This is a genomic window from Bifidobacterium colobi, from assembly GCF_018555455.1.
Classification (GTDB): Bacteria; Actinomycetota; Actinomycetes; order Actinomycetales; family Bifidobacteriaceae; genus Bifidobacterium; species Bifidobacterium colobi.
Map to the genome: position 1 here is coordinate 57,672 of NZ_JAFEJU010000005.1, position 57,671 is coordinate 115,342.

The following is a 57,671-nucleotide window of genomic DNA, read 5'->3' on the forward strand; positions in this document are numbered from 1 at the left end:
TTCGGCGGAGATGGCGGCGAGTTCCACCTTATCGGCCAAGTCGGCGTACCGCTCGACTGCTGGGGCGATCAGACCACGGTAGAAGTCGATCTGCTCTTTCAGGTTCTTGCCGTCGTGCATCCAGCGCAGATCCTGTGCCGGAGCCTGCTTGTCGCGCAGCCACTGGGTGATGAGCATACGCGGCACATGGTTGAAGTACTGCTCGCCGGCGTGATCATCCCAGTTGGGACCGTACTGTACCGCGGACTTCCAGTATTCCTCGTACAGGTCGAAAACGGCGTCCACGTTAGCCTTGCCGTAGTAGTCGGCAATGTATTGCTTGGCGACCTTCTCGAAATCGATCTTGCCTTCGCGCCAGATGGCGGCGATGAAGTTCAGGAAGTAGACGTGCGGCTTGATGTTGGAGGCGTTGACGATCCACACATCGTCGCCGCCGTTGACGATCACGTCCTCCAGTTCCTTAGCCACAAGACGTGGGTCATTGGTGATATCGGTGGTGTGGTTGGCGGCCTGCAGATCGTAGAAGCTGGCGTGATAGTAGATGCCGTTGTCGCCATCGTTGGTGGGCATGGCGGGCACGCGAGGATTGTTGTTTTCCTGGCGGCGGGAGACCATGCGGCCGAAACCGTTATCGGCCCAGATCTTGGCCACCTGCTTCGGGTAGGTCAGGACTCCCGCACGGTAGAGTTCCATGGCTTCACCGTACAGGTAGATGACGCACTGGGCACCCGGATCGGCTTCCTGCACCATGTCGTACTGGCGCTGGATGATTTCGGAGAGCAGCTTGCCGCGCGCCTCATCGGTGGCGTAACGCGGATCGAAGTTCCAGAACGGCTGATCGCCCTGACCGCGGAAGCCGAGGGTCCATACGGTGCGCTTGCCTTTCTGGGCTTCAATGGCTTCGCGCCACAAAGCTTCAAAACGAGGCTCTTCTTCAGGCCACTTGGGCTGCACGCCCGGGTAGGCTGCTGCGAACATGCGGGCGCCGAGCGGGCAGGCGTGATGCTGGTTGATGTAGAAGCCCATGTCTTGCGCGAGCTTCAGATGCGGTTCGCCGCGCTGGCCGGATCCGGGGATGACCATGTTGCCGCCCAGACGGTAGACGGTTTCGAAGGCGAGACGCCAGGTCTTATCCGAATCGTTGTCGTATTTCCAGTCCTCGAGCAGTACTTCATCGTTGATGAAGAAGCCCTTGTACTTGACGGCGGTCGGCTTGCTGGTCACAGCGAAATCATCGGCGACTTCAATGCTCGGCACCGGCTCGAAACGTTGATCATTCCAGAACCAGAAATCCTTGACGCCGAACACTTCACGGCTGACCGCGTACAGACCGTAGATAAAGCCGAAATCATCGCCGGCATGAATCTCGAGATTGCCGTCCGACACGCGCACTTCGTAGGTTTCCGGATTATGCGGGCCTTCGACCAACACGATGTTCGCACCTGGCTGCTCCGATGGCACGGTGACGGCCGCAAGATCACGCTCGATATCCTCGACCGCGAACGCCACGGCTTTTGATGGCGTAGCACCAGTCACTTTCGTGGTGGCTGTGATGGAAATAGACATGGTTCCTCCAAGTGAACTTGTCTGTTGATTGCTTCCCGCGATACTGTTCGCTTCCACGCGGTTCGTATCGCTGACATGTTTTATATTCGTGCATTCCGGCAACCCGTTTGCACTTGTTGCCAAAGGTTGCCATAATATTGCCTGACCTTGTTGTTCACCCCTGTTCCACCCATCCGAGGGGAGCCGATCATGGCGCAGACACACCATAAAGCTACCATTTATGACATCGCCCGCGAAGCCGGAGTCAATCCCTCGACAGTGTCCCGCGCGTTAAGCCAACCCGGCAGGGTGGCGGCCAAAACCGAGTTCCGCATCCGCAGCATCGCCGAGCAGCTCGGCTATCTGACACGAGCCCAGCAGACATCCAGCGAATCACTGCCCTCTACCGGCATGGTTGCGGCCATCGTGCCGACGTTGGCCAATCCGTTGTATGCCGACATGCTCGGTGCTCTGCAACGCAGGCTTGTTACCAAGGGTTATGGTCTGATCACGTTGAACACCGATCAGAAACCCGCCATGGAGCGCAAAGCCATGTCATATGTGATGCGCAATGTGGATGGCGTAGCTTTGATCTCATCAAGGTTGAGCGAACCTGATATTCGCCGTATCATGCTGGTTCGTCCGATTATTCTGCTCAATCGTACGGCACCCGGCTTGAGCAGCGTCACAGTGGATATGGCTCGAGCCATCGATGATGCGGTGCATACGCTCAAAGAGACCGGGCACTCGTCCATTACCTATCTAGCCGGCCCCGCCAGCTCATGGTCGAATGAATACCGACGCCGGTATATTCGATCCGCCGCATTCCGCTACGACATGACATATCGCGTGGTACGAGAATGTGAGCCGAGCGTCGCCGGAGGCAAGGCGGCCGTCGAACAGTACCTTATACGCCCCACGGATGCCGTGATCGCGTTCAACGATGAGCTTGCGGCCGGATTCATCGCCGCTGCTCGCCGCAATGGACTGCGCATTCCTGAAGATGTTTCCGTGATTGGTTTCGACAATACGCGCATGTCTTCGCTGCTGACGCCTACGCTCAGCACCATCGACATGAAAGCGGCACAGTTGGCCGAACATGCTGCGGATGCTCTGGTGAGCGCCATTCGCAACCCCGAGGGCATGCGCCCTGAGCCGATCATCTTAACAGCCGATTTCGTAAAACGTGATTCGTTGAACGCGCATAAGCGTTCCACAATGAAGCTGGGTCCGTATGCGGAGATTCGACGTTCGAGCGACACCATCGTGCTCACCATGCTGTCGAATGCGTTCAACGAGACCATGCCGCGCATTAACGAGTTCATGCGCACGCATCCGCATATCGTGATCGATCCGATTGAAGGCCGTACGCAGGAGAACACGCTGTCGCTGTACTGGGAGCGTGTGATTAATCATCGTTCGGTGCCGGACATCATCAACGTGGAGCGCACTGCACTCCCCCAGCTGGCGGCTTCCGGCGCACTGCAGGACCTGTCCAGCGAGGCGATCGAACAGGAGCTCGGCCCCAAAGTGGATCGCGCGGCATGGCAGTCCGCTCATTATGCCGGCAAACTCTATGGCATTCCGGGAGATCAGTCGCAGACCGCCATGTTCTACAGGGCTGATTTATTCGATCATTACCAACTTGCCGTGCCCAATACTTGGGATGCGTTCTATGAGACCGGCGTAGCCTTGCATGCCCGCAATCCCGGCCGGTACATGGGTGTGCTTGACACCATCGATGTGCAGCATTATCTCTCGTTCTTCCGTTCGGCACGGGTGAGGCCATGGACCGTGGAGAATGACTCGACCATCATGTTCCATATGCGCAGCGACCTGGTGCGCAATGTCGCCACGTTCATTCAGCAATGCATCGACGACGGTGTGTTGAAAGCTGAACCGCTGTGGGATAACCGTTATATGCGCGCCAAATCCGGTACGTATCTCACGGTGACGTATGCGAATTGGCTGGGGAAGATTCTTTCCATGTCGTATCCCGCCGATCAGGGATTATGGAAAGTCACGCTGCCACCGGCGTTCGCCGACCCCAGTCAGGTGGCTACAGCGGAAATCGGCGGCTCAACGTTGGCGATCAGCGCCGGATTGCCACCCAAGCGGTTGACTGCGGCGATGACGTTCCTCACATGGTTCCAGCTTGATCCGGTTTCGGTGGAATTGCGCGCGCCTGGTGGCGTGTCCGCTGCGGCCGGCTATGTGGAGGATCTGACTCGTCGCGGCACCATCGACCCGTATTTCGATCAGCCGATTTACGACGTCTACGCCAAGTCGGCGGAACGAGTCAATAGGGATTGGGATAATCTGCCGTTTTATAGTCAACTTGATGCTGAATTTGCGCGTCTGATTGTTCCGGCGCTGAGACCGGGCGGCCGCAGCCAAGATCTCTTCGACGAGTGGGAGCGACGCTTGAAGATCTATGCGGTCTCCCAAGGCTTCGCGGTGAAATAGCCTCTTCTTTTTGATGTCCTCTCCAAGGGGAGCCACTAGTAAAACCGACTGAGGGGAGCCACCCGCATTGCGAGGACTCCCCTCAGTCGACTGTGCTATCTGACTGTGCTCTGCCTTACTGCTCTGCCTTACTGTGCCGCAGAGCTCAGCAGATCACTTTTCGTTCTGACCGTGGCACATCTTGTACTTACGACCAGAACCGCACGGGCACGGAGCGTTCTTGCCAGTGCCCGGGAACGTACGACCATCGGCCCACGGGGTCTTCAGTTCGTCGCTCTTCGGACGCTTGGCAGCCGGAACCTTACCTTCGGCGTGGCTGATCGGAGCCGGACCGGACACCGGCAGCGTGGCGTCGCCGGCAGCGGAAGCGGCGGCGGAATCAGCGATGGCCTGCTTTTCCTCGGCGTCTTCCTCGGATTCCTCCTCGGTTTCGCCTTCGGCGGCTTCCTCTTCGCTCTCACCGTCTTCATCCGGACCAGCGGCCACGGTTGCGGCGGAATCAGCACCATCGGAAGACTCGGAAACACCGGTTGCGCCTTCGGCGGCGGCCACGGCGGCGTCTTCATCATCGGTGGAGTTCGCATCCTGAGTGGCGGCGACCTGCTTGACGTCGATGTGGAACAGCAGCTGGACGGACTCCTCCTTGATGGCTTCGATCATGGAGTTGTACATCTGGTAGCCTTCGCGCTGGTATTCGACCAGCGGGTCGCGCTGACCCATGCCGCGCAGACCGATGCCGTCCTTCAGGTAATCCATCTCGTAGAGGTGTTCACGCCACTTGCGGTCGAGCACGGCGAGCACCACGCGGCGTTCGAGGTCACGCAGACCGCTTTCGCCGATGGTCTTCTCGAGCTCGTCGTACTTCTCCTTGGCGTCCTTGACGATGAGGTCGCGCACGGCTTCAACGGCCTTTTCGCCCTTAAGCTTGCCGGCGGCTTCCTTGGCCTCGTCAACGGTCACCTTGGTGGGCACTACGGTGTTGAGCGCCTTGAACAGGCCGTCCCAATCCCAATCCTTGGGCTTGTCGGAACCCTTTTCGGCACCCTTGACGTAGGACTCGACGGTGTCGGCGATGAAACGCTCGATATCCTCGTGAATGTCCTCGCCCTTCAACACGGCCTGACGTTCGGAGTAGATGACGGTACGCTGCTTGTTCATCACGTCGTCGTACTTCAGCACGTTCTTACGAATCTCGTAGTTACGGGATTCCACGGCCTTCTGTGCGGTGCGCACGCCCTTGGTCACGGACTTGGATTCGATCGGCTGGCCTTCCTCCATGCCCTTGGCCATGACCTGAGCCACGAGCTGGGTGTTGAACAGGCGCATCAGATCGTCTTCGAGGGACAGGTAGAAGCGGGATTCGCCCGGATCGCCCTGACGGCCGGAACGACCACGCAGCTGGTTGTCGATACGGCGGGATTCGTGGCGTTCGGTGCCGAGCACGTACAGGCCGCCAAGCTTCTTGACTTCCTCGTGCTCATCCTTGACCTGGGCCTTAATCTCGTTCAAAGTGCCCGGCCAACGCTTCTCATACTCTTCCGGGGTATCTTCCGGCGAGTAGCCCTCGGCCTTGAGCTTGGCATCGGCGAGGAATTCAACGTTGCCGCCGAGCATGATATCGGTACCACGACCGGCCATGTTGGTGGCCACGGTCACGGAGCCCTTACGACCGGCCACTGCCACGACTGCGGCTTCCTTCTCATGCTGCTTGGCGTTCAGCACCTGGTGAGGGATCTTAGCCACATCGAGCAGGGTGGAGACCACTTCGGAGCTTTCCACGGAAGCGGTACCGAGCAGCACCGGCTGGCCCTTGGCATGCCTCTTGGCCACGTCCTTGACGATGGCGGCGAGCTTCTCCTTCTTGGTACGGAAGATGAGATCGTCCTGATCCTTACGGATCATCGGCTTGTTGGTCGGAATCGGCAGCACGCCCAGCTTGTAGGTGTTCATGAACTCGGCGGCTTCAGTTTCTGCGGTACCGGTCATGCCTGCGAGCTTGTCGTACATACGGAAGTAGTTCTGCAGGGTGATGGTGGCGAAGGTCTGGTTCTCGGCCTTGACTTCCACGCCTTCCTTAGCTTCGATGGCCTGATGCAGGCCCTCGTTGTAGCGGCGGCCCGGCAGGATACGGCCGGTGTGCTCGTCGACGATGAGCACTTCGCCCTGGGTGACGACGTAGTCCTTATCCTTGATGAACAGTTCCTTGGCCTTGATGGCGTTGTTCAGGTAACCGATTAGAGCGGTGTTTGCCGGCTCATACAGGTTGTCGATGCCGAGGAAGTCCTCGACCTTGGTGATGCCCGGATCAAGAATGCCGACGACCTTCTTCTTTTCGTCGACTTCATAGTCCTCGTCGCGGGTGAGCTTCAGCACCAGCTTGGCGAACTGGCGGTACCAACGGGTCACGTCGCCTTCGGCCGGGCCGGAGATGATCAACGGGGTACGGGCCTCATCGATGAGGATGGAGTCGACCTCATCGACGATGGCGTAGTGATGGCCACGCTGCACAAGATCGGCCTTCTCCCACGCCATGTTGTCACGCAGGTAATCGAAGCCGAACTCGTTGTTGGTGCCGTAGGTGATGTCCGCGTTGTACTGCTTGCGACGCTCCGGCGGCTTCTGCTCGGTGATGATGCAGCCTACGGACATGCCGAGGAAGCGGTAGATGCGGCCCATCAGCTCGCTCTGGTAGCTGGCCAAGTAGTCGTTCACGGTGACCACATGCACGCCCTTGCCTTCCAGGGCGTTGAGGTAACTCGGCAGGGTGGCCACAAGGGTCTTGCCTTCACCGGTCTTCATTTCGGCGATGTTGCCCCAGTGCAGGGCGGCACCACCCATTAGCTGCACGTCGAAGTGGCGCTGGCCGAGCGTACGCTTGGAAACCTCGCGCACGGTGGCGAATGCTTCCGGCATGATCTCGTCCAGGCTCTTGCCGTTTTCGATCTGCTGCTTGAACTTCGGGGTTTGGGCCTTCAGGTCCTCATCCGAAAGGGCGGAGATTTCATCTTCCAAGGCGTTCACGGCCTTGGCCACGCCTTCAAGTTTCTTAATCTGGCGACCTTCACCCATGCGTAGGGCTTTGTCAACAATATCGACCACTGGGTTCTCCCTTGATTGATTTCGGTGGTTCCGCGTATCAGAATACCGCTTGTCACCCAGCTTCTCCGATTTTTTCGGCCAAATTACGAAAAAAGGCCGCTCCCCTAATCGGGAAGCGGCCTATGAACTACTCAGTTGTTACTGTATTGCGGTAATCAGTCCTTCTTGACATTCTCCGGAGTGTCGATCTCAAAGACGCCGTAGCTCCAGCCGTGACGGTGGTAGACGACGGACGGACGACCGGTTTCCTTGTTGACGAACAGGAAGAAGTCATGTCCGATAAGCTCCATCTCGTACAGAGCCTCGTCAATGCTCATCGGCTCTGCAATGTGCAGCTTACGGCGGATGACAATCGGCGTATCGCCAACCTGGACTTCCACGGATTCGCCTGGGCCAAGGTCGGAAGCGACTGCGGCTGCCGGGCTGTTGTTCGGCTCCTCCTCGGGCTCTTCGACCTCGGGTTCCGGAGCGGCAACGCCCAAATCGACCGGCACCGGGTTGGTGTAGCCACGACGATGGTCCTTGCGGCGATCGCGGGTGCGGCGCAGACGAAGCGTCAGCTTGTCGAGCGCCATATCCAGTGCACTGAACTCGTCCGTGCTGGAAGCCTCGGCGCGAACCACTGTGCGACCGGCGATAACGGTGATTTCCACGCGCTTGGCGGTATCGGCCTGACGCGGGTTGCCCTCATGGGTCAGCACAATCTGTGCACGCTGAGCATCCGGGGCGATAGCGGTCACACGATTCATCTTGGACTCAACAACATCACGGAACCTTTGCTTGATCTGTGTGTGACGTCCGGTAACGACGATTTCCATGTTGACCTCCTAATAACTCAAGCGGTGTTACCCGCTATATGTGGTCCAAACGGCATCATCACCGCTTGGGTAAGTTTCATTGTAGACGAACATTGCGCGAATCCTTGGCAACTCGCCCAGCGACTCGCTCAAAGCAATATGTTTCTTCGCTGACTCGATTATGAAACAACCCAACACATACACTGAGTATTTGGAAAGAAGTTGATTGAGACCTCTTATACCCCGGGTTCTGTCGTCTGTGGCGCGGACGCCGCAGACGGATGGCCATCCATCTCGACCTGACGTTGCCGCCAAGCTCTAGCAGCCTACCCGATGGCACGGGCGAGCAGCCCTTACCGCCATCTGCTTGGCCTTGCTCCCGATGAGGCTTGCCATGCGGCCTACTGTTACCAGAGGCCCGGTGGTCTCTTACACCGCCGTTTCACCCTTACCCGCTTACGCAGGCGGTCTGTTCTCTGCTGCGCTATCTCTCAGGTCACCCTGGGCGGACGTTATCCGCCATCGTGCTCTATGGAGCCCGGAAGTTCCTCAGCCGTTCCCAATGAAGTTCACGGCCGCGGCCATCAAGAGGTCTCAAGCGTGCAATTATACATATGGTGTGGAGAAGAGTGGAAAACCCGAACACATGCATGTGCCGCCCTCGTTCCGAACTAGAGTGCAGCAGCATCCCACGGGAAAACCGGGGAGCAAGTATCAGTTGATTAATTCAGCAGCTCAGCAGCAACCTCCCGCAGAATCGCCGGATTGTGACCTTTGCGTCCTCCAGCCGACCAAAAGCGGCGTTGACGCACTTGGCGCTCCAAGCCCTCGGTCTTCCGTGCCACCCGTCGCCCCAGCTCCCATGCCGCTTCCTCAAACACACCGTTCTGCTCAGCTTCATCGGTGACTTCGGTTGCCAGCGCACGATCAACACCTTTACGGGCAAGCTCCATCATGGCACCGCGACGGCCCATCATGCGATTCGCACATATGCGCACTACCGATTCCGCATAGTCATGGTCGTTAATGAGATGCACTGCAATCAGACGCTGAATAACACCGTCGACTACGTCTTCGGCATAGCCTTTGCCGAGCAGACGGTCATGCAGAGCCCCCGATGAACGTGGTGCAGCATCCAGCAATCGCAATGCGGCTTCACGACAGGCATCGACATCACCAGAATCTTCGGCAACCGCATTCCCAGCAGACCGTGAGTTCCACGTAGGCGTACCGCGCCTACGTGGAACAGCAATAACCGCCTCGCCTTCATGCGCGGAATCATTGGACAAGCTACGAGCAGAGTCCTCAACAACGCCAAAAGACGAGTCACCTTCCGCTTCTGGCTCACCAGCAGTCTGCAGCACAACCGGGTTGTGCCGCAGAAACGCTTCGGCACTAATCACGTTCAGGCCTTCGCCGGAGTTTCCTTAGCCGGCGCTGCCTTAGCGGCGCGGGCGGACTTGGCTGCCGCAGCCTTACTATCCTTGGCTGCATCCGCTGCTGCGGCCTCGCTAGCTGCCGCCGCGGCTGCAGCCTCCTCATCTTCCGCAAACTGGTCGGATGGTGCAATCAGACCGAACTGCGCCTTGACCTTGTTCTCGATTTCCTCGGTGATGGCCGGATTGTCCTTGAGGAACTGGCGAACCTTCTCACGGCCTTGGCCGAGCTGATCACCCTCATAGGTGAACCAGGAACCGGACTTCTTGACCACACCGACCTGCTGAGCCATGTCGATCACCGAACCCTCGCGGGAGATGCCTTCACCGTAGAGCATGTCGAATTCGGCTGACTTGAACGGCGGTGCCATCTTGTTCTTCACCACCTTGACACGGGTGCGATTGCCCACAGCCTCGTCACCGTTCTTGATGGTCTGGATACGGCGAATATCCATACGAACCGAAGCATAGAATTTCAGCGCCTTACCACCCGTGGTGGTTTCCGGGTTACCGAAGAACACGCCGATCTTTTCACGCAGCTGGTTAATGAAAATCGCAGTGGTGCCTGCTTGGGCGAGCGCGCCGGTCATCTTGCGCAGCGCCTGGCTCATGAGTCGCGCCTGCAAGCCCACATGACTGTCTCCCATATCGCCGTCGATTTCAGCCTTGGGCACCAAAGCCGCCACCGAATCGATGACGATTACGTCCAAGGCACCGGAGCGAATCAGCATATCCGCGATTTCCAACGCCTGTTCGCCGTTATCCGGCTGGGAAACGATCAGCGAATCGGTATCCACGCCGAGCTTGCGCGCATATGCCGGGTCGAGCGCGTGTTCGGCGTCGATGTAGGCCGCCACACCGCCTTTCTTTTGGGCGTTGGCCACCACATGCAAGGCGAGCGTGGTCTTACCCGAGGATTCAGGACCGTAGATCTCCACGATGCGGCCCTTAGGCAGACCGCCGATGCCCAACGCCATGTCGAGAGCAAGGGAGCCGGTGGGAATCACCTCAACATTCTGTTCCGGCCTGTCCCCCAGCCTCATAGCCGAGCCTTTGCCGAAGCTTTTCTCGACTTGAGCCAGCGCGGCATCCAGCGCAGCCTTGCGCTTCGGATCAATCTCGTGTTCGGCCGCACCTGCCGGTTTCTGCGCCGACTTGGTCTCCTGTGCCATGATCTTCTCCTTATCGAAGTCGTGTGCGGTTGGTTACCATCCACCGTATGCAATGGCGACCCAATGCAGCAAGCGCAACCGGCCTTTGTGGTTCCAGCTTGCCGCACACGTCACGCGAAAGCCCGAAAACCTTACTGCCGTATGGCTTCACCAGGTGTTTTCGCGCACCGCACACATGTATGTGGCTTCATTCACTGTGGATAACTATAACCCACTACACGAACATTTGTTCGAAATTCGCGCGCGACACGCCCATACCGTCTCAACAGCTAAGCGGCAGGCAGCGGCGGCGCGTTATGGTCATGCCCCCAACGCTTGGAATCCGGCACTTCCATGTGATCGCACAGCACATTCCACACCACACGCGGCTCTTCGCCGGCATCCAATGCTTCAAGAACCGTCATGTTCGCCAATTTTGGCATACGCTGATCGAGGGCAAGCGAACGCCCGTAGCTGCGGCCGAACACTTCCTCCAGCAATTCCCAAAACTCACGTTCACGCATACCCGATAGTGTGCCACATCCGGCGAACAGGTATCCGCATTCAGCTGCGAACGCATAACAAAGGCGGGCCACGACTTGAAAGTCATATGCCCGCCAAACGTACTGCTCTATCAGCAATGAGCGCTGGATGCAATTACTTGTTTACGGAATCCAAATAATCAGCCACCATGCGCAGCATCTGCGCGGTGCTCACGCCCAGAGAATCCGCAATCGAACTGAGCAATTCGGAGCTCGCTTCCTTCTGGCCACGCTCAACCTCGGAAAGATATCCCAAAGACACGCCGGCCTTCTCGGACACCTCGCGCAGCGTGCGACGATCGCGCGTACGCAGGTCGCGCAGCACATGGCCGATTGCCTCACGCAGAGTCACATCATGCTCATCGGATTCGGCAGCCACGCTCTGCACCGTAGTGCGAGGCTTCACACCGCCCTCTTCTTCCTGCCACATACGCATACGAGCGGCTTCGCGCTCATCCTTGGCTTTCTTTGCAGCCTGAGCCTTAATCACCTGCTGCTGGGCAAACATTACCGCACGGCGCTGGGCCGGCGTCAGTTCGCGCATGCGCGCCACACCCGGCTGCACGCTCATCGGATTCTTGACGGCAACATCCATCTGCTCATTCGCTCGTGTCATCGTTTCCATCGCCGTAGCCCCCTTCCAGGCCTATTCAGTGTTTCCATAAGGTTCAACACCACATGCCCCCGGTTTTATTCCTGAAAAGTTGCTGTAAATAGACTCAAGTTTTACTGATGCGACTATTGCAGCAATCCGTTCAAGTGCTTCAGCACGTTGAACACCGTCTGTAATCGCACCGATTCACGGGTGCCGGAGAGGCGCAGCTCCACGGCTTCGATACGCGGGTTCACGCCGGATGCGGACGTAGCTCCGCCCGCAAGCTCTGCTGGGATGCTGAATCCGATGTACACCAATCCCGCCGGTTTGTCGCCATCTGGGCCGGGGCCGGCCACACCCGTGGTGGAAAGGCCGATGATTCGCTCGCCATACTCCGGCTGTGCGTATAGCTTCGCCGTTGCCGCAGCCATCTGCCGCGCCACCTCGGGATGCACGGCACCTTCACGCTCCAACAAGTCATGATCAACGCCCAATATGGACGCCTTGGCTTTGATGTCGTAGGTGACGGCCGAGCCGAGGAACACATGCGAAGCCCCCGGAATACGCACGAAAGCATCCGCAAGCAGTCCGCCGGTCAGCGATTCGGCGCACGCGATTTTCGCGCTATGTGCCTCGCAAGTCTTCAGAATCCGCACAGCTGCATCATCACAGGCTAGGCGCAGTTGACGCTCGTCCATAGTACTCACCGTTCCCATAGCAACAATCCTCTCTGGGCACACACCCAGCAGTACTTCATCTCGCATAATCAGCTTGCGCACGCATAAGCTCCTGCATACACTAGCCGCTACGAAAATGGGATGCAGCCTAAGCCGCATCCCATCCCACGTTTCCTATATGACCCGAGGCATCGATTTACTTCTCAGCCTTCTTCGGCGCCACAAACGTGTTGTACAGGTACACACCACCGGAGTAGAGGCAGAGCACCAATGCCACGTAAATAATCGTGTACGTCAGGAAGTAGTAGGCGGTGAGCCACAGGGGCGTGGTGGCGCTCGTCTCAAACGTCCACATCGGCAGCAGCAGCATGGACAGGCCAACGCACTGGAACACGGTCTTCAACTTGCCGGGCCATGCGGCGGCGATCACCTTGCCGCCCGGGCGCTCCATGACGAAGAAGCGCATCACGGTGATGCCGATCTCGCGAATCAGAAACAGAATGGTGACCCACCAGCCGAGTTCGCCGAACACGGAGCAGACAATCATGGCGCCACAGGTCAGCAGCTTGTCTGCAATCGGGTCCATGAGCTTGCCCATTTCGGTGACCTGATTGTATTTACGAGCCATCCAGCCGTCGATTTTATCGGTGGATGCGGCGATGATGAACAGCACTGCTGCGACCCAGCGCAGCGTGGTGTTGTCCGCCCCCCATTCGCCGGCCATGACATCCAGTACCAGGAAGATGATCACCAGTACGATGCGCGAATATGTGACCAGATTCGGCGGCGCATTCCATCCGTCAAAAATCGATGCCTTAGCTTTGGCTTCAGCTTCAACCTGCTTACCCGTTGATTCACTACTCATACCGCTCACGTTACCCCCATAGTTCTACCTTGGGTAATCGCGGGCTGATTATCCGGTTAGTATTGCGTGACTCTTAGCCGAAAAAGCACTGAGGGAAAATTTTTACCCACCTTGATTTTCGCCCTTAGAATGCAAACAACACAGACAACGGAACACAGCGGCAACCGCACGAATACATGCGACTGTCGCTCAAACAAGGAGGCGGCATGAGAGTACTGCATACATCCGATTGGCATATCGGGCGCCGGTTCAAGGGCGTGAGTTTGCTGGAATATCAGCGCAATGCTTTGGCATGGTTGATTGAGCTGATTCAACGCGAGCATGTTGAGGTACTGTGTGTGGCCGGCGATGTTTATGATCTGTCCATGCCGTCGAGCGACGCGGTGCGACTGTTCAATGAGATGTTCGCGCAGCTTGGCCATGTGAAGGTAGACGGTAAACCATTGGAAATCATCATGACTCCGGGCAATCATGATTCCGCTGTAAGGCTCGGCGCCGGCGCTGCACTGATGCAGCCGAATATCCATATGCGCTGTGAAATCGATGGTATTGCCGAGCCGGTGCTGATTGAACGCGGCAACGAACGATTGGCCGTGTACGCACTGCCGTATCTCGACCCGGATGCTGCGCGCTCCCAGTTGCAAGGCATGCTGGATGAGCATGACATCGATTACCATATTCCTCGCTCTCATGAGGGCATGATGAGGGCGGCGCTGGAGCTGATTACCCGCGATATTGCGCAGCAACGAACTCGATGCCCACAGTTGACTGCACTGTTGATGGCTCATGCGTTCGTCAGTGGTGCGCAGTCCTGCGATTCCGAACGCGCAATCACCGTGGGCGGTCTGGATAGTGTGCCTGCCGAACTGTTCTCGCATTCCGGTCTGGATTATCTGGCGCTGGGACACTTGCATCGTCCGCAGCGGGTTTCGATTCCTGAATTACCCGTGGAACAGTCCACGTTTGCGCTTGATCGCACGCCTCAGGCTCGGTACAGCGGTTCGCTGCTCGCCTATTCGTTCTCCGAAAGTCTTGATCCGCCACAGGTGGGCAACGGGAAAAGTGTGGTGCTGTTCGAGGCGACGGATGCTGGAGTAAGCGGTTTCGACACAGTGACGGTTGATTCCAAAGAACCGCCGTTCGCACAGTTGGAGGGCACGCTGGAGGAGATTCAAGGCAATGCGGCAGAGCACCGCAATGATTGGGTGTCGGTCAACGTGCATGTGAGCGAGTTCCCGCAAGGGCTGTACCAGAAAATTGATAGCTGGTATCCACATGCGTTGGAGAAAAACGTGATCTATGACCGCACGCCAGGCAACGAGCGCAGCACCACCATCGATTTGCGCAACGTGACCTCTGAAGCGGAAGTACTCAATCGATTCGTGCTGGATCGGCTCAACCGCGAACCGGATAAGGCGGAGCAACGAGTACTGCAGTCCACGATTGAACGAGTGCGCAAACAGTATGCGGAATATGCCGGCGGCAATGCTGTCGGTGCACATGATGAAACGATGACCGATAGTGATGAAGGAGTGTTGCGATGAAACTGATTGCCATGAAATTCCGGGGCGTGGGCCCGTACAAGGGTGAGTTCGCCATTGATTTCGCCGCGCTGACCAGTTCGCACATGTTTTTGATCGACGGCGAGACCGGTGCCGGTAAAACCACGATTTTGGATTGCCTGACGTTTGCCCTGTATGGCGGCACGTCCGGGGCAACGTCCAGCGGCGAGGAAACGGAATCGAAGCAACGTTTTCGTTCGCGTTTTCTTATGAACGAACGTACGGAAACCTATGTTGATCTGATCTTCAAAGCCGGCAACGACTACTACGAGATTCGTCGCACGCCTTCGTATGATCACCCCACACTCAACGGCAATAAGCCCACCACCAGGCACTCGTCCAAGGCCACGCTCTTGCACATCAACCGTGGCCTTCAGGCCGTGATTGAGGAGAGGATTAACGACCCGGAACGATATTTCGACTATGCGCAGGAGAAAAACCATGCGGAGGCGGTTGCTTCAAAAGAAAAGGAAGTAGGCGTTCAAATCACGCGACTGATCGGCCTGAATCGCAAGCAGTTCAGCCGTACGATCATGCTGGCGCAAGGGCAGTTCGCTGAATTCCTGAAAATGAAGCCGGAGGATCGTACCGGGCTGGTCAAGGACCTGCTGGGTGCGGAAATCTATCAGCAGATTCAGGACGATTTGAATGAACAGCGCAAGGCGTTGCAGGGCACGGTCAACGACAATGCCTCCAGTTTGAAGAGCCAGATCGCGAATGCACGCGTCATCGCCGATCAGATAGTGAGTCCTGATATCGCCGCGCAACCCGGCGCACAGCACGATCCGCAGCAGCTGGATGCACTGTCGGAAGAAGCACAACAAGCACAACCGGTGGATACACAACATCCTAATACCCAACAGTGGGGTTTGAATGATGCCGAGCAGCTTGACTACCCGGTGCGCTCGGCCAGCGAAATTCATGATGCCCTTACCGATACGATTACCAACGTATCCGCAACACTCAAGCAGCTCGTGAAAGACGGAGAATCCGAGCAAGAGCAAGCCCAGAAGGACGCTGAATCAGCCCAACGCCGCAGGCAGACAGTTGAGCAACTGCGAGGCTATGCACTGCAAGAAAAAGAAGATCTTGATGCAGTCCATAATCTTCACGCCCGGCACAATGCATACAAGGAATGGAAGCACCGGATTGCTTCTTCCGACGAAGCGCAACCCATTATCGACAAGCACCATGAATTGATGCGCGCTGAAAAAGCTCACGAACAACAAGACGAGCAGCTGAAGGACACACAGGATATGCTCGACGCATATCCTCCCCGCGCAACCCTCGAACAGGAGCGTGATGCTGCCACCGCAGCAGGCGCCCGAGAGAAGGATGCACTTGTCGCACTCGAACAGGCAACAGCACATCAGCATCTGGTTGAGAACGCCAAGGAAGCGCAACAGCAATATGAGCAAGCAGCAACACATCACGCTCATGCCCAGAGCGCTTTGCAAGAGTGCGTCGAAACGTTGCAGTCGTTCAGAAGCGCTGATGATATTCAGGCGGAGATTACACAGGCCAACCAGCGTCTCGGCGGTCGAAAGGGACTTACTGACCAACTGGAGCATAGTCGCAAAATGCTCCAATATGCCGAGGAAGCGCAACAGTTGGCGGATGAAACGATTCCCGCCACACGCAAGAAGCTTGACGAGGCAGAACAGCATGAAGAGGACGCTCAGCGCACACTGGAAACGATGCGCGCAGCCATCTTGCGGTCCGGTGCCGCACAATACGCAGAGGGTCTTGCCGAGGGTCAACCCTGCCCGGTATGTGGCAGCACGCATCATCCGCAGCTTGCGAGCCAACCGGATTCCTCGGTAAGTCAGCAGGAGTTGAAAGCTCTGGAAAAGCGCTATGAGGATGCCCGTGAGAGCACCGAAAAGCTTCGCAATACGCTTACTGGCCTCTCCAACACATTGAGTGCCAAACGCGAACAATCCGAACAGCTTTCCATTGAACAGGCTCAGCGGAATATCGAAGAAATCCAGCAGCAACTCAACGATTTGGATAGCACGGAACAGCACCTTGTCCGATTGCAAGACGAGCTTCACTCCGTTAACAAGGCCACGCAAGCTGTCAACGATGCGAAAACAGTTCAGGCCACGGCGGAGGAAAGCGAACATAACGCACAGAAGCGGCTCAACACAGCGGTTCAGGATGCCAAGGGCTATACCGATGAGTCCGTACGCAAGGAACGCGAGCAAGCCGAGAACGCACGAGATACGGCTCAAGAGCAGCAGCAACGAGCCAAGAATTTGCAGCGCAAGCTTGACGAGCTCGATGCGTTGGAGAAACGTCACGCCGAGCAGCGAGCCACATGGAACGAGCAACAACGCCAGATCAAGGAAATCCAGCAGGCAATCGACGGGCTGCTTACCGCTAGCCAGTTCTCCACGGTTCTGGATGCTTGCAATGCCGCTCTGGATGAGCAGCAGCGGGAGGCACTGCAGACATCCGTCGAACAGTACGATACGGAAGTCACGGAGGCACAGGCTCATCTGCAACGCACCCGTGAGGAATTCCGTCATGCCATAGCAGATCTCGATGATGCCATGAAACAAGCACTCGATCTTGCATCCGTTACCAAGTCCGCAAAGGATGATTCCACAACGGCAGTCTCCGCAGATGCGGTGGCATACTGCGATGACGGAACGCTCACCTCTTTGGGTAACGCTGTAAGCCAGCTCGATCTCGATACGTTCCAAGAACAGGAGCAGCAAGCCACCGACCGTCTCACCAAGGCGAACACTGCCTCCGGTAGTTTGCAGACCGTGAGCAGCACCTGGCATGCTGCCGCCACGAAACTCAAGACAAGCGTCACCACATGGCAGCAGTCAGTAACGAAGTTCGAACCGTTGCAGCGCATGGCATCTCTGGCGAACGCGGATCAGAACTCCCCTTCCGCAGACAAGCGGAAAATGTCGCTCATCACCTTCGCCGTAACCGAACGATTCCGCGATGTGCTCGACCGTGCGAACGATCTGCTGAACGATATTCAAGGTGGCGTGTACGAACTCCAATTGGATCAGGACTCTGAACAGAGTACAGCCGGCAGTAAGAAGCTGGGATTGGCCATTACCGTATTCGACCGCAGAACCGAGGAGAAACGTAGCACGGCCACACTTTCCGGCGGCGAGACATTCTTCGTGTCGCTCGCTTTGGCGTTGGCGTTGGCGGATATCATCCAAGCGGAAAACGGCGGCATCGCCATGGATACGCTGTTCGTGGACGAGGGATTCGGCTCACTGTCCGAGGAGTATTTGGACGATGTGATGGACATGCTGCGCCGCATCGCCAAAACACGCGATATCGGCATCATCTCCCACGTCGGCATCTTGAAAGACCAGATTGCTGAGAAAATCTCCGTCAGCCGCGTCACCCCCAACGGCGAAAGCCGCTTGGAGGTGCTGGCGTAGGCTGATAGCAGCCGCATCATCTATGTGATGCAGTCATATGCACTCATAACAACACCGCATAAGCAGCACTGCACTGCATAAAACAGCACCATATAAGCAGCATATTCCGGCAGCCAAGGCAGCAACCGTATGCGGATCGTAATCCAACTGATTACGATCCGCATTGTTATTGCTATCAGGATTCCTCAAAACCAGAGTTGTGCAGTTTCAGGTTCTTGGCGTTATCGCTGATGATGCGGATGGCATCGTCGTCAAAGCCACTGGGTTTTTCAGCGTGAATCTCCAAGCTCAGGGAGATGCTTGCGCCGGCGAACCGAAGCTGATCGAGGATACCCTCAGTAATACGCGCAAGGTCACGGTTCAGCGAATCCGGATCAAGCGTGGCAGTACCGTAGTAGCGCTTCTTCTTTACCGACGCCGGCTCAACCACCGTAGGCATCACACTGTCATTTGGTTCTTTTGGCTCAACCAGCTGCGCATCAGATACTCCGTTTTCTGCCTGATGCAGAGTTGGTTCTTGCCCCTGAGCGTCATGTGACGCTATGAGCTCTCCGGTCTCAGCTTCAACATGGGACTGTTTATCGGCCTCATGCCGAACACGAGTCGCATTCCAATCGGCCATCGCCACATCCCAGTCCACGATGAGTGTGGAATCGGTCACCCGCACCACGGCATGGGCGTTGGTTTCACCAGGAATAACGAGGTTCTGGAAGAGACCATCATCGTACCGACCGGATGCGATGGCAAATCGATCATCACTGGTTAGTACGGCACTGGGCGCTTCTTCGATGGCATGGTTGAACACTTCGCGATCAACCAGTCGCGGCATATACGGGAATCTTGTGATGCACTCCCACACCGTCTTCGCCGACAACACACCATTCACGAATGCGGAAGCGAGGTAATCATGAATGGCATGGCCCAATTCACTTGCCGCCCATACCGGTATGAGCTGTTCCTCATTCTGTAACCTGCTTCCCGTACGCTCGGCCAATGAGTCGCCGCCACTGTCCGAAATGCGCATATCGGCCAACCGGTACGCACTCTTGGGGTCAATCTGCTCAGGATAAATGCACCAGCAGTACGCGTTACGGACGCGATCAGTCAGCGTCTTGTCGAATCCAGCCAAGGCATTCTTGGCCTGTTCCACCTGCTGTCGGGTGAGATTTAGCTGCACTTCGTCTTCAATCACGTGCTTCCACCCGAGATAGGAGCGGGCGGCATCCTCCGCAAAGCCAAGCGCGCTGCGGTCCGCTGCGAGGAACACCAACATATTGCGGTTGGCTCGCTGAGCGGAGCCACGATGCTCTATCGCATCACGCACCCACTGCTTCACATCGGACGCTTCGCCTTCGCCTTTGGCCATAGCCCACTTCGGGTGCATGACAACAAGCGTGATCTGGTCGGTATCCGGAATACCATCAGTACCTTCCGGAGCAACGCAGACACGGCGGAATTTGCCACGCCGAGCCGATGAGCCTTCCGGCTGAAGCCTACGCACGATTTCGTTGTACACGCTTGCCGGATCCTCACGCAGACGGTCGGCATAGTCACGAGCCGTCTTGGTGATGGATGGTTGCAGGCTATAGCGGTATGTGGAGCCTTCCACAAAGAAATATGTGGAACGCTGCTCAAGTTGGCTGACCGCCGTACCAAAGTTACCGTACACATCCCCGGGAGTGGCTGTGCCCAGCCACACATACTGCACACCGAGGCCCCTATTGGGCAGTCCTGCACGTGGCGCGGATCCCATGAACACTGCACGCGAAATACGCTGGGTGAGCGAACGCTGACCAAGCGCAGGCCTGTCATTGTCGATTTGCGCGGCCGTAGATTGCAGGCCAGACACATCTGTATCGATGATGGTTTTCCACGAATCAGGCAGATACTGGGCAAGATTCGAGTAAATGGTTTCAGAATCCAACGGAACAAAACCAGGGAGAATCAGCGGGTTTTTATCATCACCTGTCCACAACTCATGAATGATGGACGAGACCAGCGTCAGCACGCCACGCGTGCGCTGGAAATTCTCCAGACTCGACCAATCCTCATAGAGACGATCCAAGAGCTCCGGATGCAACGGGTATGAAGCACGAATGCGCTTGTCATAATCCGCACTGGTCACATCAGTCGGATACGTCTTCGGGTCAGCGCGGTACATGTCCACAAAACGCTTGGCCGTGAGTGCGATTTGTGCCTGTGCTTCCGCGTCAGGTTCCTCGAACAGACGCTTGCGCACGATTTCGAACGATTCGTCGCGCGTGGATGGCCGCCATTGGTCAGCTTGGCGACGCACGATCATCTGCAATCGTTTCAGAGCTTCCTGGCCATTCTCGCCGCCAACTTCCAGATTGGAGGCCTTACCACCATCCTCGGATGCAGGAATGGAGACAACAAGCATGCAATGCGGCACTGATGCCGCAGCCTCGGTCAGCGTCTGTGCGAACGTGAACTGGTCATCGAACGTGCCAGCAGGAAGATCGTCGCGACCAACCAACTGCTTGGCATACGCCACCCATTCGTCGATGAGGATGAGGCACGGGCTGTACTTGCGCAATAGTCGGTCGAGGGAATCCGCCGGCGGCTTGCCTGCGATGTCGTTTTCCGCCACCATCGCATAGCCTTCCGCACCGCCGAGCTGCCATGCGAGCTCACCCCAGATGGTATGTACTTGCGTACCGTCCGGTTTGATGCTTGGCTTGGCAACATTGAGCTGATTACCGACGATAGCGGCACGATGCACTGCACCTGGAGCCCACACCGGTACGCCGAGACCTGCCACAAGATTTTGCACATCGGACGACAGCTCAACAACCGATTTATCGCCGAACAAATGGTACAGCGCAAGCAGCGAGTGGGTTTTGCCGCCGCCAAAGTTCGTCTGGAGATTCACCACTGGCGAGCCGCTGTTGTCTCCTACCAAGCGTCGGATGGCACGCGTGAGCAGGTCGCGCAGGCCCTCGGTCAGGTAGGTACGGTTGTAGAACTCGACCGGATCACCATAGGCATTGCCCGGCACACACGAGGTCTGAGAAACCGCCACATCGTAGAGATTCGCCGCAAACTCGGACGCGGTGAACCGACCCGTGGCCACATCCATATGCGGCGTGATGACTTCACGCCACGGTTTCATGCCTTGCGTGGGATCTATAGAAATAATTTTGCGCTGGCTGGCCTTGCGCGTGTGATCCTCGTACACGGTACGTTGCAACGTGTCGCGCAACTTCCGCACATCGGCAGCGGAATCCGGCGCGTTGACGGCGTTCAGCAGCAGCTCGATGGTACTCAGGGCACGAATGGTCTCGTCCGAGGTAAACGGCTGGCTATGCGCCCACTGGTTTCGTGTCTCCCTCAGCTCGGATGCATACGACTGCTGGGCACGGGAAAGAATGCTATTAAATTCACGCCCGTACTCGGTAATGGCACGAAGCTGCACCTGCACATCATTTTTGCTCAGCGTTCGCAGTGGGGTGCCGTATCGCTGCTGGTCGGCTCTCGCCCACGCGTCTGTCCAATCCGGCGTATGGAATACGCTTCGCATTACCTCATCGACCGGGTCCACCAATCCTTCGGAAAGGAAGTCGAACGCTTTGCCGACACGGTCCCTGTTATTGATTGCCATGATGGAACTCCTTTATCCCGAATTCTTCCGCCTATACGTCCAATTCGCCCTGAAGCGGTGGTCGAACTACAGTCTCCTTGGATGACATAACCGACAGATCGTCCCACATGGAGACAAGACTGTTGAAGCGGATGGCTCCCTCAGTATCTTTACGTTTTTCGGCTTCGTGGTACATGCGGAAGCCCAACGCGCGAATATCCTCCAGAGACAGTAATTCACCAGCCTCAGCCATAACGGGAGCGACCTTATCCATGCCATTGGAATCAAGGATTCCAGCCATGCGCACACAGGCTTCCCAGAGGCTCACATGGTCGTCCTGCAAGGGCTTCCAGTTCACGTCATTCATCTCATCAGGTGTGAGCAGACGGGATTTGCCACCAGCAGCCTCGAACATACCGCCGCGAACCAGAGCATCGGGAGAAGTACCGCAGGCACGAGCCAACTGGTCAGCCATACCTGTGTTCTCCTGATTCCAACCGTATGACTGGTACCACTTCACGGCGAAGCGTGTATCGGGATCATAGCCGGAGTCCGCATCGCCCATGACCTCATCGACAGTGCGGTTGATGATTTCCAATGCTTTCTGGACAGGCATATCCGAACCGTCCGCTTCACGGATACGGGAGTACCGCGAATACACGCTGATACCCGGCCCAATGGCAGCCTGACTCAGATCGACGGGGTCGATGCCAGATGCCATCAATGTACGCAGTTCCTCAGTTAGTTCCGAACGCAGCACGCTGTTGAAGATACGCATTGTCACCGATGGAGCATCAGCAGAACGGGGACGGCAAGCAAGGACGATGGAGGAAGCGAGGGCGTTGGTTCCAACGCTTATCATGCGTCCGCCTCGTTCACTGCGAACCGGCAAGGTTGCCGTAATCTCCCATCCTGCTTTGATGAGACCATCAAGCAATGCATACCAACCCGTCGAGGTACCACTCTTCTCGTCCTGTTGCTTGTATGCGTAATACACCGTCATCGGCACATCAAGATTCGCCGTCTCTCGGATGTGTGCGAACACGTGGTTAAAACCATCCACAAAGAACTCGGCAGCGCCCTCCTTGCCACCATGACGGTATGGATTGGCGACCAGCTCCTGCGCCTTCGGCGTGAGCATCGTACGAACCGTGGACGGCAGCACGTCCTTCAGCATGCGCCGCAGCCACACATAGAAATAGTCCGACAGATCCGAGTAGCCGATGTTGTCGTAGTACGGTGGATCGGTGGACACCGCAACATTCGCGTAATTCCGCGTGGCCGCATCCGCCTGATGAGCCTCACACTGCGGACGCGCTGGTACATTCTGAATAGCCTCAGCGACCCAACCTATCTGACTGAGGATATTCCCAGAAGAAGAGGAAAACGGGTTAGTTTCCGCATAATCCCACGCCATAGGTATCGCCTGACGAGCAAAAACATTACGCAAGCCTTCACGATTGATATTCCAACCACAAATAGACGAGCTGTAATCGGTCTGACGGCTGACAGCAAGGGCTAGGTACACACTGATGGCATCCGCATACGCCTGCGCACCGGTGCCGCCCACATCCAGCGGCTCGCCCTGCGGCATGCCCTTGGCCAACGCATCCGCAAGTACCTGCTCGCGGACATCGGAGACAGTATCTGCGAGTGTCGTCAATACCGTCAACTGACGGTTCGTGAACAGGTCAGCAAACTCCGTCATACCGTAACGGAAAACATTTATTCGACCCGGCCAATCAAAGATGTCCCCATCTGGGTAGTCATCGGGTTTTCCACACATTGCGGTTATTGATTGTTGTTCATCTGCTGACAAATACAAGCGACCTCTACCGCCATCCGCAACAATAGCCATGAGCTGACTACCAATACGACCTTGCTGTCCCTCTTCGCGGATGTACTTAAAGTCAATAGGCGTTCCGTCAACAATGGAAATAGCACCCTTACGATTGACGGTTCCCTCGTCGTCACCCTTCGGCCCATCAGCATTATGCTGAACCTCGTAATGAATCTTGCCGTCCTCGACGATGGGCTTAATCCAAGCCTCGTGCCCCTTCTTCTTGCTGAGCCACCACGAACGGACAAGAGGAACCTGAACGGGATTCGCAGGATTCGGGTTGGTGACGGTACGTGCCCAAATCCAAGCGATGACGGTGTGCTCCTCGCCGTTCTCGTCTTTGACCTTGGGATACAGATGACCAACCTTCGCGAACGCCTTGTCGCGAAGCATTTTGCCGTAGTAGCGGATGTCGTCCGCCATGCCTTCGGCACGGTCCACCGAGGAAATCCTCGATTCTGGATTGACGGATGGTTGTCCGCAGAAACGCGCCGGAAAATCGATAAGCGCCTTGTTGAGGATTACCGGCAGCGGGTTCAGATCAGAGGCATGCGATTCCAGCCCGAGTCGCTGTGCTTCGAGCGGTATCGAACCGCCACCCGCGAACGGGTCGAGCACCGAGACCCCCCCCCGGGCACGATTCGGTAATCAAACGGTTGGCTTCACGGTACAGTTCAGCATCATTGATGTTCTCCCAACGAGCCAGACGTTCCATCAACCGATACAGTCGGGAACGTTCGGCATCCTGCGCTTCCACCGTGGGGAACTGTTCAGGGTGAGAAGACGGATCATCAACCAGTTGAGCGAACAGAATCGAACGAGTCGTAGCCAACGGGCGACGTGCCCAATACAAGTGCAACGTGGATGGGAGGCCGTGACGCAACGACTTCTCGCGAGCGGATTCCTCATTGATCTTCTTCAGCGGAATGCCCGTCTCAATAAGTTTCTTCCTGCGCGGCGCGTCCGTCATCACTAGCTCCTCACTTCCAGCACAACAATCTATTAAGGATTATTAAGGAAATCAGCACAAATTCCAAACGCCCACGCCGGCACATCGCCAATCATTAAAGAGTCTGTCGCACATTACTATCGCATGAACCCGGTTATCGAATGACTACTGGATCATATCCCCTGTTCCAGTAATCGGCTAACTGTTCATTGAACGATCGAGTCGACTGGGCTGGAGTGATGTGGCTGAATGCATCCCTCACATATCGGATAGTGTCGTGTTCCTGCCCGTCAGGACTCACACGGACAAGTGCAAGCCTGTGCCTATCACCTTGCGACTGCGCAAACGCCACTTCATTGGCGGTCACTGTGAACGTGTCCGCTTCGGGCAGGTCGATACGGCCTTTGACCTCAATGAAGTATGCACGACCTTGAGCGTCGGTGGAGCGAATGTCAAAACCCTTGTTGCTATGCGGCATCTCGGTTGGCGTATGGCCCAAACGACGTTCCACACGCATGGCCAGTGCAATGGCACGGCGGTCAACTTCTTCGGTTGATTGAGCAAAAGGTTTGGATTTCCTGATTGCCGTCGATGGTGTAATCAGCCGTTCAGGAACGATAAGCGCCATACCGCGAATAACCGCTGGCTTGGCCCGAAGCAGAACGTCCTCAGTCAACTCCCTTTCACGCTGACCAAGCCGTTCTTCCATCTCCTTGGCATGTTTCATGGCACGACCTGCGCTCATGTGCTTGCCATACTTGCCATGAAGTTCTTCATCATGGAGCCTGTTGTATTCGCCATACCAGTAGCTGATTTCCGCACCGAGTCGATCCTTGACCTGAGTGAGCACATGCTCGTTCTCAGCGCTTTTGCGAGCTTGCAGCTCGGCGAGTCTGGGCTTGGTGCCTTGTTCGTACACCATGCTGCGCATTACATCGGTATGATCAGCGTGGAGCCAGGAAGAATCAAGCAGTTGCGTAACGGCTCCGCTCTCCTCATCGCGTGGGCGATCATAATCCAAATACGGCGGTGCGGGAGAAAACGCCGGTTTATCATGCTCCCCGAGCTGAAGATAATCGAAATGCCTAGAGATGGCATCACCCTTCACGTCCGTGATTGTTTGTTCAGCGGCAACCATCAAGGTCGGCTCGTCAGGTTGCGTATCGGTACGATCCACGAATACCGTGCCATGGTCCAGAGTCTCGCCATATTGGTCGATGATGAGATTAGTGACGGCGTCGAGCAATGGCACGCCAGGCGCTATCAGCAGCGCATCCGGCTTGCCCTGTCCAAGATGTGTGAGGCGAGGTTCAAACGTGATGCGTTCATAGGCATCAGCAACCGTATGATGCCTGTCGATCTGCTCGGCGCGCTTGCGTATGGCAACTGGCACGTGGGTCAATTCCCAACGATTCGTTTCACGTTGACGTGCCATGCCTCCGAGGCGTTGGAAAGCAGACAGGAAGAACGCTGAAATATAACCCGGCTGGAGCTTGCGTTCGCGAGTCTTTTCCATCAGTTCACGTACTTCGCGCACATTGAGGCTGGGGTACATCTCTGGATGAGCGGATCGTTCGCTGATAAGCCCATCCAATCCTTGCTGCACGCTGCTGTCGATGACCTGGTCAAGTTTGGCTTGCACCTGCGGATCATCGCCGTATTGGATAGCTTGAATCATCAGATCCTTCAATGGCTTGCCGTCGAATGCCCTGCCATCACCCAATACGTTGAACAAGCGACCGCTGTAGGCTTTGCCTATCGTTTCAATCTTGCCCAGTAGTTTGCCATAGACTTCACCCTCGCGGGTATTCTTCGCTACGAGGTTCCATAAGAAGCAGGTGCGCTTCTGCCCGATACGGTGAATACGACCGAATCTTTGCTCGATGCGGTTCGGATTCCATGGCAAATCATAATTGACCATCAAATCAGCGCGTTGAAGGTTCAGCCCCTCACCTGCGGCATCCGTAGCCACAAGAATACGCACTGCAGGGTTACTGACGAACCGTTCCTGCACTGCCTTACGCTCATCACGGTTCATACCACCATGAATCACCGTTACCGCTTCAGGCTGCCCCAACAGCGAGGCGACACGGCGTGATAGATACGTGAGCGTATCCCGATGTTCAGTGAAAATAATCATCTTATGCGGCAGCTCGGCGGTACCCGAATCCAGAACGTGATGTTGGAGGATATCGGCGAGCTGTGACCATTTCGCATCCACGCCGGCGACACGAACCTCTTTGGCTTTGGCAACAAGATCATTCAGCACGCTGATTTCGTCAGCGAGTTCCTGCCCGGTGCGAGCTGCCGTGGCGGAGTCCACCACTTGATCAAGTTCCAATTCGAGTTGACCTTGCCCGTTCTCATCAGTCTCATCCCACAAATCGTCATAATCATCGACATCTGTTGGCTCATTGACTGACGGCTCAAATATTGCGGCAATGGCTTCTGGATTCTCCTTGATGCGACGCAACAAATCCGAGAGCCTGTCGCGACGGCGAATCAATGATTGGAGAATCGCTTCGGGACTCGATGCCAATCGACGTTGCAGAATAGTCAAAGCGAAGCCGATACTGTTGGCTCGCCGTCCATCAGCCTGCAGCAGTTTAGCGGCCGCGTTCATGCCAGAGCGCACGTAATTCGTCACATCCCGATACAAACCGGCCTCACCTGGCGATAATGCATACGACACGGTTTCCGCACGGCGTTCCGGGAACAGTGGTTTGCCGTCAAAGGTACGCAGATCTTCCTTGACCATGCGACGCATCAAGCCTTCGGTATCAGTATGTTGGTGACGTGACGGCTTATACAGTCCCGCGAACCGGCCACGGTCCAGCAATGACATGAACAATTGGAAATCCTGTTCCTTACCGGAATGCGGCGTGGCTGTCATCAGCAGTAGGTTTTCCGCTGTCTCAGCCAGCATCTCCCCTAGCCGGAACCTATTGGTGCGATCCAGATCACCATACTGGTTTTTGAAATGAGCACTCATGCGATGGGCCTCATCCACAATGGCGATATCCCAATGCACTTCGCCGATCATGTCGCTCAGTTCATCATTGCGTGCAACCTGGTCCATGCGGATAATAAGTCGGTCATGATCACGGAATGGATTGCCCGACGGGGACGTGAATCGCATAGCGGGATTCATCACTTCGAAGTCAAGCGAGAATTTCTGCGCGAGTTCATCATGCCATTGTTCAGCCAATCCACCCGGACAGACAATAGCTACGCGTTCAGCTGCCGAACGAAGCAGCATCTCCTTGATATAGAGACCGGCCATGATGGTTTTGCCGGCACCCGGATCGTCCGCCAACAGGAATCGCATGGGCACTTTGGGCAGCATATCCTCATATACGGCACGTATCTGATGAGGCAACGGGTCGATATTCGATGAATACACCGCAGCCATCGGATCATACAATGCAGCGTAATGAATGCGCAGCGCTTCGGCAGCCAGACGGAAATCATCCGGATCCGCATCGAAACGAGGACCGTCGTTTTCTCCGCCCGACAGGGAGCACGCCGCAGCAGCATCCGCATCGATTATTTCCCGACGAATAGTACCGTCCGGCATGGCATACACCACATCAATAGCATTACCTACCGGGAAAGTCGCCACTACTTTTACGAGCTGGTGTGGCACCAATCCGCGAATGCAACTGTTCGGCGTGATCTCCTCAAGCTTCATAGGCCGTCGCTTACTCTCCGCCGAGTTCGCATTGGGCGGGGGCCGAAGGAGTCAAAGACGTGGTTTCGCCGCGGATGAAGGCAAGGACCTGCGGCAGGTCCTGCGGCTGTACCAGCACTTCTCGTGCCTTCGAGCCTTCGGACGGGCCCACCACACCACGCGATTCCAACAAATCCATGAGTCGACCGGCCTTGGCGAAGCCGACGCGGAGCTTACGCTGCAGCATGGAGGTGGAACCGAACTGCGAGGTGACCACAAGCTCGGCGGCCTGCAGCAACACGTCCATATCGTCGCCGATCTCCTCGTCTATATCGGCGCCGCCCTTCTTCTCGGCTTCCTTGGCCATCTCCTCAATGTCTTCGCGGTACTTCGGCTTGCGCTGCGTGCGTACGAATTCCACAGCCTTGCGAATCTCCGATTCGGACACCCAGGAACCCTGCACACGAATCGGCTTGGCGGAGCCCATCGGCAGGAACAACGCGTCGCCCTGACCGATCAGGGTTTCCGCGCCCACCGTATCCAAAATGACTCGGGAATCCGTAGCCGAGGAGGTAGCGAACGCCAAGCGGGAAGGAATGTTGGCCTTGATGAGACCGGTCACCACGTCCACGGACGGGCGCTGCGTGGCAAGCACCAGATGCACGCCTGCCGCTCGCGCCAACTGCGTGATGCGCTGAATGGAGCTTTCCACATCGTTCTTGGCCACCATCATCAAATCGGCCATCTCGTCCACCACCACAAGGATGTACGGGTATGGAGCCACCTTGCGCTTGGAGCCAAGCGGCGCATGCACCTTGCCGGCGCGTACGGCCTCGTTGAAGTCCTTGACGTGGCGGAATCCGAAGTATTCCAGATCAGAGTAACGCGCGTCCATCTCCTTGACCACCCATTCCAATGCCTGCGCGGCCTTCTTCGGATCGGTGATGATCGGAGTCAACAGGTGCGGAATGCCCGCATAAGCGGACAGTTCCACGCGCTTCGGATCGACCATGATCAGACGCACCTGCTCAGGTGTGGCACGCATGATGATGGAGGTCAACATCGAGTTGATGAAGCTCGACTTACCGGAACCGGTGGCACCAGCCACTAGCAGATGCGGCATCTTGGTCAGGTCGGCGGTCACGAAGTGGCCCTCCACATCCTTGCCGATACCGGAAAGCATCGGGTTCGGATCATTCACGGCCTTATCGGAACGCAACACGTCACCCAAGTGCACGATCTCGCGATCCTCGTTCGGAATCTCAATGCCGATAGCCGATTTGCCGGGAATCGGCGAAAGGATACGCACATCGGAACTGGCCACCGCATACGCGATATTGCGCTGCAGGTTGGTGACCTTCTCCACCTTCACACCGGGGCCAAGTTCCACCTCATACTGGGTCACGGACGGGCCGCGCAGGAAGCCCACCACCTTGGCATCCACGTTGAACTGTTCAAACGTGGAAGTCAGCGCACGAATCACACGATCATTGGCGGGCGTGCGCATCGCATGCGGCTGTCCCTTGGTCAGCAGGTTCAAATCAGGCAACTGGTACGGGCGATTCTCATCATCATCGGCAGCCGCATCACCATCAGCGACCGCACCGGATTGGCCTACGCCGCTGCCATCCGCATCAGCACCTGCATATGGTGCCGTAGCATTGCCAGCATTACCAGCCGCACCGGCAGCTGCAGCGGCCGCACTCAGCGCCCATGGATCGTTTGCCGCAGCACCGGACGGCATCGCCACAGTCGCACCACCGCTGACAACACGCGGCACAGCGGCACCGGCAGCGCCAAGCGCCGCGTCTGCCGCGGCCCCGCTCAAAGCCGTAGTCGCGCCGACTGCATCATCGGCAAGCGGCGCATCACCCGCCACATGCGGGCGACCATCATAGGCGGACGAGGCAATCGTGCGGCCGCCTACACCAGAGCCAGTACCATGCGCACCCGCACCATCCAAAATCTCACCGGTCGACGAATCCACCACTGGGGTTTCCGCAGTGGCACCATGCTGGCTTGCCGCACGATCGAAGGGATCATCGGCAGCATAGCGATCCAGTCGCTTATCATCCTCATCCTTGGATTTATGCCCAAACAGACGGGTAAACCAACCAAACTTGCCGTCGCTCTCCCCCTCGTCGGCATCCTCGTCATCCGTGCCATCATGAGCGGGCACACCATCGGCGAACGCCAGCGTGGCATCGCCCAGACGTACCTCGTTCGGGAACTGCGAGCGACTGCCGTCCGCATCATCATCCGCAGCCTCATCCTTGGGCTTGTATGGTTTGCGCTGAACCATCGCCAGCAGTTTGCGCGCTTCCTCAGGCAGATCGGTCACATGTGTGCCGGTGATCATCAGCAGCGAGAACAGGCCGAACACCACGAACACCACGATGGCGAACGCGGCGGAAAGCCCCCACGCCAATGGAGAGCCGAGGAAGAAGCCGAACAGGCCACCGGCCGATTGCAGCACAGTGATATCGAATGTGGTGTGCCCTGAGGCGAGCGCCACGTCGATGATCGAGCAGATCGACCACATGAGCAGCACCCAGCCGGTGATCACGCGCGGATTGCTGGAGCCTCGCCCGGAATTGCGCATCAAGCGGAAGGCGACGGCGGCCAACAGCACCGGCAGTACCACGCTCATCACGCCGAGCACACCGGATGCCATGGCATGCAGCAGTCTGCCGAACGCGCCATTGACGCGGAACCATTCGGATGCGCAGAACAGCACCGCGAGAATGAGTAGCAGGAAGCACAGGCCGTCCCGACGGTAGGCGGGATCATAGTCGCCCACACCGGTGACCGCTCGCACACCGGAGCCGAACGCCCGCGGAATGGCGAGCAGGATTTTCTTCCATACCGGCTCGGGTTCGAAGTCGATCTCGGGTTGGACTTTGGTTTCGCCGTCGTGCGTGGAATCGTTCTCGCTGCTCTTCTTGCGGCGGGATGAGGTGCTGTTTGAGGATGCTGTACGTGCCATATCGCGTCTGATTCTACATGCACGGGGGTTCATGACCACATTCGACACGATTCATGGCTTATCATGGGTTGCATGACACCCGCAGAGCGTGCGAGCGCAGTCGCATTTGCACTCAGGAACTGCGCACTGGAGGCCATGACGCCGGGCGAGGCAACGATGCGAGCCGCGGCGGCTTACGAGCAGGGCAGCCAGGATGTGAGCCATTTAATCGACGTGGCCGATGAGCAGACCGCCATGCGCATCAACGCGGCCGGCCCAACCGGCGAGAATCGGCTTTCGGACGGTTCTTTGGACGATCATGCCACGGACCGTGCGGACGCGGTGTTCGCGCGCACGGTGCTGTTGGCGGAGCGTCGATGGAATCCTTCCGGTGACTTGGATGAGTTGGTGGCGATCCACCGTGGTCTGTTCGAGGGCGTGTTCGATGATGCCGGCAAGCTGCGCACGTCCAACACCACGCGCGAGGTGACCAATGACCGGGCGCGTGCGAATAATCCGGAGGCGTTCTTCCCGGCGGCGCTGATTGAAACCGGTGCGCATAACATTGCGATGGAGCTTGCGGATAACCGGAACCTGCATGCGTTGGACAGGGATGTGTTCATCCGTAAGTTCGCCACGATCTATGACGAACTCGGTTATCTGCATCCGTTCCGCGGCGGCAATGCGATGGTGCTGCGCATGTTCGGCTCTCGGCTCGCCCATGATGCCGGCTGGGATTTGGATTGGGGCGTGGTGACGCGTGAAGCGTATCGCGCGGCCAAGCATACGGCGTATCGCGGGGATATCACCGCGTTCGAGCGCATGTTCGAAGCGATGCTGCGCCCGGCGAATCCAACGCGCGTGTTCCTGATTGCCGGATGGAATCAGGGGCCAGCTCACTGATTGTTATGCGGCGATGTCGCCGAGGTGGTGTTGAACGTAGGCGTCGGCTTGAGCGTCGATGGGATCGTAGTCGCCGGCGTCCGCGTGCGCGATGATGGCCATCGCATTGTCCACCAGCTTCGGATTCAACGCCTGCAGCCAATGGATGCGCGGATCGCGGCCGAACCAGCCCATTTGCTTGCGGGCAAGACGCTTGGTTTTCTGCGCGATATCGGCGAACGTGTCATATTCATCCCAAATGCCATCAAGCAGATCGATGATCTGCTGGTAGCCGAGCGCTCGTACCGCCGTGGCGCCAAGCCGCGGACGTAGACGCTCCACCTCTTCCACGAAACCGTTGGTCATCATCTGCTTGGTGCGCAGATCAATGCGATGATCCAAATCCTCACGGCTTAGATCCAAACCGATCTGCACCGAAGGAATCACATACCGGTAGCGCGGCAGACTGGCCGAATACGGCCGGCCGGTCAGTTCGATAACCTCCAACGCGCGGATGGTGCGACGTGGATTATGCGGATCCATGCGGGCCGCCGCTTCGGGATCCTTGGCTTTAAGCTCCTCGAAGAGGGCTCCGGCACCCTCGGTTTTCTCCCGCTCCTCGTACTTCTTGCGAATCTCGGGGTCGGTGCCGGGGAAGGAAATATCGTCGATGGCCGCACGCGCATACAGGCCGGAACCGCCAACGAGAATCGGGCGGATGCCACGGGACTGCAGGTCGGCGATGGTTTGGCGAGCCAATTCCTGGAAGCGAGCCACGCTCATCGACTCCTCTGGGTCGATGATGTCGATCAGATGATGCGGTACGGCCGCCTGCTCTTCGGCAGTCGGCTTCGCGGTACCGATATCCATGCCACGGTACATCTGGTAGGCATCGGCGTTGACGATTTCGGCTCGCTCGCCTTGCTCGGCCAAACGCTTGGCGATGGCGATGCCGAGGCCGGTTTTGCCGGAGGCTGTTGGTCCGACGATGGATACGACTCGTTGAGCCATGAGCACTTCCTTCAGTGACGAACGGAATAGGTTTGACCAGCGGCGATATCCGGGTCGGCGAGCAGGTTGTGGCGACCGGCATGCGTCACGGTCACGGTCACGAAATCACCGACCTCCGGCACCGGTTGGCCTTCCGGCACACCGATATGCACCAGCACGCCGGTCTTCTCGCGGCCGGAGACACGATGCGTATCCGAATCCTTCTTACCGAGTTTGCCGGTGATCATCACCTCAACATCCCTGCCCACGAAGCTTTCCATGTTCTCCTGCGTGATTTCCTCCTGCAGGGCCACCAACCGGTCGAAACGCTCCTGCACCACGTCACGGGGAATCTGCTCCATCGAAGCGGCCGGAGTACCGGGGCGCGGCGAATAGATGAACATGAACGCGGTGGAGAATCGGGCTTTGCGCACCACGTCCAGCGTGGCTTGGAAGTCCTCTTCGGTCTCGCCAGGGAAACCGACGATGATATCGGTGGAAATCTGCGCATCCGGCATGGCGGCACGGATACGGCCCAGAATGTCCAGGAATTTGGCGGAACGGTAGGAGCGTCGCATGGCGCGCAGAATACGGTCGGAGCCGGATTGCAGCGGGAAATGCAGCTGGTGCATGATATTCGGCGTTTCCGCCATTGCAGCGATTACATCATCGGTGAATGCTGCCGGATGAGGCGATGTGAATCGTACACGTTCCAAGCCCTCGATCTCACCGCAAGCGCGCAGCAGTTTGCTGAACGCGTACCGGTCACCGATGCCATAGCCGTAGGAGTTCACGTTCTGGCCAAGCAGCGTGACCTCCTTGGCGCCATCGGCCACGCATTTGCGAATCTCAGCCAATACATCGCCTGGACGGCGATCCTTCTCCTTGCCGCGCGTGGTGGGCACAATGCAGAACGTGCAGGTGTTGTTGCAGCCCACGGAAATAGCCACCCATGAGCTTACGCGGGAGGCGCGCGCAGCCGGCAGCTGGCTTGGGAATTCCTGCAGCTGATCGCTGACACGCACCTGAGGCTTGTCAGTCAAGCGATTCTGGTCAAGCAGTTTCGGCAGATCCTCAATATTCTTGGTGCCGAACACGGCGGCCACCCACGGCTTACGCTTGGCGATGCGTTCGCGGTCAAGCTGGGCCATGCAACCGCCCACCGCGATCTGCAGGTTCGGACGCTGCAGTTTGATGCGGTTGAACAGGCCGATAGTGCCATACATGCGCTCGGCAGCGTTCTCACGCACCGCACAAGTATTGAGCACGATCACATCGAAATCATGAGCATCGATCTGCTCCTGCGTGGCCGGCACATAGCCATCGGCCTCCAATACACCGGCGATGCGTTCGGAATCGTGCACGTTCATCTGGCATCCCAGCGTATGGATATGAAATACGCCCTTGCCTCGCTCCCCGAGCAGGCTGTCAGTTCCATCGGCTGCAATCGAGGCGCGCTCCACCTCGGTCATCATGTCTTCATTCATAAATTGCGATTCTAACTGCCGGGTTCGTCATGGGGCGCGATGTACCGATAAAGCCATCTACAAGCGCTGAACGATGAAGCATTTTAGAAGATTCTCCGACTCCGCCCAGTTTCATCAAAAAGGTCCGAGTATATTAATTGGCGTGATACTCGACCGACATAATCGACTCAACACCGCAGACCTCAACGCCCGTTTGAAGATGCTGGACCTGCCGGAAGGCCGGTTCAGCGCCGACGAAATCACCGAATTCATCGATCAGATGCAGGTGTATGAGGGCGCGATGTATGAGATCAGCACCAAACTGGAGATTCTCGACGATGAGTTCCAGGTGAGATTCAGCCACGATCCGATTCACCATATGGAGCGCCGTTTGAAATCGGTGAATTCCATTATCGGCAAGCTTGAGCGCAAGGGTCTGCCCATCAGCGTGAATTCCATCAAGGATAACCTGTTCGATGTGGCAGGCATTCGCGTGATCTGCAACTATCGCGACGACGTGTACTCCGTGTCGAACTATCTCTCCTCCCAGTCGGATATCCAAGTGCTGCGCGTCAAGGACTACATCAAGAATCCGAAACAGAACGGCTACCGTTCCCTGCATGTGATCTACGCGGTGCCGGTGTTCCTTTCATCCGGCGCGCATTACACGCCGGTCGAAGTGCAGTTCCGCACCATCGCCATGGATTACTGGGCGTCGCTGGAGCATGCGCTGCGCTATAAAACCGATCTGCCGGATGCCAAGCTCAACGAACATTCGCAGACATTGTTGGATTGCTCGCGCAGTCTGCAGAACATCGAAGTGCAGATGCAGAACATCCATCGTGACATCAACGGCGCTCCCCAAGTCGGCGAAGCACCGAAGACCACGGACTGAGCACAGAACTAATCCTTGCGCAGAAACTTCGGGAGCTTTGCCGGCGCCTGCGCCAGTAGGGTGCCGAAGAAGATCAGCGCACAGCCAAGGTAGCCGCGCGGCGTCATCACCTCGCCAAGGAAGATCGCGCCGCCGACTGCCGAGAAGAACGATTCCAGACTCATCAGCAGGCTGGCCCGGGTGGGCGGCACCCACTGCTGTCCCACTACCTGCAACGTATAGGCGATGCCCACCGAACCAATGCCGGCGTACACAATCGGCATCCACGAGTGCATGGCCCCGGACCAATCCACTGAGCCTTCCACCATCGAGCCCGCCCAGCTCAGCACCGCAGTCGTGCAGAACTGTCCGAATGACAGCACAATCGCATCGACTTTTGCCCCCAATTCATCAATCACCAATATATGCGCGGCGAACAGAGCCGCGGTGAACACCAACAGGATATCCGCGAGCCCAATGGAGCCGAAACCATCGGTGATGCAGAGCAGATAAAAACCAATGATGGACATCGCCACGGCCACGAACACCGGCAGACCGATGCGACGGCGCAGGAACACGAACGCCAGCAGAGGCACCATCACAATGTAGAGGGCGGTGAGGAAGCCCGCGCGACCGGCGGACTTGCCATAGAGGATGCCGTATTGCTGCAACGTGCTGGCGGTGAACAGGATGATGCCGCACAGCACGGAAACGACTACAGGATTCGCAAGCAGCGACTGCCAGAAAGGCATCGTGCTTTGCTGGCTACGAGTAACATCCGACACAGTTGCATGGGATTCTGCGTCGACAGCTTCCCCGGCATCACTCCCCTGCCGATTGCCATGGGCCTTCCGGCCACGCTGCCAAAGCAGAATCGGCACCAAAGAGCATGCCCCGAGCGTGAATCGGCAGGCGTTGAAGAATAACGGAGACATGGAATCCATGCCCTGCACCTGCGCCACGAACGCGAATCCCCAAATCAATGCGGTCAGCACGAGGGCGAGCATGCCCATGATTTCTTGTCTCTTCACGGTGAGCCAGCCTAATGCGCAAGCATGACGGGCATGAAAAAGCCCGGCCACAATGTGGTCGGGCTCAATGTTCAGCTGCGTTGTTCAGCTGCGTTCAATGGTGCGAGCTATCAATCCCTGCTGCCAAACAGCTGCAGGATGTACAGGAACATGTTTACGAAGTCCAGATACAGGTTCAGCGCGCACAGGATGGAAACCTTCTTGATCATCTCCGGGCCCTGCGCCTCATATGCGGCGAACAGCGCACGCGTGGACTGGGCGTCGTAAATGGTCATGCCGGCAAACAGAATCAAGCCGATGGCGCATACGATCTGCGTCATGCCGTCCACTTGCAGGAACATCAGAACAACCTGCGAGATGATGAGCACGATCAGACCGACCATCAAGATTGGACCGGCCTTGAGCATGTTGAACTTGGTGGTCATGCCGAACATGGTCAGCGCGAAGAAGAAGGCTGCGGTGATGCCGAGTGCGATGCCGATCGAACCGAGATCGTAGACCATGAAGATGGAGCTTAAGGTGAAGCCCATCAACGCGGCGTACACGTAGAACATCACGCGTGCGGCAGTGGTGCTCATCTTCATCACACGCATGCCGAGAATGATGGCGAGCGCCACTTGCGCCACGCATAGGCCAATCAAACCGATTGAACCGGTGGCGATGAGGAAGCTGTAGTAGGCGCCGGTGATCTGACCGAGAACGGCCACCACTGCGGTGACGATCAGGCCGATGGTCATTTCGCCGTAGGCGCGGGTCACGGAGACGCGCTGCGCCTGCTCGACGTTGTAGGTCATCGTGGTGTTGATGGCGGCGGTGCCGGCACCTGCGCCCTGCGGCTGCGCGTACTGGTAGGCGGTTTGCGCCTGCTGCGGAGCCTGCTGGGCGTATTGGAAGTTCTGGTTCTGGACGTATGGCTGCTGCGCGTACGGCTGCTGGCCGTAGTTCTGCTGGTTGTATCCGTTCTGCATGTACTGCTGACCGTATCCACCCTGCTGGGCGGCGTTATAGTCCGGAGTATTGTATTGCGGGTTGTATTGCCCGTTGTTCTGGGGCTGCTGACCGAATGTCATGATCGCTCCTTTGTTGCGTTCCACCACCTATCCTAGTGGAATCAACCTGAATGTTCCATGAATTTGCTTGGCCGGCAGCGAAACGGCGGGTAGACAGTCACCGTATGACCGCCTATCCGCCGCTGTTTCATCAACTGATTAATCAATCATTGAGGTGTTCAATCGCGTAATTGGCCTCTTCTGGAGTGAATTTCTCGCCAGCCTGGCTGGTCAGTTGATCACGGATGGCTTCAGGAGACATGGCCATGGTCTCCTGATAGCTCTTAGCTTTGGCCAGTGCATTCGCATTCCAATCCGTTTTCACGTTATCCACTGCATACTGAGCTGCTTCAGCTGAGAACTTGCCTCCATACTCACTGGTCAACTGGTCATACACCCCGGCTTTCGACATGTGCATTGTGTTCGCATATGTATCAGCCTGTCGCAATGCCGACTTGTAATCCGCAGGCACATCGGGCTCTTCGCTGTTCTTTTTCTGTTCAGTATCGGATTGATTTGATTGCTCTGACTTATTACTGTTAGTCTCGCTCTGCTGAGCAGTTGACGAGGATTGTGTATTGCTTGCTGCGTTACCGCTTGTGTTGGCTCCTTGCCCAGCGATGGCAAACACGGCAAGAACAATAATGACCCAGAACCACCATTTCTTCCATACAGGTTTCTTGTTCTGCTGAGGCTGGTTCGGCTGAGGCTGGTTCGGCTGCATAACCGGATTCGGGTAGACGACTGGCTGCTGCGGCTGCGATGGCTGCTGCGGCACCGGCTGCGGTGCGACATTGTTATTGGTCATGATTCCTTCTTTCTCTTCGCTCTCGGCTGCCCAGTCATCTTGGCTGCCCAGCCCTCAAGCGGATACGTTGCTCTGACTCTTTGAACGCTACCGGCGATCGTTTGCCGCCGTCAGTGGACCAATGGGCATATTTTTCTGCCCATTCGGGCAATGCTGTTTCGTGTCCGCTGCCCTAACGTCCAGTGGCGCAAAACGTGGGCGAGCCATACAGTGGAGGCCATGACACAACCACAGTTCGCACAACGCGCCGCTTCGGCAGGTAAGCCTGAAAGCAACTCGGATGGCCGTATGCCTTCCCAAGCCGACGACGTGCCAGTGCGTACCCGCGTATGGTGCACGGTGGTTATGGTGCCGCTGGCGAGTCTGATGTGTTTGATTCAGACATCATTTTTCGCACTGAACTTCGATCAGGACTCCCCCGGCTATCTCTTCGTGATTCTTTGCATACTGACTGCGATCCCCGCCGGCTTCCTGCTGCTGGCACGCTCCGAATACCCGGAAGTGACGTTCTGGCTCGCCTGCATTCTGGTGGCGCTGCTGCCCTTTGATTCATTATTGAGTTCGATGGCCATGTGCTCGCTGTTGGCACGCCGTGCTGATCGCAGGACCAGCATCCGAACCTGCATAGTGGGCACCGCAGTGGCGGTATGGTCGCAACTACGCGATGCTTTGCAGCCGGCTGACGGCTCGCTCTGGCATCTCATCTTCGCCAAACCGTATACCGGAGGCGGTTCCGGCAAGCCCATCGTGATGCTGGTTGAGGAGCCGACGATCATCATCACGGCAATCATTACGGCGCTGGTTTCTGCCGCCATCGCCATACTGGTGGGGTTGCATATCCGTTCACGCGCACGACTGCGTACGGCGAACGCCGTGGCGAGCGCCGCCACCAGCCATGCGCAAAGCTTGGCGAACGATCTGAACAATCAGCAATTGGCGGATGCGATTGCAGCCGAAGCGCATGATACGCTCGCGCATTCCTTGTCGCTGCTGGCGTTGAACGCGAGCGCGCTGCAAGCCGAGGCGGCACGGCTTGGCGACTCCCCCGAAGCACAGGCGCTGTCCAAAAAAGCCGAGGATATTCGCAAACAGTCGGCCGGCGCGCTGGATGAAGCGCACGCCATTATTGATATGCTGCGCGACCCGCAGAAGGCGTGGGAGCAGTTGGCTCCTTCCGATGAGACTGCATTGACGCGTGAATCATTGGATGCCCTGATTGCCGATACGCGCAATTCCGGCATGACAATCAACACATGGATTGATATTCAGCAGTTGAGTGCGTTGGATGAGTCCATTGGCAAGGTCGCGTTCCGTGCTCTGCAGGAAAGCCTGACCAATGCGCTCAGGCATGCGCCCGGCGCCCCTGTTTCCGTTGAGCTCACCGCCGCGCCGCAATCCGGCGTGCATATGCATGTGAGCAATCCCCTGACCGATGCGGCTGCGGATGGCCGAGCCGGCGCGGGATTGCCGGGGTTGACGGCTCGTGTTGAGGCGGCAGGTGGACAATGCCGTTATGGTGTGGATGATCGCCGCTTGTTCCATGTTGATGTGTTGCTGCCGTGGCGTAGCTAATATGGCTATCGTGAATGCAGACCAGAACAGCGTAGTGCCCGAGGGCGGCGATCCGACCATATCAACGTCCGGCATTGGCAGTGACGCGCCTATCAAGGTCAGCATCATCGACGACGATCCCATGATCTGCCAAGCCATGAGCCTGATTCTCAACGATTATTCCCAAGGGCAGATCACCGTCATCTCCACCGCCAACGATGGCGCATCCTGCGTGCAACAAGCCGCCGCAGAGCACCCGGATGTGGTGTTGATGGATATCGCGATGCCCGGCATGGACGGTATCGAAGCGACCCGCCAGTTGCGCCACCTCTCCCCTGCGCCGCATGTGCTGATGTTGACATCGCTCAGCCCCTCCGGCACCGTGGAGCGTGCAGTGGAGGCGGGCGCGGAAGGTTTCGTGTCGAAAACCGATGCACCGAATGCCATCATTCAGCGGATTATCGCGGTGTGCACCGGGGCTCCGCAGTTCAATATCGCCAGTCAGAAGCAGCTCATCGACGATCTGAGCGCTTCACAGCCGCACGCCCGCCGTGATGAGGCGCGCAAGCTGTTGGAGACGCTGCCCGAACGCGAGCGCGAGGCCGTACTGTTGGCGGCTGAAGGCTACACGAACGCGGAAATCGCCGCTCGCATGTTCATTTCGGAGCGCACCGCCAAGGCACATCTCTCCTCGGCCGCGGACAAGCTCAACATGGGGCGCGTGCAAATGGCACGGCTGGTGGAGCGCGCTGATTTGCCGGCTCGACTGTAATCGCGCACGACCAAGGAAACCCATAATAGGTAAGGCATAATGGAACGCATGAATGAAACCGTGACTATACGCCCGTTGCAGCGTGACGACTATCCTGCGCTTATCGATCTGGTGCGCCGCACTTGGTACGACGAATTCGATGAGCATACCGGGCTGATTGCAGCCGAAGCCGATTGGGAGAACTGTCTGGCGCGCACCACCAACGCCTATACCGCTGTGCTGGACGGCAAGCCGGTGGCATTGATCCTCGGCCGCGTCGACACGCGCGATGCGCGCGGCAAGTGGAACCGACATAAGCGCAATTATGTGCGTGGCCTGCTCCGTTTGCTGCCGGTCAAGGAAGGTATCACAGCGATTCATGAAATCGTCGGAATCCTCGCCATCGATCATGAACTGACCCGTAAAGCCCACGCAGCCGGGCATGATTATGCGGCTGAAGTCGTGTTGTTCGTACTTGACCCCGAAGCGCGCGGCTTGGGGCTCGGCAAGCGCATGTTCCGTAAACTCATCGCTGATTTCCGTGATGCCGGGTTGAAGCATTACTTCCTCTACACCGACACCACCTGCAATGTTGGCTTCTATGAGCACACCGGTTTGCAGCAGATCGCAGCCATCAGTCTGCCAGCCTCGCGCGTACACAAGGAAAGTATGTCCTTCTACCTGTATGAGGGCACGATCAAGCGAACCGATGATGGCATCAACGGCTCTCAGCAAACACTGGTAGGCTGAACACCGATGGCGACCGGTTGCCAACCGGTTTACGAAGGGGCGAGAGGGGTGCATGATGGCAATTAACGCAAAGGAACTGCCGCTGGGAAGGGTGTTCACACCGGATTATCGGTTCACGATCCCCTCCTTCCAACGCGCTTACATTTGGAAGCCGGAGAATATTCTGCAACTGGTCAGTGATTTGAAGGACGCGTCCAAATCACCGCATATCCCGTATTTTCTTGGCTCGCTGATTCTGGTGAGCAAAGGCAACAGCCAATACGATGTGATCGACGGCCAGCAACGGTTGGTGTCCCTGTCCATCATCATCGCCGTGTTGCGTGATCTGGAGCAGGATCCGGATCTGATGCGCCAGCTTGATGCGCTCTTGGTGGAGCCGGGCGACAAGCTGCGCGGTATTGTCAACGAACCACGATTGACGTTGCGGGAGCGGGATGCGGCGTTCTTCCGCGAACATGTGCAGGAAGACAATCTCGAATCCGTGTTCGACATGGATAATGATTACCTGGCCACCGCCGCGCAACGCAATATGGTGAACAACATTCGCAAGGTGTATGACGAAATCTCCGTGTGGAGCACGGCAGTACGCCAGCAGTTCGCCCAATATCTGGTCAATCAAGTGACCTTGGTCATCGTCACCACGAACGATCTCGACGGCGCGCATCGCATTTTCGATGTGATGAACATGCGTGGCCTGCCGCTCACACCATCCGATGTGTTCAAGGCGCGCGCGACCTCAGGATTAAGCGACGCGGAACTTGACGTCTACACCGCACGTTGGGATGACATCATCGACCCGATCGGCGACGATCCGCATGACAGCGAGGAGTTCTTCTCCTACCTGTATCTGATTCTCGCCCATCAGCCTGATACCGATAGGCTGATTGAGGATTTCCTGAACAACGTGCTCAAACCGTATATCAGCAACGGTACGGTGCCCGCGTTCATCAACACGGTGCTCGCCCCGTATGCGATGGCTTGGCAGATCATCAGCAGGCCGAGCGAAACGATTCTGCCGGATGAAGTACGGCATCGGCTGGAAAACCTCAACGATTACCGCAATCATGAGTGGAAGCCGGTGGCCATGTGGGCACTGGTCAATTCGTATCGCCAGCTTGGCAATCCCGATTATTCGCCGTTCGTGCAGCGTGCTTCCCGTGCCGTGAAATCCTCGGCGACGCTCGCATCGTTGGAGCCTCATGACGAACGCCGTTTGCTGGAGATTCTCTCGGCTCTTGAACGGGTGACCGGTATTCGCACGCTGATCAGAACCGATGCCATTGACCGCAGAGGATACGCAAATGCAGCGATTCGCGACCTCGACAAGGGCTATCTGGTGGAACGTAGCAATGGGCTGAAAATCAGCGACGACGATCGGGAGAACACCATCGTTCGTCTGCATGGAGAAATGCAATCCGATGCTGCTCTCGTACGGTTGTTGCTGTTGCGTGCCAATGAGCAGAAAGCGGGAGCCCATCTTGAACGGCCTCGCCGTTTCAGCGCGCTGCCCATCATGCCGCTCGATATTGAACGCTCGCAATCATTCGCCGATTGGACACCCGAGCAGCATGATTACTGGCTGTACCGGTTGGGCAACATGGCGTTGGTGCAAGGCCAGGAAAACCAGTTGGATAAATACGTGGAGTTCCCGGCCCGTCGTGATGCGATGCTTCTGAGGCCGAATTCCCGTCGTTTCCCGTTGACGAGTGAGCTGAAGGATTTCAACGATTGCACGCCCACTCTGCTGGAGAAACGACAGGAGGAGACGATTCGGCTCATCGTGGAATATTGGGGTATTCGCTACGACCGCAATCACCATGATCTGACTGCTCAACCCATTGAGGATCTTTCGCAAGCCGCCGCAGTGCAGTCCACACGGAGTTCCAAACGCGTGACCATCCGTCAGGTGATTCAAGCGGGACTGCTGATTCCAGGTGAGCGCTTGGTATGGGAACGTCCGCGAAAGGGCGAACGCTGGTATGCCACGGTTACCGAAAACGGGCGGATGCGGTTGGATGATGGTTCCGAATATCCGACGCCGACCGCTGCGGCCCGTGCCGCCGCCGGCGGGCGACGCAGTGGCGGCTTGGACGTGTGGAAGCGTACGTCCGATGGCATGAAGCTCAGTGAGATCTGGAAGCAATGCCGTTTGCAGGCGCACTGATGAATCACACAGTGGATCCACTACAGATCGCACTGCAGATTGCACTGTGCGCGTCACACAACACAGTGGACGATAACGAATAGGGCTGGTATCCCATCCGGAATACCAGCCCTATTCGTTTGGCTGCTGCACTACTGAGCGCTATCTCATTACTTCATGAGGTTGCGCAGCACGTACTGGAGAATACCGCCGTTACGGTAGTAGTCCGCCTCACCGGGGGTATCGATACGCACCACGGCGTCGAATTCGGTCGTGGAGCCGTCGGCGTGCGTGGCAGTGACGTGCACGGTCTTCGGCGTCTTACCGGAGTTCAGCTCCTCCACCCCATCGATGTCGTAGGTTTCCGTACCGTTCAATCCCAGCGTCTCATAGGATTCGCCTTCGGGGAACTGCAACGGCAGCACACCCATGCCAATCAAATTGCTGCGGTGGATGCGTTCGAAGCTTTCGGTGATCACGGCTTTGACACCGAGCATCAACGTGCCCTTGGCCGCCCAATCACGGGAGGAACCGGTACCGTATTCCTTGCCGGCGAGCACCACAAGCGGCGTACCAGCGGCCTTGTAGTTAAGCGAGGCGTCGAAAATCGTGGACGGCTTGCCGGTGGTGAAATCATAGGTGAAGCCGCCGGGAGTGACTTCCTCGCCCATGGAGGCGAGCAGCTGGTTGCGCAAACGGATGTTGCCGAACGTGCCGCGCACCATGACCTCGTGGTTGCCTCGACGGGAACCGTAGGAGTTGAAGTTCTTCGGTGCCACGCCATGTTCGGTCAAATACTTGCCTGCCGGGCTGGAGGCCTTGAACGCGCCTGCCGGAGAGATGTGGTCGGTGGTCACGGAGTCGCCGAGCAGGGCGAGCACGCGGGCGCCGTGAATGTCCTTGACCGGATCCGGCTGGGCTTTCATACCGTCGAAGAAGGTCTGCTTGCGCACATAGGTGGAGTTCTCATCCCACTGGAACAGTTCACCTTCCGGCACATCCAGCCCCTTCCAACGGCGGTCGCCGTCGAACACGGAGGCGTAATCCTTAAGGAACATTTCACGGCTGACCGTGCCGTCCACCACGGCTGCGACTTCCGCGTTCGTGGGCCAGATGTCCTTCAAGTACACGTCGTTGCCATCCTTGTCCTTACCGAGCGGCTGGGTGGCGAAGTCGAAGTCCATCGTGCCGGCGAGCGCGTAGGCGATGACGAGCGGCGGGGATGCCAGATAGTTCATCTTGACGTCCGGGCTGATACGGCCTTCGAAGTTGCGGTTACCGGAGAGCACGGCGGTGACGGTCAGGTCGTTTTCGTTGATGGCCTTGGAGATTTCCGGCAGCAGCGGACCGGAGTTGCCGATGCAGGTGGCGCAGCCGAAGCCGACCAGCTGATAGCCCAATGCGTCGAGATCGTCCTGCAGACCGGCGGCCTTCAAATAGTCGGCCACCACCTGAGAGCCCGGTGCCAGCGAGGTCTTGACCCACGGCTTCGGCTTCAGACCCAGTGCGTGCGCATTGCGGGCGATAAGACCGGCGGCAATCATCACGGATGGGTTGGAGGTGTTGGTGCAGGAGGTGATGGATGCGATGGCCACATCACCATTGGTCAGGTCGAAGTCGCCACGGAAGTCGGTGGAGACGGCGACCGGCTCCTTGACTGTCTTCTCGGTTTCGTAAGCCGGCAGGGTCTTTTCGAACATGCTCTTGGATTCGGAGAGCAGAATGCGATCCTGCGGGCGCTTCGGACCGGCGATGGACGGCTTGACGGTGGAAAGGTCGAGCTCCTCGTACTCGGAGTACTGCGGTTCCACATAATCCGGGTCGGAGGCGTCGCCCCACAGCTTGTTAGCCTTGGCATAGGCTTCGACCAACGCCACCTGCTCGTCGGAGCGACCGGTGAGCTTCAGGTAGTCAAGCGTGACCTGATCGATTGGGAAGATGCCGCAGGTGGAGCCGAATTCAGGTCCCATGTTGCCGATGGTGGCACGGTTGGCGAGCGGCACGGAGGCGATGCCTTCGCCGTAGAATTCCACGAACTTGCCGACCACGCCATGTTTGCGCAGCATGTCGGTGATGGTCAGCACCACGTCGGTGGCGGTGACGCCTTCCGGAATCGAACCGGTGAGCTTGAAGCCCACTACGCGCGGCACGAGCATGGAAATCGGCTGGCCGAGCATGGCGGCTTCGGCTTCGATGCCGCCCACGCCCCAACCGAGCACACCGAGACCGTTTTCGGTGGTGGTGTGCGAATCGGTGCCCACGCAGGAGTCGAGGTAGGCGAGCTGGCGGCCATCATTCAGTCCGGAGTCCTTGCTCATCACCACTTTGGCCAGGTATTCGATGTTGACCTGGTGGATGATGCCGGTTCCCGGCGGCACTACACGGAAGTTCTTGAACGCCTGCTGGCCCCAGCGCAGGAACTGGTAGCGTTCGCCGTTGCGCTGGTATTCGATGTCCATGTTCTGCTGCACGGCGTCGGCGATGCCATACTTATCGATCTGCACGGAGTGGTCGATGACCATATCAGATTGGACTTGCGGGTTAATGACCTCAGGGTCACCACCCAAATCCTTGACGGCATCACGCATTGTGGCAAGATCCACGATGCAGGGCACGCCGGTGAAGTCCTGCATGATCACACGCGACGGGGTGAACTGGATCTCATGGCTGGGCTGGGCTGCCGGATCCCAGTTCAGCAAGGTCTTGACATGTTCATCGGTGATGTTCGCACCATCGATGTTACGCACCAGGTTTTCGACGAGTACCTTCAACGAATAGGGCAGGTGATCGATACCGTCAAGATTGGCGATGTTGTAGTAATCGAAGTCCTTGCCGGCGGCTTTGAGCGTCGCCAGTTGATCGTCACGTAAGGACATATTGCCTCCGAAATCATGTATCGGCTTGTAATGCCGCTGATTATCCCCTTCAAATGGTACGGGTACGTTACTTTACCTCTGGCGTGTCGGCTTGAAACGTGAGACAATATGCGCTTTTTTATATGGCGAAACCGTGCCGGCGCAGTATTGTGGCCGTGGCATGGCCTGCAAGCGGCACCAGCCATAGGCACAATGCGAAGATCACCGCAGCACCCACCAGCGCAATCACCGTAGCCAGCAACGTAGTGCCGGTGGGAATCATCAAAGCGAAGAACTTCGCAACGAATGGAATGAACAATCCAATCACACCAGCGGCGGCGAACACGGCGACCAATCCCCCACGCCAACTGTTGAGCGGCCGTGCCACGCGAGCCAAAACGAACACGCCCATCAAAAACAGGATAATGGCGCTGGTGGCACGCAGGGACGCCAGATCGGCGGCATTGTTCGCCACATCCCAACCCATCACCCTCGGCAGCGTCCAAGCGGCCAGCAACACCGACAATGCCGTGGCGATGCCACCGGGCAACGCGAATTTCACCACGCGTTTGAGGAATCCGGGAATATAGCGGCGGGTGTTCGGCGCCAAGGCCAGCACGAACGCCGGCATACCGATGGTGAGCGCACCAATATACGTGATGTGGCGCGGCAGATACGGATATGGGATCTGCGTCAATACCACACCCAGCGAGATCAGCGCGGAGTACACGGTTTTCACCAGGAACAGGCTGGCCACACGTTCCATGTTGGCCATCACTTGGCGGCCTCGCGCCACCACGTCAGGCAGATGCGAGAATTTGGAATCGACGAGCACCACTTGCGCCACGGCTTTGGTGGCCGAGGCCGCATTGCCCATCGCAATGCCCAGATCCGCCTCTTTGATGGCGAGCGCGTCGTTCACACCGTCACCGGTCATGGCCACCACATGGCCTTGGGCGTGCAGCGCCTCAACAATCGCCTTCTTCTGATTCGGCAGCACTCGACCCAGCACATCAACGTTTTCCAATACGCGGGCCAGTTCGTCCACGTCTTCGGGCAGTTTGCACGCATCCATCGCCACTGGTGCTCGTTCCCCGGTGAGTTTCACCTTGCGGGCTATGGCGCCGACGGTCACCGGATTATCACCGGAGATCACGCGGCAGCGTACACCTTGTTCGCGGAACCATGCGAGCGTCTGTTCGGCGTCAGCGCGCACCTGTTCGGCGCACAATACCAACGCAACCGGCTGGGCATGCGCGTCCAGCCGCGGACTGTCCGCAACCTTGGTTCCTTGCGATGAAAGCGCTGTCGGCGCAGCCGACTGGGGGAGAGACCTCGCGACCAGCAGCACGCGATTGCCTTCGTTGGCGTATTCGTTGACTTGCCGCAGCACATCCGCATAATCCCCGTCGAGCGCCGAAAGAATCACCTCTGGCGCACCCATGGTCCACACACCATCCGGTTTGACTACCGCGCTCCACTTGCGCGCCGAAGAGAACGGCACACGCGCGCTAACGTGCCCCGGCGCATAGTCCTGTGCCTGCAATCCCACAAGCACAGCCTTGCCGGTGCCGTTGGGCTGCTCCTCATTGCAGCAGTCGAATAACGCCTGCGTCGCTTCCCTCTCAGCATTCGCACCAGCCGCGGTATCGAGCATAATCAGCCGGTTGAAGGCGATGCCACCATCGGTGATCGTGCCGGTTTTATCAAGGTTCAATGCGTCCACGCGTGCGAGCGTTTCCACGGACTCCAGCTCCTGCACCAGCGTGTTATGCCGGGCGAGCCGCATTGCCGCCACAGCGAAGTTCAAGGAGGTCAGCAGCACCAGACCTTCAGGAATCATGCCCACCACGCCGGCCACCGCGGAGACCACGGCCCCGCGCCATTCTCCGGTGGCGATGGCGTGATTCAAGCCGCCGACCGTGTGAATCTGCGAGAGGATCAGCAGTGCGCATAACGGCACCACGAGGAAGGTCATGAATTTCAGGATCGTATTGATGCCCTTATTCAGGTCGGACACGGTTTTCTTGTACACCTTGGCCTGCGCGGTCAACGTGGCCGCATACGAGTGCGCACCCACGGCGGTGACGCGAACCAATGCCATGCCGGAAACCGCGGTGGAACCGGAGTAGACCTGCTCCCCCGCTTGGTGTCGTACAGTGCGCGATTCGCCGGTCAGCATCGATTCGTCAAGCTCGAGTCCCCAGGTTTGTACGATCTGACCATCCGCCGGCACCTGTTCGCCGGAGCGGATCCACAGCAGATCGTCGAGCACAATACCGTTATGCGGCACGCCGACATCCTTGCCGTTGCGACGAACCAGATAATCCGAGGCCACGAGAATGGAAAGCTTATCCAGTGTGCGTTTGGCCTTGAGTTCGGTGATGATGCCGATGCCGGTGTTGATGATGATGACGAAGCCGAACACCGAATCCTTCCATGACCCGGTGAGCAGCACCATCACCATGGCGGCGAAGATGATGCCGTTGAACAGTGTGAACACGTTGGCGCGGATAATGTCGGCAACCGATCTGGAAGTGGAGGTTTTCACCGCGTTCGATTTGCCGGAATCCAGCCGTTCCTGAACCTGCTGGCTATTCAATCCGGCTGCCGTGATGTGGGGCATCGTGTCCGTTGTTGCGCTCATGACGTCCAGCCTACCGCGTGTGCTGCCGTGCACGGTTCAGCGCTGAACATATTACCGTGAGGATACGGTGGATACCGCGATGGTGCGCTCATGCGGCTCATCACGGATGATGGTCATCGCCGCGTCCGCGATACGGGTGGCGTTGGCATCCCGATCATTGACGGTGAGGGTCGCGGCATACAGCAGATCATCGTCCGGCAGTCCGCGCGGATTCAGCAAGGCGACCGGGATGCCGGCCTCCCGCGCATCGGTCAATGTCTGATTCCAGGATTCGCGATTGGCATCCGTCACATTAATGCCGCTGATCAGCAGCAAACTCACCGGTCGGGTGAGGAAGTCCTCGACCGCATGCTGTGCGGTGGTATCCTCGGCACGCTGTTTGGCGGATTGTTGCGTTGATTGATTATTGGATTGATCAGCTGATTGATCTGCTGATTGCGCAGCGCCGTCACTGTTCTGATCGGTGTTCGGTGAGGATTCGCTAGTGGTTTCCGTGGTGCCGAGCGACGCATAGTGGACACTGATGCCCGCATCGGCAAGCGCGTCGATGGCAAGCTTGTCCGCCGCGGAATCCTCGGAGCCGACCAGACCGATCGACATGTCGGAAATATGAATGGAATCATGGGAGATGCTCGACGGCTTGTCTTGCGTATCGCCCACCGCATGGCCTACGGGAGTGCAAGCGGTGAGCGAAAGCAGGGCGGTCAGGCATAATGCGATGGCGCCGATGATTCGTTGGTTCATGATTCGCATCATAGCGGCAGTATCAGCGGGTGAACAGTGCCACGGTTTCCACGTGGTGGGTCATCGGGTAGATGTCGAACGCGCGAATATCCGTAAGCTGATAGCCTTCGGCAGTCAAGGTGGCCGTATCGCGGGCCAACGATGTTGGGTCGCAGGCGATGTACACCACGTTGGCGGCACCGGATGCTGCGATCTGACGGCAGACCTTGGCCTTGGCCCCTGCGCGCGGCGGATCAAGCACCACCACATCCGGTTTGGCCAGATTAGCGGGCACGTGGTTCAGCGTGCGCGACACATCGCCGGTTCGGGCATCCACGTTCGTGAGATTCATGGCTCTCAGATTGCGCTGCGCGTTCTTCACGGCAACTGGCGCGCCCTCAACGCTGAACATATGCGTACGCTCGCCGGTCAGGCTGGCCAGAGGCAGGGTGAACAGGCCGGAGCCGGAATACAAATCCCAGATCACCGGATCAGGTTTGCCCTGTAATTGATTATTGACCAGACCGATCACATGTGTGGTCAATGCCATCGGCGCCATACGATGCATCTGCCAGAAGCCGCCGGCATCAACATGGTAGGTGAACATGGTGCCGTTAACCGACACCTGTTCGGTGAGCAGCTGGGTTCCGGAACGCAGCTCGCCGTCGACCAGCACCGCGTAATCATTAGGCAATGCTTGCTCGCCGCGAGGTTCGGGAACCGAAAGCCTGATTTGCGAGCCGGGCTCGAATCCGCCATCCCAGATGTGCTCGCGCTCGGCAACGTCCAACAGTGTGCGGCTGGCCAATGGCATGGTGTCAATGGCCACACGATGATGCGTGCCACGTCGACGCATGGAGGGGCGGCCTTGTTCATCGACAATCATCTCGATGCGGGTACGCCAATGGAGCCCGCCAAGCTCCTCATCGCCGGCGATACGTTCCACCGGAACTGCGACATCCACATGACCGAGCCGGCTCATCTGCTCGGACACGGTGATGGCCTTCCAGCGAATCTGGCCGGGCAGCGATACATGCACGAGGTCGGCGCCGCCTACTCCCCCGCCCATGGCCAGCGGGCCGGCCAATGGCCATGCCGGAGCGACGCGATCGGGTGACGGTTCGAGCACTTCCACCACTTCGCCGGTCCAGAAACGATCGTCACGGTCATGCGGTTCGTCAAGCTCGATGCGCAGCAATTCGCCGGGCAAGGCGAAGCGCACGAATACCACGCGGCCATCGATATGGGCCACGCAGCGGCCTTGATCGGCGTATCGCTCGATGCGGACCTCAGCTTGCATCGTTGTTGTTGTCCTTTCTGGCAAGGGCCTTATGCCGGTGCATAGGAGTGGCAATGATCAAATAGCTTACCCAAATCGCCAATGCCCAGAACGGAATGCCCATGAGCAGACGAGTAACCCCCAAAGCCGCCACATGATTGGTAACGTACAGCGGCACCTGCACCAGCAGACGCAGCACGAACAAACCAGTCCACAAACCGGTGATAATCATGTACGCGCGCTTCAGCGACTTATCGTTCATCCAATCGGCAAACCATGCCTTGAACTGCTCGGTAGGCAGGCTGCGAATGAATTCCACCACCAAGCCGAGTCCAGGCACGCGGGCAATCAGGGAAACCGTCAACAGTACGGCATAGGCGGCATTGGTGATGAAACCGAAGATGTAATAATTGCGCGCCTCATGGGTTTGCCATGCCCAGACCAGGCAGATGCCGACCGCAATCAGACCGGAAACCGCACCCATCACCGACTGCCGTTGAATCAGTCGTACAAGAACCTGCACAATGGCCAATACTGCGGATACGGCGATGGTGAGGTTCAGGTTGCTCGTGGCCACGAACAGTACGACGAACACCACGCCGGGCAGCATGGATTCCACGACGCCGCGCGGGCCGCCGATGGCATCAATGACGGAGAAATCCCCCGCATCATTATTGCCGGCGTCGGCCAGCGCGGATAAACCAGTGCGCTTCTTATCTGCCAAGTCTCTTTCCTCTGTTGCCTCGGTTACCTCTGTTGTCTGAAGTCTCTCCCTCCGTCAGGCTTCGCCTGCCACCTCCCTCATCAGAGGGAGGCTCGTGTGGAGGTCAGCGGACTTCGGAGAACATCGGGCCGCGGGCGAGCGTGGTCTTGACTTCGGTGGTCTGATCCTGGCTCAGCGGGCCCTTCGGCTTGTTATCCGGAATGTCCTTGAAGTGCTCCTTGCCTTCGCCTTCGGCCTCGGCAGCGGCCTTGGCTGCCTTGCGCTCAGCGGGAGCGACCGGCGGGTGCATTGGGATGAGATCGCGCGGAGCCAACGGCTCTTCGCCGCGCTCCACCACGATATCCGCAAAGAATTTGTTCAATGCTTCGGTCTCCGGGCTATCCGGATCCACTGCGGCCTTGCCGGAGAAGATGCCACGCAGCATCCAACGCGGACCATCCACGCCCACAATGCGGGTGTTCACGGTTTTACCGCCCTTGACGTTGACCGGCAATTTCAGCTCAGTGCCGAACACGCCTTCGACTTCGGACGCGTTCTTGTTGGCTTCCAAGAGGTCGGCGCGCACATCATCCCACAGACCCATGGTCTTCGGAGCGGCGAATGCTTCGATTTCGAGGCTGGATGCGCCAAAGGTAATGGTGGAGCCCAGTACCTGCTGGGTGGCGCGGCTGGCCTTGATGCGCAGCTCGATGCCCTTCAGGAACGGCAGATAGTAGGCACCAAGATCCAGGTAATCGTCGTAGTCGGGCACGTCTTCGTCATTCACGTCCCACGGACCACGCTCTTCGCCACGGCCCTCATATTCACTGGACGGCTCAGCCAACACGGTTTCGGCGCTTTCGGCCTTCGCTGCCGCATTAGCGGCTTCGGCGGCCACCTTGTCTTCATCGACGGTTTCAGCCGGCTCGGCTTCCTTCTTGCTCTTCTTCTTACCGAATCCGAACAGTCCCATAATTCCTCGTTTCGTCTAACGGTTGCAACCCTGCTAAGCCTAGCACCCCGGCTCAAAGAAAGCTGAACATTGACGTTGCCGATGGATCGGTCTTCGTTGATTGAAGAGGTGTGCAGGCCGTCATGCGTGCATTTGGTAGGCAAACATGCATACTATGGCCGCATGACCATCACTATCACCACTTCCAACGTCAATGGCCTGCGTGCTGCCGACCGCAAGGGCATAACCACCTGGGCGGGCCGGCATACGCCGAATATTTGGTGCATGCAGGAGGTTCGCGCCCCGCAGCCGGATATCGACAAGATCTTCGGCAAGCTTGCGTTCGAATATGCTGCTGCCGGAGCTATCGACTCCGCTGAGGATTTCACGCTCACCAATGAGATTTGCCGGGTGAAAGGCCGTGCTGGTGTGGCGTTGCTCGCTGATCTGCCGGTTGTCGAACAACGTTACGGATTGCCGGGATTAAGCGAAGATGTGGATTCCGGCCGCTGGATCGAAACCGATATTCGCACGCCGCAGGGCTATGTGATCACTGTGGTATGTGTCTATGTGCACGCCGGTAATACCGATGATCCGCTCAAAATGGAACAGAAGTACCGGTTCTTGGACGCGATGCTGCCGCGTTTAGGCGAAATACGCGATGAAGCTGCACGTGGCGGTAAGCAGGCGGTACTCTGCGGTGATTTCAACATCGCGCACACGCCGCTTGACATCAAAAATGCCAAGGCCAACGAAAAGCATGCGGGATTCCTGCCTGAGGAACGCGCGTACGTGGACAAGTGGCTCAACGAATACGAATTCGTTGATGTGATGCGAGACTTGGCGGGCGATATTCAAGGCCCGTACACCTGGTGGAGTCAGCGTGGCCGTGCGTTCGACAACAATGTCGGCTGGCGTATCGATTATCAGTTCGCTACTCCTGAGCTTGCGGAAACCGCCCGTGGATTCGTGATCGACAAGGCGCCCACTTATGACCTGCGCTGGTCGGATCACGCTCCTCTGACCATCACCTATGACGTGTGATTCAGCACTTGCGCATACAGAAAAAGCTCCTTCACGAAGAAGGAGCTTTTTATAGCGTCAGATCAGCAGACTTATCAGTCCAGGCCGAGCTGGAGCTTGCCGCCTGGGATGGCGTCGAGCAGGTCTCGGGTGTACTGCTTCTGCGGGTGGTCGAACACCTCATCGGTGGTGGCGTGTTCGACGAGCTTGCCGTGCTGCATCACCACGACTTCGTCTGCAATCTGGCGGACCACAGCCAAATCGTGGGTGATGAACAGGTAGCTCAGACCCTTTTCAGCCTGCAGGTCGTTGAGCAGGTGCAGCACCTGATCCTGAACCAGCACGTCAAGAGCGGAGACGGCCTCGTCGCAGACGATGACATCCGGGTCGAGCGCCATAGCTCGTGCGATGGCGATACGCTGACGCTGGCCACCGGAAAGCTCGTTCGGGTAACGGCCCATCACCGACTGCGGCATTTCCACCATGTCGAGCAGTTCCTTGACACGGTTGGCACGCCACTTGGCGTCACCAATCTTGTGGATACGCAGCGGTTCTTCGATGGAACGGTAGATGGAGTACATCGGATCCAGGGAGCCGTACGGGTTCTGGAACACCGGCTGCACATGGCGGCGGAAGTCCAGCAAATCCTTGGCATTGAAGGTCGAAGTGTCGCGGCCTTCGTAGAACACCTTACCGGAGGTGGGATTCAGCAGGTGGAGCACCATGTTTGCCACGGTGGACTTACCGGAACCGGATTCACCCACGATGGCCAGGGTGGTGCCGCGCTTGACGGAGAAGGACACGTCATCGACGGCCTTGAACAGTTCCTTCTTGCGCGGGAGCTTGAACTCCTTGGTCAGGTGATCGACGGTGATGATGTGCTCGCTCTTTTCGAGCTCGTTCTCGTCGGCAACCTTGTGATCCAGCAGAGCGTCGGCGTTCTCGCCACGTTCCTTGGCGGAGATAATGCGCTGGGAAGCCAGAGACGGAGCTGCAGCCACCAGTCGCTTGGTGTACGGGTGCTGCGGGTGCTGAAGCACTTCCAGAGATGGACCGGATTCAACGACCTGGCCCTTGTACATCACGACGATGTGCTGAGCGCGCTCAGCGGCGAGACCCAGATCGTGGGTGATGAACAGCACTGCGGTGCCGAGGGAGTCGGTCAGGTAGTGCAGGTGGTCGAGGATGCGCTTCTGCACGGTCACGTCCAGTGCAGAGGTCGGCTCGTCGGCGATAAGCAGGTCAGGGCGGCAAGCCAGACCGATGGCGATCAGTGCACGCTGACGCATACCACCGGAGAACTCATGCGGGTACTGGCGTGCACGGGTTGCGGCATCCGGCAGACCAGCTTCGGAAAGCAGGCCTGCAATACGATCGTCCATGCTGGAACCGGTGACGTACTTCTTGGCCAAGTACCATGCCTGATCGTCGGAAACGCCAGCCTTGATCAGATCATCAGCCACACGCCAACGGGTTTCGGAGCCCGGAACCCATTCGCTTTCAAAACGTGCCACGGCCTTGTCGAAGGCTTCACCGGTCACGCCGGCTTCAGTCAAAGCCTTCTTGGCATCTTCCATCAGAGCGGGCAGATCCTTGGAACCAAGGAAGGTCTCATCATCGTTGCCCTTGAGTTCCACGGCTGCGTCTTCGCCGGCCAGAGCCTTGGCGAGGGCGGAGCGCTTCTCGTGGGCCACGTCCATGTTGTTGGCCTTCAGGGCTTCCTTGACCTGGGTGCCGATACGCCACACCGGGTTCAGGTTGCTCATCGGGTCCTGCGGGACCAGACCCATCTTCGTGCCGCGCAACTTGTCGAATTCAGACTGCTTGGCGCCGGCGATCTCCTGACCGTCGAGCTTGATGGAGCCACCGACCACATGACCGGTGCCCGGCAGCAAACCGAGCACAGCCATAGCGGAGGTGGACTTACCGGAACCGGATTCACCCACGATGGCCACCCACTGGCCTGGGTAAACGGTGAAGGAGGAGTTGCGCACGGCGTGCACCGGCTTGCCGGTGTCCGTGGTGAAGTCGACGGCGAGATCCTTGACTTCGAGCAGAGGACCATGCTCTTTCTGCATGGCCAGCATCTGTGCGTTGGAGTTGGTAGTCATAATTATTCCTCTACTCCCTTGCTCAGGCCGTACGGCTCTTCGGGTCAAGGGCATCCTTGACGGCGTCACCCATCATGATGAATGCAAGCACGGTGATAGCCAGTGCGGCAGACGGGTAGAACAGCACGAGCGGATCGGTCTGCAGGTTGGTCTGGGCGCTGGAGATATCGCCGCCCCAGCTCACGGTGGTGGTGGGCAGGCCCACACCAAGGAAGCTCAGCGTTGCTTCGGCCACAATGTAGGAAGCCAGAGACGTGGTGCCGATAACGATGATCGGGGCCAAGGAGTTCGGCAGGATGTGGCGGAACAGGTTGCGCATAGGCGTGGAGCCCAGTGCGGTGGATGCGGTGTTGAACTCAAGGTTCTTGGCTTCAAGCACTGCGCTTCGTGCGATACGGCACACACCGACCCAGCCGAAGAGCGCTAGCACGAGCACGACCTTCCAGATGGACTTGGAGGACTTGAACATCTGCAGCACAACGATGGCACCAAGCAGCATAGGCAGTGCGAAGAAGATATCGGTGATACGGCTCAGCACGGCGTCAATCCAGCCACCGCAGAAACCGGCGATGGCACCGATGAGCGTACCAAGAGCCACCACAAGCAGTGTGGAAAGCAAGCCGACGGACAGGGAGGTGCGGGTGCCGTACACCACACGAGTGTAGACATCGCAGCCCTGCAGGTCGTAGCCGAACGGATGACCGCTGGAAGCTGCGCTCAGGGAGTTGGCCAGATCGCAAGCGTTCGGATCCTGCTTGGTGAACAGGCCCGGGGCGATAGCCACAATGATGATGAAGATAATGAGCAAGCCCGAGATGATGAACAGCGGGTTGCGTCGCAGGGTTCGCCATGCGTCGGCCCACATGCTGGTGGCCGGAGCGGACTCATCCACGGAATCGACATCCTGAAGCGGAGTCTCATCAATGGGAGCCACGTAACGATCTTGACCAGGCAGGGTTTCCATGAAGTACTCAGGAGTCGGCTCGCCAGAATTATCAAGCTCGTTGTCGAGATTTTCGTTAGTCATGTTGTTCACTCCTCTCCTTCTCACGCGTAGCGGATGCGCGGATCGAGGGCCGCGTACAGCATATCGACGACGAGGTTGCACACCACGAAGATCAGCATGAGCAACGTGACGATGGACACCACGAGGTTGGCTTCACCCTTCAGAATGGACTGGTAGGTAAGGAAGCCGATGCCGTGGATATTGAAGATCTGTTCGGTGATCATTGCGCCACCCATCAGGCCGCCAATGTCCTGGCCCAAGTAGGTGACGACCGGAATCAGGGAGTTGCGCAGTACGTGGCGCAGCATCACCTGTCCGTTGGACATGCCCTTGGCGCGTGCGGTGCGCACGTAATCCTCAGCGATGTTGGAGGAGATTTCAGCGCGGGTCAATCGGATGATATATGCCATTGACACTGAGCCAAGCACCATAGCCGGCATCAGCAAATCAAGGAAGGTCGGATCGGCACCTGCGGTCACCGGCAAGATGGACCACTGGATGCCGAGCAGGTACTGCAGCACAAAGCCGGTGACGAAGGTCGGCACGGAGATAAGCAGCAGGGAGACGATCAGGATAACCGTGTCGTACCACTTGCCCTTCTTGAGGCCGGAGATGATACCGAAGACCACGCCGAAAATCGCCTCAAAGACGAATGCCATCAGGCCAAGCTTAATCGTGACCGGGAAGGCACGGCCGATTTCATCGATAACAGGCTGGCCGGCGAAGGTGTTGCCGAAGTCGAGGGTCAACGCGTTCTTCAGATAGATGAAGTACTGAACAATGAACGGCTGATCGAGATGGTACTCTGCGCGGATCTGGGCTGCGACAGCTTCATTAATCGGCTTATCACCAAACATAGCCTTGACGGGGTCGCCAGGCAGCAGGAAGACAAGCGCGT

Annotated in this window: 38 protein-coding genes and 1 other RNA gene (2 of these 39 cut by a window edge); 10 read left to right on the top strand and 29 right to left on the bottom strand. The window is 57.7% G+C overall.

The window, feature by feature from the left end; genetic code table 11:
* Window positions 1-1,566, bottom strand: the 5' portion of a protein-coding gene (locus JS530_RS08165; protein ID WP_214376688.1) for a glycosyl hydrolase 115 family protein. It extends 450 nt beyond the left edge of the window; only the first 1,566 of its 2,016 coding nucleotides appear in the window; it begins with the start codon at window positions 1,564-1,566; its stop codon lies beyond the left edge, outside the window.
* A 189-nt stretch (window positions 1,567-1,755) separates the two neighbouring features.
* Here JS530_RS08165 and JS530_RS08170 point away from each other — a divergent pair, with 189 nt between their 5' ends.
* A complete protein-coding gene (locus JS530_RS08170; protein WP_214376689.1) occupies window positions 1,756-4,011 on the top strand; it encodes an extracellular solute-binding protein in 2,256 nt (751 codons plus the stop codon).
* Window positions 4,012-4,164: 153 nt separating this feature from the next.
* On the opposite strand, the gene secA is transcribed toward JS530_RS08170, so the two are convergent.
* The 9 genes from secA to pgsA all read right to left on the bottom strand — a co-directional run bounded on the left by secA (window position 4,165) and on the right by pgsA (window position 13,173).
* Window positions 4,165-7,110 (bottom strand): preprotein translocase subunit SecA, encoded by a 2,946-nt coding sequence (gene secA, locus JS530_RS08175; protein WP_214376690.1) that lies wholly within the window; start codon window positions 7,108-7,110, stop codon window positions 4,165-4,167.
* Between the two features lie 155 nt (window positions 7,111-7,265).
* Window positions 7,266-7,928 carry a ribosome hibernation-promoting factor, HPF/YfiA family gene (hpf, locus tag JS530_RS08180; protein ID WP_214376691.1) on the bottom strand — a complete coding sequence of 221 codons (663 nt, stop codon included), beginning with the start codon at window positions 7,926-7,928 and terminating at the stop codon, window positions 7,266-7,268.
* A gap of 202 nt (window positions 7,929-8,130) precedes the next feature.
* Window positions 8,131-8,504, bottom strand: an RNA gene (gene rnpB / locus JS530_RS08185) — RNase P RNA component class A.
* A gap of 125 nt (window positions 8,505-8,629) precedes the next feature.
* Window positions 8,630-9,310, bottom strand: a complete 681-nt coding sequence (locus tag JS530_RS08190) for a regulatory protein RecX (protein WP_214376692.1) — start codon at window positions 9,308-9,310, stop codon at window positions 8,630-8,632.
* Window positions 9,311-9,312: 2 nt separating this feature from the next.
* Window positions 9,313-10,515, bottom strand: coding sequence for a recombinase RecA (gene recA / locus JS530_RS08195; protein ID WP_214376693.1), 1,203 nt, complete (start codon window positions 10,513-10,515; stop codon window positions 9,313-9,315).
* Window positions 10,516-10,784: 269 nt separating this feature from the next.
* Complete coding sequence (locus JS530_RS08200) at window positions 10,785-11,018, bottom strand: DUF3046 domain-containing protein (RefSeq protein WP_214376694.1); 234 nt, start codon at window positions 11,016-11,018, stop codon at window positions 10,785-10,787.
* Between the two features lie 133 nt (window positions 11,019-11,151).
* A complete protein-coding gene (locus JS530_RS08205) occupies window positions 11,152-11,661 on the bottom strand; it encodes a helix-turn-helix domain-containing protein (protein WP_214376695.1) in 510 nt (169 codons plus the stop codon).
* Between the two features lie 113 nt (window positions 11,662-11,774).
* Window positions 11,775-12,347, bottom strand: a complete 573-nt coding sequence (locus tag JS530_RS08210; RefSeq protein ID WP_425350863.1) for a CinA family protein — start codon at window positions 12,345-12,347, stop codon at window positions 11,775-11,777.
* 157 nt (window positions 12,348-12,504) lie between these two features.
* Window positions 12,505-13,173, bottom strand: a complete 669-nt coding sequence (gene pgsA, locus JS530_RS08215; RefSeq protein WP_214376696.1) for a CDP-diacylglycerol--glycerol-3-phosphate 3-phosphatidyltransferase — start codon at window positions 13,171-13,173, stop codon at window positions 12,505-12,507.
* A gap of 206 nt (window positions 13,174-13,379) precedes the next feature.
* On the opposite strand from pgsA, the gene JS530_RS08220 reads away from it, so the two are divergent.
* Entirely contained in the window at window positions 13,380-14,717 is a 1,338-nt protein-coding gene (locus JS530_RS08220) for a metallophosphoesterase family protein (protein WP_214376697.1), read from the top strand.
* Entirely contained in the window at window positions 14,714-18,154 is a 3,441-nt protein-coding gene (locus JS530_RS08225) for an AAA family ATPase (protein ID WP_214376698.1), read from the top strand. The genes JS530_RS08220 and JS530_RS08225 overlap by 4 nt, the downstream gene beginning before the upstream one ends.
* A gap of 175 nt (window positions 18,155-18,329) precedes the next feature.
* Here the strand turns inward: JS530_RS08225 and JS530_RS08230 are convergent, their stop codons facing one another.
* From JS530_RS08230 to JS530_RS08245, 5 genes are all read right to left on the bottom strand, one after another.
* Window positions 18,330-21,776, bottom strand: a complete 3,447-nt coding sequence (locus JS530_RS08230; RefSeq protein ID WP_214376699.1) for a Swt1 family HEPN domain-containing protein — start codon at window positions 21,774-21,776, stop codon at window positions 18,330-18,332.
* A 31-nt stretch (window positions 21,777-21,807) separates the two neighbouring features.
* Window positions 21,808-24,213 carry a DUF1156 domain-containing protein gene (locus tag JS530_RS08235; protein WP_240541153.1) on the bottom strand — a complete coding sequence of 802 codons (2,406 nt, stop codon included), beginning with the start codon at window positions 24,211-24,213 and terminating at the stop codon, window positions 21,808-21,810.
* Window positions 24,137-24,565, bottom strand: a complete 429-nt coding sequence (locus JS530_RS10835) for a DUF1156 domain-containing protein (RefSeq protein WP_240541154.1) — start codon at window positions 24,563-24,565, stop codon at window positions 24,137-24,139. The genes JS530_RS08235 and JS530_RS10835 overlap by 77 nt, the downstream gene beginning before the upstream one ends.
* 133 nt (window positions 24,566-24,698) lie before the next feature.
* Window positions 24,699-28,235: a helicase-related protein gene (locus JS530_RS08240; RefSeq protein WP_214376700.1), complete on the bottom strand. Its 3,537-nt coding sequence runs from the start codon at window positions 28,233-28,235 to the stop codon at window positions 24,699-24,701.
* Between the two features lie 10 nt (window positions 28,236-28,245).
* Window positions 28,246-31,200 carry an FtsK/SpoIIIE family DNA translocase gene (locus tag JS530_RS08245; RefSeq protein ID WP_214376701.1) on the bottom strand — a complete coding sequence of 985 codons (2,955 nt, stop codon included), beginning with the start codon at window positions 31,198-31,200 and terminating at the stop codon, window positions 28,246-28,248.
* A 135-nt stretch (window positions 31,201-31,335) separates the two neighbouring features.
* Between JS530_RS08245 and JS530_RS08250 the strand changes: the two genes are divergently transcribed.
* On the top strand, window positions 31,336-32,082 hold the full coding sequence (locus tag JS530_RS08250) for a Fic/DOC family protein (RefSeq protein ID WP_240541163.1): 747 nt from the start codon (window positions 31,336-31,338) through the stop codon (window positions 32,080-32,082).
* A 3-nt stretch (window positions 32,083-32,085) separates the two neighbouring features.
* Here the strand turns inward: JS530_RS08250 and miaA are convergent, their stop codons facing one another.
* Window positions 32,086-33,072, bottom strand: a complete 987-nt coding sequence (gene miaA, locus JS530_RS08255) for a tRNA (adenosine(37)-N6)-dimethylallyltransferase MiaA (protein ID WP_214376703.1) — start codon at window positions 33,070-33,072, stop codon at window positions 32,086-32,088.
* Window positions 33,073-33,083: 11 nt separating this feature from the next.
* The gene (gene miaB / locus JS530_RS08260) at window positions 33,084-34,538 is read right to left on the bottom strand and encodes a tRNA (N6-isopentenyl adenosine(37)-C2)-methylthiotransferase MiaB (RefSeq protein WP_214376704.1); all 1,455 of its coding nucleotides are present in this window, start codon (window positions 34,536-34,538) and stop codon (window positions 33,084-33,086) included.
* Window positions 34,539-34,611: 73 nt separating this feature from the next.
* On the opposite strand from miaB, the gene JS530_RS08265 reads away from it, so the two are divergent.
* Window positions 34,612-35,412 (top strand): GTP pyrophosphokinase, encoded by an 801-nt coding sequence (locus JS530_RS08265; RefSeq protein WP_214376705.1) that lies wholly within the window; start codon window positions 34,612-34,614, stop codon window positions 35,410-35,412.
* Between the two features lie 8 nt (window positions 35,413-35,420).
* Here JS530_RS08265 and JS530_RS08270 read toward each other — a convergent pair whose 3' ends face one another.
* The 3 genes from JS530_RS08270 to JS530_RS08280 all read right to left on the bottom strand — a co-directional run bounded on the left by JS530_RS08270 (window position 35,421) and on the right by JS530_RS08280 (window position 38,279).
* The gene (locus tag JS530_RS08270) at window positions 35,421-36,398 is read right to left on the bottom strand and encodes a DMT family transporter (RefSeq protein WP_214376742.1); all 978 of its coding nucleotides are present in this window, start codon (window positions 36,396-36,398) and stop codon (window positions 35,421-35,423) included.
* Window positions 36,399-36,532: 134 nt separating this feature from the next.
* A complete protein-coding gene (locus JS530_RS08275; protein WP_214376706.1) occupies window positions 36,533-37,492 on the bottom strand; it encodes a Bax inhibitor-1/YccA family protein in 960 nt (319 codons plus the stop codon).
* A 142-nt stretch (window positions 37,493-37,634) separates the two neighbouring features.
* The gene (locus tag JS530_RS08280; RefSeq protein ID WP_214376707.1) at window positions 37,635-38,279 is read right to left on the bottom strand and encodes an Ltp family lipoprotein; all 645 of its coding nucleotides are present in this window, start codon (window positions 38,277-38,279) and stop codon (window positions 37,635-37,637) included.
* Window positions 38,280-38,624: 345 nt separating this feature from the next.
* Between JS530_RS08280 and JS530_RS08285 the strand changes: the two genes are divergently transcribed.
* Genes JS530_RS08285 through JS530_RS08300 form a run of 4 tightly spaced genes read left to right on the top strand, consistent with a single transcriptional unit; the run spans window position 38,625 to window position 43,495 of the window.
* Entirely contained in the window at window positions 38,625-39,851 is a 1,227-nt protein-coding gene (locus JS530_RS08285) for a sensor histidine kinase (RefSeq protein WP_214376743.1), read from the top strand.
* A 1-nt stretch (window position 39,852) separates the two neighbouring features.
* Window positions 39,853-40,602 (top strand): response regulator transcription factor, encoded by a 750-nt coding sequence (locus JS530_RS08290; RefSeq protein WP_214376708.1) that lies wholly within the window; start codon window positions 39,853-39,855, stop codon window positions 40,600-40,602.
* 48 nt (window positions 40,603-40,650) lie between these two features.
* Window positions 40,651-41,331 carry a GNAT family N-acetyltransferase gene (locus JS530_RS08295; RefSeq protein ID WP_214376744.1) on the top strand — a complete coding sequence of 227 codons (681 nt, stop codon included), beginning with the start codon at window positions 40,651-40,653 and terminating at the stop codon, window positions 41,329-41,331.
* A gap of 55 nt (window positions 41,332-41,386) precedes the next feature.
* On the top strand, window positions 41,387-43,495 hold the full coding sequence (locus JS530_RS08300; protein WP_214376745.1) for a GmrSD restriction endonuclease domain-containing protein: 2,109 nt from the start codon (window positions 41,387-41,389) through the stop codon (window positions 43,493-43,495).
* Between the two features lie 149 nt (window positions 43,496-43,644).
* Here the strand turns inward: JS530_RS08300 and acnA are convergent, their stop codons facing one another.
* From acnA to JS530_RS08330, 6 genes are all read right to left on the bottom strand, one after another.
* On the bottom strand, window positions 43,645-46,350 hold the full coding sequence (acnA, locus tag JS530_RS08305; RefSeq protein ID WP_214376709.1) for an aconitate hydratase AcnA: 2,706 nt from the start codon (window positions 46,348-46,350) through the stop codon (window positions 43,645-43,647).
* A gap of 118 nt (window positions 46,351-46,468) precedes the next feature.
* On the bottom strand, window positions 46,469-48,976 hold the full coding sequence (locus JS530_RS08310; RefSeq protein WP_214376710.1) for an HAD-IC family P-type ATPase: 2,508 nt from the start codon (window positions 48,974-48,976) through the stop codon (window positions 46,469-46,471).
* 51 nt (window positions 48,977-49,027) lie between these two features.
* A complete protein-coding gene (locus JS530_RS08315; protein ID WP_214376711.1) occupies window positions 49,028-49,720 on the bottom strand; it encodes a type 1 periplasmic-binding domain-containing protein in 693 nt (230 codons plus the stop codon).
* Between the two features lie 22 nt (window positions 49,721-49,742).
* A complete protein-coding gene (locus JS530_RS08320; protein ID WP_214376712.1) occupies window positions 49,743-50,999 on the bottom strand; it encodes a class I SAM-dependent RNA methyltransferase in 1,257 nt (418 codons plus the stop codon).
* Window positions 50,989-51,702, bottom strand: a complete 714-nt coding sequence (locus JS530_RS08325) for a DUF3159 domain-containing protein (protein WP_214376713.1) — start codon at window positions 51,700-51,702, stop codon at window positions 50,989-50,991. Before JS530_RS08325 ends, JS530_RS08320 begins: the two co-directional genes overlap by 11 nt.
* A 103-nt stretch (window positions 51,703-51,805) precedes the next feature.
* Window positions 51,806-52,654 (bottom strand): DUF3710 domain-containing protein, encoded by an 849-nt coding sequence (locus JS530_RS08330; protein ID WP_214376714.1) that lies wholly within the window; start codon window positions 52,652-52,654, stop codon window positions 51,806-51,808.
* 162 nt (window positions 52,655-52,816) lie between these two features.
* On the opposite strand from JS530_RS08330, the gene JS530_RS08335 reads away from it, so the two are divergent.
* Window positions 52,817-53,677 carry an exodeoxyribonuclease III gene (locus JS530_RS08335; protein WP_214376715.1) on the top strand — a complete coding sequence of 287 codons (861 nt, stop codon included), beginning with the start codon at window positions 52,817-52,819 and terminating at the stop codon, window positions 53,675-53,677.
* Between the two features lie 74 nt (window positions 53,678-53,751).
* Here JS530_RS08335 and JS530_RS08340 read toward each other — a convergent pair whose 3' ends face one another.
* The 3 genes in view from JS530_RS08340 to JS530_RS08350 are tightly spaced (at most 22 nt apart) and all read right to left on the bottom strand, a layout consistent with a single transcriptional unit that may run on beyond the window.
* Window positions 53,752-55,767, bottom strand: a complete 2,016-nt coding sequence (locus JS530_RS08340) for a dipeptide ABC transporter ATP-binding protein (RefSeq protein WP_101625011.1) — start codon at window positions 55,765-55,767, stop codon at window positions 53,752-53,754.
* A 22-nt stretch (window positions 55,768-55,789) separates the two neighbouring features.
* A complete protein-coding gene (locus JS530_RS08345; RefSeq protein ID WP_033890176.1) occupies window positions 55,790-56,794 on the bottom strand; it encodes an ABC transporter permease in 1,005 nt (334 codons plus the stop codon).
* Window positions 56,795-56,814: 20 nt separating this feature from the next.
* On the bottom strand, window positions 56,815-57,671 hold the 3' portion of the coding sequence (locus JS530_RS08350; protein WP_033890082.1) for an ABC transporter permease. It continues 70 nt past the right edge of the window; the window shows 857 of its 927 coding nt (coding positions 71-927); the start codon falls outside the window, past its right edge; it ends in the stop codon at window positions 56,815-56,817.

Excerpts from the sequence above, each read along its gene's own strand:
- JS530_RS08170 (WP_214376689.1), top strand. The coding sequence starts at position 1,756 with ATGGCGCAGACACACCATAAAGCTACCATTTATGACATCGCCCGCGAA.
- hpf (WP_214376691.1), bottom strand. The coding sequence starts at position 7,928 with ATGGAAATCGTCGTTACCGGACGTCACACACAGATCAAGCAAAGGTTC.
- recA (WP_214376693.1), bottom strand. The coding sequence starts at position 10,515 with ATGGCACAGGAGACCAAGTCGGCGCAGAAACCGGCAGGTGCGGCCGAA.
- JS530_RS08200 (WP_214376694.1), bottom strand. The coding sequence starts at position 11,018 with ATGCGTGAACGTGAGTTTTGGGAATTGCTGGAGGAAGTGTTCGGCCGC.
- JS530_RS08205 (WP_214376695.1), bottom strand. The coding sequence starts at position 11,661 with ATGGAAACGATGACACGAGCGAATGAGCAGATGGATGTTGCCGTCAAG.
- JS530_RS08210 (WP_425350863.1), bottom strand. The coding sequence starts at position 12,347 with ATGGGAACGGTGAGTACTATGGACGAGCGTCAACTGCGCCTAGCCTGT.
- pgsA (WP_214376696.1), bottom strand. The coding sequence starts at position 13,173 with ATGAGTAGTGAATCAACGGGTAAGCAGGTTGAAGCTGAAGCCAAAGCT.
- JS530_RS08220 (WP_214376697.1), top strand. The coding sequence starts at position 13,380 with ATGAGAGTACTGCATACATCCGATTGGCATATCGGGCGCCGGTTCAAG.
- JS530_RS08225 (WP_214376698.1), top strand. The coding sequence starts at position 14,714 with ATGAAACTGATTGCCATGAAATTCCGGGGCGTGGGCCCGTACAAGGGT.
- JS530_RS08230 (WP_214376699.1), bottom strand. The coding sequence starts at position 21,776 with ATGGCAATCAATAACAGGGACCGTGTCGGCAAAGCGTTCGACTTCCTT.
- JS530_RS10835 (WP_240541154.1), bottom strand. The coding sequence starts at position 24,565 with ATGACGGACGCGCCGCGCAGGAAGAAACTTATTGAGACGGGCATTCCG.
- JS530_RS08240 (WP_214376700.1), bottom strand. The coding sequence starts at position 28,235 with ATGAAGCTTGAGGAGATCACGCCGAACAGTTGCATTCGCGGATTGGTG.
- JS530_RS08245 (WP_214376701.1), bottom strand. The coding sequence starts at position 31,200 with ATGGCACGTACAGCATCCTCAAACAGCACCTCATCCCGCCGCAAGAAG.
- JS530_RS08250 (WP_240541163.1), top strand. The coding sequence starts at position 31,336 with ATGACGCCGGGCGAGGCAACGATGCGAGCCGCGGCGGCTTACGAGCAG.
- miaA (WP_214376703.1), bottom strand. The coding sequence starts at position 33,072 with ATGGCTCAACGAGTCGTATCCATCGTCGGACCAACAGCCTCCGGCAAA.
- miaB (WP_214376704.1), bottom strand. The coding sequence starts at position 34,538 with ATGAATGAAGACATGATGACCGAGGTGGAGCGCGCCTCGATTGCAGCC.
- JS530_RS08265 (WP_214376705.1), top strand. The coding sequence starts at position 34,612 with ATGAAGCATTTTAGAAGATTCTCCGACTCCGCCCAGTTTCATCAAAAA.
- JS530_RS08270 (WP_214376742.1), bottom strand. The coding sequence starts at position 36,398 with ATGCTCGCCCTCGTGCTGACCGCATTGATTTGGGGATTCGCGTTCGTG.
- JS530_RS08275 (WP_214376706.1), bottom strand. The coding sequence starts at position 37,492 with ATGACATTCGGTCAGCAGCCCCAGAACAACGGGCAATACAACCCGCAA.
- JS530_RS08280 (WP_214376707.1), bottom strand. The coding sequence starts at position 38,279 with ATGACCAATAACAATGTCGCACCGCAGCCGGTGCCGCAGCAGCCATCG.
- JS530_RS08285 (WP_214376743.1), top strand. The coding sequence starts at position 38,625 with ATGGTGCCGCTGGCGAGTCTGATGTGTTTGATTCAGACATCATTTTTC.
- JS530_RS08290 (WP_214376708.1), top strand. The coding sequence starts at position 39,853 with ATGGCTATCGTGAATGCAGACCAGAACAGCGTAGTGCCCGAGGGCGGC.
- JS530_RS08295 (WP_214376744.1), top strand. The coding sequence starts at position 40,651 with ATGAATGAAACCGTGACTATACGCCCGTTGCAGCGTGACGACTATCCT.
- JS530_RS08300 (WP_214376745.1), top strand. The coding sequence starts at position 41,387 with ATGGCAATTAACGCAAAGGAACTGCCGCTGGGAAGGGTGTTCACACCG.
- acnA (WP_214376709.1), bottom strand. The coding sequence starts at position 46,350 with ATGTCCTTACGTGACGATCAACTGGCGACGCTCAAAGCCGCCGGCAAG.
- JS530_RS08310 (WP_214376710.1), bottom strand. The coding sequence starts at position 48,976 with ATGAGCGCAACAACGGACACGATGCCCCACATCACGGCAGCCGGATTG.
- JS530_RS08315 (WP_214376711.1), bottom strand. The coding sequence starts at position 49,720 with ATGAACCAACGAATCATCGGCGCCATCGCATTATGCCTGACCGCCCTG.
- JS530_RS08320 (WP_214376712.1), bottom strand. The coding sequence starts at position 50,999 with ATGCAAGCTGAGGTCCGCATCGAGCGATACGCCGATCAAGGCCGCTGC.
- JS530_RS08330 (WP_214376714.1), bottom strand. The coding sequence starts at position 52,654 with ATGGGACTGTTCGGATTCGGTAAGAAGAAGAGCAAGAAGGAAGCCGAG.
- JS530_RS08335 (WP_214376715.1), top strand. The coding sequence starts at position 52,817 with ATGACCATCACTATCACCACTTCCAACGTCAATGGCCTGCGTGCTGCC.
- JS530_RS08340 (WP_101625011.1), bottom strand. The coding sequence starts at position 55,767 with ATGACTACCAACTCCAACGCACAGATGCTGGCCATGCAGAAAGAGCAT.
- JS530_RS08345 (WP_033890176.1), bottom strand. The coding sequence starts at position 56,794 with ATGACTAACGAAAATCTCGACAACGAGCTTGATAATTCTGGCGAGCCG.